This is a genomic window from Prevotella sp. HMSC077E09, assembly GCF_001814685.1.
Lineage (GTDB): Bacteria > Bacteroidota > Bacteroidia > Bacteroidales > Bacteroidaceae > Prevotella > Prevotella oris.
In genome coordinates this window covers 1-47,004 of record NZ_KV817581.1, presented here as the reverse complement: position 1 = coordinate 47,004, position 47,004 = coordinate 1, and the positions used below count along the sequence as shown (strand labels likewise).

33 protein-coding genes and 1 other RNA gene are annotated in these 47,004 nt (G+C 43.8%); 2 read left to right on the top strand and 32 right to left on the bottom strand.

What is annotated here, in order from left to right:
- Positions 1–192: 192 nt before the first annotated feature.
- The 3 genes from HMPREF2983_RS10095 to HMPREF2983_RS10085 all read right to left on the bottom strand — a co-directional run bounded on the left by HMPREF2983_RS10095 (position 193) and on the right by HMPREF2983_RS10085 (position 3,224).
- Positions 193–678, bottom strand: a complete 486-nt coding sequence (locus tag HMPREF2983_RS10095) for a DUF1896 domain-containing protein (RefSeq protein WP_070668038.1) — start codon at positions 676–678, stop codon at positions 193–195.
- Positions 679–754: 76 nt separating this feature from the next.
- Positions 755–1,999: a site-specific integrase gene (locus tag HMPREF2983_RS10090; RefSeq protein ID WP_070668036.1), complete on the bottom strand. Its 1,245-nt coding sequence runs from the start codon at positions 1,997–1,999 to the stop codon at positions 755–757.
- Between the two features lie 4 nt (positions 2,000–2,003).
- Entirely contained in the window at positions 2,004–3,224 is a 1,221-nt protein-coding gene (locus HMPREF2983_RS10085; protein WP_070668034.1) for a site-specific integrase, read from the bottom strand.
- Positions 3,225–3,556: 332 nt separating this feature from the next.
- On the opposite strand from HMPREF2983_RS10085, the gene HMPREF2983_RS10080 reads away from it, so the two are divergent.
- Both HMPREF2983_RS10080 and ssrA read left to right on the top strand, forming a co-directional pair.
- Positions 3,557–4,990: a helicase C-terminal domain-containing protein gene (locus HMPREF2983_RS10080; RefSeq protein WP_246829398.1), complete on the top strand. Its 1,434-nt coding sequence runs from the start codon at positions 3,557–3,559 to the stop codon at positions 4,988–4,990.
- Positions 4,991–5,075: 85 nt separating this feature from the next.
- Positions 5,076–5,474: a transfer-messenger RNA gene (gene ssrA / locus HMPREF2983_RS10075) on the top strand.
- A gap of 221 nt (positions 5,475–5,695) precedes the next feature.
- Here the strand turns inward: ssrA and HMPREF2983_RS10070 are convergent.
- The 29 genes from HMPREF2983_RS10070 to HMPREF2983_RS09930 form a co-directional block, all read right to left on the bottom strand.
- On the bottom strand, positions 5,696–6,607 hold the full coding sequence (locus HMPREF2983_RS10070) for a nucleotidyl transferase AbiEii/AbiGii toxin family protein (protein ID WP_004360032.1): 912 nt from the start codon (positions 6,605–6,607) through the stop codon (positions 5,696–5,698).
- Complete coding sequence (locus HMPREF2983_RS10065; protein WP_004360031.1) at positions 6,600–7,364, bottom strand: type IV toxin-antitoxin system AbiEi family antitoxin domain-containing protein; 765 nt, start codon at positions 7,362–7,364, stop codon at positions 6,600–6,602. Before HMPREF2983_RS10065 ends, HMPREF2983_RS10070 begins: the two co-directional genes overlap by 8 nt.
- Before the next feature lie 198 nt (positions 7,365–7,562).
- Positions 7,563–7,871 (bottom strand): helix-turn-helix domain-containing protein, encoded by a 309-nt coding sequence (locus HMPREF2983_RS10060; protein ID WP_004360030.1) that lies wholly within the window; start codon positions 7,869–7,871, stop codon positions 7,563–7,565.
- On the bottom strand, positions 7,859–9,925 hold the full coding sequence (locus HMPREF2983_RS10055) for a bifunctional DNA primase/helicase (RefSeq protein ID WP_029216626.1): 2,067 nt from the start codon (positions 9,923–9,925) through the stop codon (positions 7,859–7,861). Before HMPREF2983_RS10055 ends, HMPREF2983_RS10060 begins: the two co-directional genes overlap by 13 nt.
- Positions 9,922–10,314, bottom strand: coding sequence for a hypothetical protein (locus HMPREF2983_RS10050; RefSeq protein WP_018910663.1), 393 nt, complete (start codon positions 10,312–10,314; stop codon positions 9,922–9,924). Before HMPREF2983_RS10050 ends, HMPREF2983_RS10055 begins: the two co-directional genes overlap by 4 nt.
- Positions 10,301–10,780, bottom strand: coding sequence for a hypothetical protein (locus tag HMPREF2983_RS10045; protein WP_018910662.1), 480 nt, complete (start codon positions 10,778–10,780; stop codon positions 10,301–10,303). Before HMPREF2983_RS10045 ends, HMPREF2983_RS10050 begins: the two co-directional genes overlap by 14 nt.
- Positions 10,781–11,352: 572 nt before the next feature.
- Positions 11,353–12,183 (bottom strand): leucine-rich repeat domain-containing protein, encoded by an 831-nt coding sequence (locus HMPREF2983_RS10040; protein WP_246829396.1) that lies wholly within the window; start codon positions 12,181–12,183, stop codon positions 11,353–11,355.
- 203 nt (positions 12,184–12,386) lie between these two features.
- Positions 12,387–13,298, bottom strand: a complete 912-nt coding sequence (locus HMPREF2983_RS10035) for a hypothetical protein (protein WP_036890900.1) — start codon at positions 13,296–13,298, stop codon at positions 12,387–12,389.
- Positions 13,299–13,300: 2 nt separating this feature from the next.
- On the bottom strand, positions 13,301–14,428 hold the full coding sequence (locus tag HMPREF2983_RS10030) for a fibronectin type III domain-containing protein (RefSeq protein ID WP_083316799.1): 1,128 nt from the start codon (positions 14,426–14,428) through the stop codon (positions 13,301–13,303).
- 64 nt (positions 14,429–14,492) lie between these two features.
- Positions 14,493–15,686: a DUF4856 domain-containing protein gene (locus HMPREF2983_RS10025; RefSeq protein WP_070668026.1), complete on the bottom strand. Its 1,194-nt coding sequence runs from the start codon at positions 15,684–15,686 to the stop codon at positions 14,493–14,495.
- Positions 15,687–15,697: 11 nt separating this feature from the next.
- Positions 15,698–16,318 carry a hypothetical protein gene (locus HMPREF2983_RS10020; protein ID WP_246829395.1) on the bottom strand — a complete coding sequence of 207 codons (621 nt, stop codon included), beginning with the start codon at positions 16,316–16,318 and terminating at the stop codon, positions 15,698–15,700.
- 49 nt (positions 16,319–16,367) lie between these two features.
- Entirely contained in the window at positions 16,368–17,369 is a 1,002-nt protein-coding gene (locus tag HMPREF2983_RS10015; protein WP_018919379.1) for a DUF4302 domain-containing protein, read from the bottom strand.
- 37 nt (positions 17,370–17,406) lie between these two features.
- Positions 17,407–18,366, bottom strand: a complete 960-nt coding sequence (locus tag HMPREF2983_RS10010) for a putative zinc-binding metallopeptidase (protein WP_070668020.1) — start codon at positions 18,364–18,366, stop codon at positions 17,407–17,409.
- A 292-nt stretch (positions 18,367–18,658) separates the two neighbouring features.
- A complete protein-coding gene (locus tag HMPREF2983_RS10005) occupies positions 18,659–20,188 on the bottom strand; it encodes a RagB/SusD family nutrient uptake outer membrane protein (RefSeq protein WP_018919377.1) in 1,530 nt (509 codons plus the stop codon).
- Between the two features lie 11 nt (positions 20,189–20,199).
- Entirely contained in the window at positions 20,200–23,577 is a 3,378-nt protein-coding gene (locus HMPREF2983_RS10000; RefSeq protein WP_070668018.1) for a SusC/RagA family TonB-linked outer membrane protein, read from the bottom strand.
- A gap of 48 nt (positions 23,578–23,625) precedes the next feature.
- Entirely contained in the window at positions 23,626–25,881 is a 2,256-nt protein-coding gene (locus HMPREF2983_RS09995) for a TonB-dependent receptor family protein (protein WP_070668016.1), read from the bottom strand.
- 603 nt (positions 25,882–26,484) lie between these two features.
- Positions 26,485–27,843 carry a discoidin domain-containing protein gene (locus HMPREF2983_RS09990; protein WP_070668014.1) on the bottom strand — a complete coding sequence of 453 codons (1,359 nt, stop codon included), beginning with the start codon at positions 27,841–27,843 and terminating at the stop codon, positions 26,485–26,487.
- Positions 27,844–27,866: 23 nt separating this feature from the next.
- Positions 27,867–28,988, bottom strand: coding sequence for a DUF1735 and LamG domain-containing protein (locus tag HMPREF2983_RS09985; RefSeq protein ID WP_210400383.1), 1,122 nt, complete (start codon positions 28,986–28,988; stop codon positions 27,867–27,869).
- A gap of 16 nt (positions 28,989–29,004) precedes the next feature.
- Entirely contained in the window at positions 29,005–30,108 is a 1,104-nt protein-coding gene (locus HMPREF2983_RS09980; RefSeq protein ID WP_070668011.1) for a glycoside hydrolase family 18, read from the bottom strand.
- 18 nt (positions 30,109–30,126) lie between these two features.
- Positions 30,127–31,722 (bottom strand): RagB/SusD family nutrient uptake outer membrane protein, encoded by a 1,596-nt coding sequence (locus tag HMPREF2983_RS09975; protein ID WP_018919371.1) that lies wholly within the window; start codon positions 31,720–31,722, stop codon positions 30,127–30,129.
- Positions 31,723–31,734: 12 nt separating this feature from the next.
- Complete coding sequence (locus HMPREF2983_RS09970) at positions 31,735–34,878, bottom strand: SusC/RagA family TonB-linked outer membrane protein (protein ID WP_070668010.1); 3,144 nt, start codon at positions 34,876–34,878, stop codon at positions 31,735–31,737.
- A gap of 1,211 nt (positions 34,879–36,089) precedes the next feature.
- Positions 36,090–37,412: a thioredoxin family protein gene (locus HMPREF2983_RS09965; protein ID WP_070668009.1), complete on the bottom strand. Its 1,323-nt coding sequence runs from the start codon at positions 37,410–37,412 to the stop codon at positions 36,090–36,092.
- Between the two features lie 30 nt (positions 37,413–37,442).
- The gene (locus HMPREF2983_RS09960; RefSeq protein WP_025879590.1) at positions 37,443–38,126 is read right to left on the bottom strand and encodes a hypothetical protein; all 684 of its coding nucleotides are present in this window, start codon (positions 38,124–38,126) and stop codon (positions 37,443–37,445) included.
- A 41-nt stretch (positions 38,127–38,167) separates the two neighbouring features.
- Positions 38,168–38,956: an Omp28 family outer membrane lipoprotein gene (locus HMPREF2983_RS09955; RefSeq protein ID WP_070668008.1), complete on the bottom strand. Its 789-nt coding sequence runs from the start codon at positions 38,954–38,956 to the stop codon at positions 38,168–38,170.
- 5 nt (positions 38,957–38,961) lie between these two features.
- A complete protein-coding gene (locus tag HMPREF2983_RS09950) occupies positions 38,962–40,593 on the bottom strand; it encodes a DUF6029 family protein (protein ID WP_070668006.1) in 1,632 nt (543 codons plus the stop codon).
- Between the two features lie 4 nt (positions 40,594–40,597).
- The gene (locus HMPREF2983_RS09945; RefSeq protein WP_025879591.1) at positions 40,598–41,089 is read right to left on the bottom strand and encodes a TlpA family protein disulfide reductase; all 492 of its coding nucleotides are present in this window, start codon (positions 41,087–41,089) and stop codon (positions 40,598–40,600) included.
- 568 nt (positions 41,090–41,657) lie between these two features.
- Entirely contained in the window at positions 41,658–42,425 is a 768-nt protein-coding gene (locus HMPREF2983_RS09940) for a copper homeostasis protein CutC (protein WP_070668004.1), read from the bottom strand.
- 4 nt (positions 42,426–42,429) lie between these two features.
- Positions 42,430–45,027, bottom strand: coding sequence for a transglutaminase-like domain-containing protein (locus HMPREF2983_RS09935; RefSeq protein ID WP_070668002.1), 2,598 nt, complete (start codon positions 45,025–45,027; stop codon positions 42,430–42,432).
- Between the two features lie 193 nt (positions 45,028–45,220).
- Positions 45,221–46,765: an alpha-L-fucosidase gene (locus HMPREF2983_RS09930; protein ID WP_070668000.1), complete on the bottom strand. Its 1,545-nt coding sequence runs from the start codon at positions 46,763–46,765 to the stop codon at positions 45,221–45,223.
- Positions 46,766–47,004: the final 239 nt, after the last annotated feature.

Genomic DNA, 47,004 nt, shown 5'->3' with positions numbered 1-47,004 from the left:
CCCTGCAAGGTTGGGAGAGATGAATACGACCGCACGAATATAGAAAATGGCAATACCGCCTTGAAACAGAAAAATCCTGCGGTGGAGATTCTTCTCTCCATCCGCAGGACTCGACCTTGTCAGGGCAGATAGGCTGCCGTTGTACCTTTGCACGATAAGAAACGGCATCAGGGACTTTGCGTGCGCCTTTGCTTACAACGCCTTCGGGCTTGCTTCCTCCGTCAGTCTGACCGTTGTCAGATGATTGCTCTCGATGAGCAGCACTATCGTGCCTGTGAGTTCGGTGTAAAGACGGTCGTATTGTCCGCTTGCGGCAAATGTGTCCGTCAAACAGAACTTGTCGAATGTAGCTTGAATAGCCTTATTCGACAGCAAAATAGGTGCGAGTCTTTCGGGAAGTGGTGCAGGCAGTTCCCTCTCAAACTCGTTTTCCAACACAGATACAAGCGTATCGTACTTGGAAAAGTGCAAACCTTGATACAACACCTCACTTGCTATGTTCTCTGCCTCGAGGTGCGAAAAACCTTGTGCCACTGCATCGCAGTAAGCAGTGAGAGCCATGTCTGCTCGTGCAGTGATAAACTCCATGTCGTGCAATTTTTCGGGGTGGTGCTCACTCATATGACTTCTTAATTTCAACCGAAAGTAAGAAAGTTCCTGTTTGTTGTTCTCTTTCATAATCGTTTGGTTTTCAATCGTGAATAATAAATGTTTGGTAATTACTTCCTTTTTATGCTTGTTGCAATGGAACGTTCTACCGTGCTATTGACTCACAATAACCCTCAAATACAGAATGCTCCCTGTCTGTGAGTGCAGTCATATCCTCCTGTATCTTGTGGTCGGTTATCTTTCCGTAGATTTGTGTCGTACCGATATTGCTGTGTCCGAGCATCTTGCTGAGCGTTTCCATCGAAATACCATTGGAAAGACATATCGTGGTCGAGAATGTGTGGCGAGCCATGTGAAAGGTCAAGCCTTTCTCTATCCGGCATATCTGCCCGATGTTCACACACGCAAAGGATGCTTTCCTTATTGTGAGATTGGGGAATATCAAGTCGTCTGCTTTCTTGTCTTTGATATAGAGCGAAAGGATTTGCCCCGCAATGGGCAGAAGTGGGATAATCGCTTCCACATTAGTTTTCTGCCTTTTGATTCGGATTTCCGCCGTGCCGTCAGCATTATGGATGATATGCTTCGGTTTGAGCCGTTGCATATCTACACGAGCCAAACCGGTGAAGGCACAGAAAAGGAATAGTTGTCTTGCTCGCTCAAACTGTCTGTCAATGATGGGCGTTTGCAATACTCGTTGTAGTTCCTCCGTAGTGAGATAACGCCTTGTGCGGTGTGGTAGTTCTGCTTTGTAGTCTGCAAACGGATCGATGCGGATATACTTCTTCTGCTGACCTATGCCGATGAGTTTTCTAAGGAAGATGACCGCTACCTGAATAGTGGCAAGAGAAAGGTTGCGCTCTGATTTAAGGTAGAAGTCCATCCCTTCGATAAAACCATAGTCAAGCGATGAGTAGCGAATATCCTCCAGCCCTAAGCGTTCACGCAGATAGGACTCGATAAGCTGTGTGGCATAGATGTAGTTGGCAAAGGTAGGTTTGGCTACCGTTATTCCCACACAAGGACGCTTTTCCTCAATAAATAGTCGGGCTTCCTCTAAAAGAAAACCTTTGGGATTGTCCTCTTCCATGAGTTCACGCTTCAACAACTCGGCAGTGATATAGCCACGTTGCCAAACTAATTCTTGATATTTGCCTTTGGCTTGTTCCTCTTTGGTTTGCAAATAGCGGTTAATTTCCTTTATCTCTTCGCCTGTTCCTTTGCACCGTCCCTTACGACTGTCCCAAAGTTCGGGAGCGATTTCCTTGCCCGTGCTGTATTGCACCTGCTCACCGTCTATGGTGATGCGTCCCATAATCGGACATTTGCCGTTCTTCTTCTCTTTGGAGCGGTTGATATAAAAGAGTGTCTTGAATGTACTTCGTGCCATAATGTCAAAGTTTTAAGGTGAATGTATCTTGTATGCGTTGTTGCACTTTCTGCATGTCCCGATGGATTCTCTCGGAGGAAACCGCCGCATATACCTGTGTTGTTCTCAGGTTGGTGTGTCCGAGCATACGGCTCACCGTTTCAATAGGAACGCCTGCCGAGAGCGTGATAAGCGATGCAAAGGTGTGCCGAGCCATGTGGAAGGTCAGTGAGCTTTCCATGCCGATATTTCTCTGTATGTAGTGCATACCATTGAGGATAATGTCGGTAGTCGGCACGTCAAAGACAAACCCTGCACGCTTTCCTCTGTACCGCTCCATTATCGCCCAAGCAGGAGGAAGCACCTGTACACGATACGGGGTCTTGGTCTTCATGCGTCTGCCCTTGATGCAGAGTTTGCCTTCTTCAGTGACGATATTCTCCTCCCGAAGATTGCGGACATCTGAGATTGCCAGACCTGTGAAGCAGGAAAAGACAAAGAGATCACGGACAATGCGGTAGTTCTCCCACTCAATCTCCAAGTTGATGATGTGCTCAAGTTCTTCCTGCGTAATGCTTCTCGGTTCGCCTTTTGGTCGCTCGTAACTGTAGCCCAAGAACGGATAGAAGTCCAGCACACCTTTCTTTACCGCTATGCGGACAATGGTCTGCAAAGTAGACAAGGTACTCGATATGCTGCTGCGTTTCAGTCGGCGTTCGATGGTGAGATAATACTCGAAGCCCTCGATAAATGCTTTGTCCAGCTGTGAAAGAGGAATGTCGCTTACCTTGTGCTTCTTTTGTACATACTCACGGAGCAGGGAGAGTTGGTAGGTACGGAGTTTGAACGTCTTCAAGGCTCGGTCGATACCGATACGTTCCTTTGTCTGTGTGAGGTACTCGCTGAAACTCTCCAAGAGCAAGGCTTGACAGTGGATTTGCCCCTGATAGGCATCCCTCACGTCTGTGGCGGTAAAGGATTCTTCTCTTTCACTGAGTTCGTGAAAGCGTGTGTGGATGAGTGCGGTGCATTCACCGAGTTTCTGATTGACGGACACAGCCATGCTGCTCTTGCCGATAAGCCTTTGCTTACGACTGTCCCAAAGAGCAAGCGGAGTTTTACACTTGGTGGAGAAGCCTGAATGGGTTCTGCCTACTGAGATGCGCCCGATGACAGGCACAAGTCCTTTCTTGTCGGTTCGTTTCGCCTGAATGAAGAACGATACTTTCAGTTTGTTTTCCTTCATTTTTCTGTCGTTTTTTCTAAATTTCCTTTGCTTGCAAAGGTACAGATGAACAAGTATTCCTGAGCGATGCAGAAAAATGAAAGATGATGAATAAAAACCTATGAAACAGTTGTTTACATTCAATTCGTAACCCCTTTTTGCTTTTTCCCTGATGGGTTACGATTTGGTAACGGAACTCCTGCCGTTTGATGCTTCCTTTCGCCTAACTCGATAATGGCATAAAAATGCTAAATGATGATATTTCAAATAGTTACATTCCTTGCGTTTCCCCCTATTTCCCTTAATTCTTAATGACTGATTATGCCCGCAAGATGAGCCTTGATTTACGCATGATTGATGAAAATGCGTACTCAGATCATATTGACAACAAGGCAAGTCATTGTGCGAAACTCTTGAATGACTATTATCAGAAGTACGATGCACAGAAAGGAACGCAGTTTGTTTTCTCTGATTTGGGGACTTACAAGCCTGGTGGAGACTTCAACATCTATTCGGAAATCAAAAGAAAGTTGGTGGAAGACTACCATATCCCAGCATACGAGATACGCTTCATTCAGGAATGCAAGAATGAGAAGGCAAAGAAAGCAATGGTGGATGCCATGAATCGGGGCGACATCCGTATTATCTTCGGTTCTACTTCTATGCTTGGAACGGGTGTCAACGCCCAGCAGCGTGCGGTGGCGGTGCATCAACTTGACACGCCCTGGCGACCATCAGATTTGGAGCAGCGCAATGGTCGGGCAATCCGTAAAGGCAATATGGTTGCCAAAGAATTTGCGGACAATAAGGTCGATGTGATTATCTATGCCGTGGAGCGGTCGTTGGACAGTTATAAGTTCAACCTACTACATAACAAGCAATTGTTTATCAATCAGCTGAAGACCAATACGCTCGGTAGTCGTACCATTGATGAAGGCTCAATGGACGAGGATAGCGGTATGAACTTTTCAGAGTATGTTGCCGTGCTATCCGGTAATACAGACTTGTTAGAGAAAGCCAAACTCGACAAGAAGATTGCCACGCTGGAATCCGAGCGTAAGAACTTTCTCCGTGAGCGTGATGCCGCAACAGGAAAGTTGGCGGAGATTGACAGCTCCGTGTCTTTCCATTCGGACAAGATTAAGGAAGCCAAGGCGGACTTGGCATGCTTTGAGAAGCGTGTGGAGCGTGATAAGGACGGCAATCCAATCAATAAACTCACCATCAAAGGCGTGGAGGACAGTACGGACCTCAAAGTCATTGCTGCACGCCTGCAGGAGATTAACGACAAGGCACGCACCAAAGGCGAGTACAACAAAATCGGAGAGATTTATGGCTTTTTCATCATGGTGAAGACAGAGAGTACCTCAAAAGATCTGTTTGACTGCTCCGTGAATCGTTTCTTTGTCAAGGGGCAGGAGAGTATCTATTATACCTATAATAATGGTAAGTTGGCTACGGATCCGAAACTTGCGTGTGAGAACTTCTTGGGTGCGCTGGGGCGAATCCCCAAGGTGATAGAATCGCATGAAAAGGAGAAAGAGAAGGTTGCTGCCAATAAGGAAATCTACACTGCTATTGCTAATGGGACGTGGAAGAAAGAGGACGAACTTCGCTCGCTCAAAGGGCAGTCGGCAGAGCTGGACAGAAAAATCACTTTGACGATTACTGCGGACAAAGAAGGAGATGAAGAACTCTCCCCAAAATCAGACTTGCAAAATCCTCCTGATACAGTTTCAGAACACAGTGCAAAAGAGACAATAGTACGTCATAAAGTAAGATTTTGAATCTAAAAGAATAAATTTGCAACAAAATTATCGAATCTCATTCAGCAAATTCAGAAATAATATGTAACTTTGCAGAACATACCGAGGGCTTGTATGGATTTGACGGCAAGATGAGATGGTATGTAAGCATGCGGAGGCTCGACGGCTACCTCCTAAATCTGAGTGGTCAAAAAATTAATTGGCGAAAACAATTACGCTCTCGCTGCCTAATCGAAGCATAGTAGATTACTGGCTTTATTGCGTCACCAGGTGATGCGACGAGACACTGCTCCAAGGATGTTGTTCCGAATCTAAGGGTCAAGCGGTGCAGGTAAATCGGAAATAGTTTGTGTATGCCTCGATGCATAGATGAAATTTAGAGGATAAGGTGTTGGTTGGTGGTTCAGGTCTTGCCAACACTCGAAAACAGAAGGCTGAAATAAGCATGTAGAAAGCATATGGTTTCCTTGTGTGGACCGGAGTTCGACTCTCCGCAAGTCCACTAAAAGAGAGGACTATTAATTGTTTTTAAGCAGCTGATAGTCTTCTTTCTTATTATGCTCTATTCAGAGATCCATAAGATTTTGAAGTTTTAATACACCGAAAAGGGACTGTATCGACAAAGTACACAGCCCCATTTCCCCTTTTTAGAGTGCTAATAAAGCGACAAAAGTCCTTATCGGCACTATTTACGTTGCAAAGGTAGTGTTTATATTCGGATTATACCTACATCATTTTTTCAAAAAAAGTTTTGAGTTTATCAATTCCTTCTTGAAACTTCTTTTGATTTTGCTTTTTTAGTTTCTCGATATTGAGCAGTTTCCACTGTACGGATGGGTATTTGCTCAAATCACCAGCACAACATAGTTCCCATTGCGGGGAGCCTTCTTCAAAAGAAATGATGAAGTCTTTGTCCTCATCGGTAAGGCAGGCATTTACCTTTCTGATAATGTCGTTACGCGAGGACTCATAATCCTTGTAAGTGAAAGGAATATCGGTCATTCCTTTGAACTGATGTTCAAGAGCCTCCTCCTGATTAATGTCATTAGGACAAAGTGATTCTATGATGGGTTTGTCGCTTCCCAGTAAGCACAGAAACAAACCGTCTTTTACTTCATCCAATGTTTCGTCTTTCATGTACTTGCAATCAAACAAATCACGTGGGTGTTGGCGACTGAGAGCAGCCGCTATCTTACCTCCATATAGTTGTGGATAAGGTACGATGCGTGCCTTACAGTTAGCTTGAAACTCATCTTTCGCCTTTGGGCAGAGGTTCATTACTTCCGCTTCTCCAAGTATGCCACGTTTGGTGCCATTCACTTCGATTTTCACCGTAGTGCCATTGTATGTGCATTGCAGTTTCCATACATCAGTTTTATGTACCACATGTATTCCCGGTACGGCTCGTTCGATGCTCGTTTTCAAGTCTTGAAGATTCAGATTGATATGTTCCAAGCTCGTTGAACGTGCCTCCAAGGGAATATAGGTAAGATCTATATCCACAGAATACCGTGGCATGTTCTGATGAAACAAGTTGATAGCCGTACCACCATGTACGGCAAAATCTTTGATTCTATAAACCAAGGGCATGATGCGTACCAATAGTGCCACTTGACTTTTATACTGATGATTATTCATAGTCGTTCAATTCTTTGGGGATTGTCATTTTATACTTACTGAGATATACCCCCGACTTTACCAACTGCAATTTTGTAGTTCCCAAATCTATCCTAGATAAGTCTAATTCTTCAAACCAATAATGGTTTGCTTTTTCTGCCATATATAAGAATAGGCGCTTCATCTTATAGTTCTTGGTTGTTTCCAATAACGATTGGACAACCTCTGAACGCAATGTTGTTAGCTGTTCCATTATATAGTACAAGTCCATGTAGTTGTATTGCCGCGGCGATAGTAACAAGCATTCCATAAAAGCCTGTTCTGGAGTAGACGCGAGTAAATTCCAATCTAAATAAGACAAAGTCGTTATTTGTGCTTGCATAAATGCGTCTGTTTTGAAAAAATGAAAATCACGGTCGAATACGTTAAGCTTCATCCATTGAGGCATTCTCTCATTGGTAGCAGTTATCACTAGCAATGGCTTACCCATTGGCACATAATGATTGAAGCCCCATAACTCTAATGCAGAATGAGCAGCTATACGGAACTTCTTTCCTAACTGTTCATTAAACGACTGCAATGCACCATAGGCAGATAGGTTATCCCCAGTACGGTACATTACACCTCTACATAGAGGTGTTAACCATCCCGATATGCGGTATCTTTTTAATAGCTGACTGGAATATCCTCGTCCTGTTAGCCATTGAGCAAACAACAATCCGTTTTTTTGTCCTAATTGGAGCATTTGGTTGATTTTGTTACCTGTAGATACACTCATAGTTTACTTGCTTGTATTTATTTCAACCGCAAAGATAAGCAAATCATTTCAAATAATAGCTTATTGGTTGAAAATAATTCCCACAAATAAACTAATAGTTGATTTACTGTCCTAAAATTTAACTATCTTCTTCATATTCATGTCTATTTTAAGATGTGCCATAAGTTAGAATTCGGCAATAAACAAATTGCTTGTTGATCACCAACATTCTCGTTTATGAAGCATATCGTCTATCTCGTCACGAAGAAACAGCAGTCTACCATTCGCTTTGAGATATGGGATCTTTCCTGCCCATACCCAATTGTAAATGGTTTTCTGCTCTACTTTGAGAATCTTCGACACGTCGATTATGTCAAGATACTCTGGTTTAAGAGGCGGATGAATAGTTGTGTCAACAGATTGCTCTTTCATCACAAGCAGTTGGTCGAGTTTGCTCTCGATAGTTCTCAAGCTGTCAAACAATCGCTTGCACCAATCGTTCTCTGTTGTCTGTTCTAAGTATGGCATAGCTCACCCTTTTGATAGTTACCACTTGCGTCCTGCGACAATATACACTGCTCTTTCATATAGGCAATGTACTTCTTTGCCGTTCGGTCTTTGATTTCCATTTCACGCATCAATACGTCACATAGTTCTTGATATGAGAGTCTTAGCTTGGTATGGAAAGCTGATTTTACAACAGCCAAAAGTTCATCCGTCTTACGCTTTTCTTTATCCTCTTTCGACTTCTCTCCACGATAGACGTGCATATCCGCATCTTTGTCCCAGCCGAAAAGCATCATCGGCACATCGAGTGGACTGCCGTCACGCACCTTCAGAGCTTTTACAACCGAATATTCAGGGTTATCGTCTTTCTCTATGGAGAGAATACCTGCCGCCTTGCGCTGTAATTCGGAACCAATATGTCCACGCAACTTAATACCGTTAGGGACAAAATGGAGCACACAGATGATGCAAGTATTATAGATTCCTGCCAAACGATAGAGTTCATCCACAATGGCTATACTCTCCGTTTCGTCATTGGCAGATCGTATCAAGTCTGCAATGCCGTCAATTACCACAAGATGTATTCCTCCGTGCTTATGGTGAAACAAGTCCATACTCTCACGAATAATTTTCAATCTATCTTTACGAGAAAGTGAAGCCAAATAAAGAGAATGGTAGAACTCTGGTACAGACGTGACTCCTGCCCGACGAAGTGTCTTCCCCAAATTCTTATGCAACTGTGCTTCTGATTGCTCTGTATCGTAATGGAGTACAGCTAATCTTTTGGGGTTGGCGGTTACCTCCAATCCCAAAGTTTGTTCTGGTTGTAAGCGTTCTGCACCAAGAGTACCGGCAAGAATGGCAGCAATGTAGTTGCTTTTGCCTGTTCCTTCTCCGCCAGTGATGCAGAACAGATTATCCTGTGTACCGAGGGGTACGCCGTTTACTGCTACCACCGACTTCGAGGCATCGGGAGGATTGTCATAGTCTATTTCACAAGATTGCAATATCATCATCGTCTGTGCATACATTTGGGTAAACATATCAGAAAGCAGTGCCTTTAAACCTTCCGAACCATTGCCTAAGGCAAAGTAATCGGAAATATCCTTTTCTGTTTTTGTGCCTTGTAAGGGCAATGTTAAGTGAAGCACCTTAAACTTGGATAGAGCTTCGACTTGTCGTTTAGTTTCTCTTAGTCCTGTTTCATCCGTATCATACAATATGATTAGATGTCGAAAACGGAGCAATAGTCCCTCAATGATATTCTCTGGTATCTGTGCTGTCTCGCTGTTGAAACAGATGGCATTGAATCCATGAGCCGAGAGTGAAAGCACATCCTTCTCTCCCCCCGTAATGAATATCATATCGCTTTTGCAGGGCAACTGCTCAAAACCAAACACATAGTCATCCACCTCCTTGCCTCCATAGAGGAAGCGCAATTTACTATTGGGACGATAAACTTTCACAAACCTGCCAAGGCAATAAGCAAACATAGGCTCTTCTCGCGTAGAAACAAGTGAGAATGGCTTGCCCTGACTTGAAACGGATTCATAGCGTGCTAATGATTTAACATGGAAGCGTAGCAAAGTCCTGGTATCAATGCCGTATCGTCGCCAATAATTTCGTTCCTCTTCTCCAAAGGGCTGTTCGATATATGTAAACCACTTCTCGCTTGTCATGGAAGTATTAAGGTCGGGTGGAGGTAATATAGGCTGCTTTGAAGGTTTTATTAAGACAGGTCGCTTATTACCGTATTCTTTTCTTTCTTCAAGACGAATATTGAGTTGTAAATCTCTGATGATTGTTTCAAGAACATTCATAAAATCTTTTCTCACGTCCAAACCGAGCATAGTTGCAGCAAACCAGAAACAATCACCTGAGTAGGCGTCATTGCCAAAGTCCTTCATGCGGTAGCAGCCAGACTTATTATCGAGGTAGATATTGCATGATGCACGCCTATCGTCATACAATGGATTACGGAAGTTGCGCTTGGGTACAAAGTTGATGGGCATGTAGAAGCAGAACACCTCCAGTCCTTTGTTCGTCCGGCTTAGTATTTCTTCTTTGATGTTCATAGTTCTTCAAATAAGGTTTGAGAATCCCCCATGTAGCCTTTAAGGACACCATCCTTGTAGGCGTTCAGACGCTGCAAAGCCTCCAAGCGGCGAAAGCCCTTGAATGTAGCCCTACCTGTCTTTACAGAAAGGTAGAGTCCTTTGAATGGATAGACCACATGATTACTTGATACATAGCGGTAAGGAATAGAGTTCGCTTCCCGCCATCTGGCAAGGGATGCCTTAGATATACCAAGCAGATGCAAGACATCTGCCGTACTTAACTCTATTTTCTCTTCTAATACAGAGTAGTCACGCTTTAGCTCTCTGATAAAGCAGGCTATCTGCCTGAACTCTTCGCGAAGAGTTTGAAGCTCATTCATTAGGGAGCGTGTTTCATGGTTTTCCATCATCATTAAGTAAGTTTTGGCAAAGTTCTACAATAGCTGACAGAAAGGGTTTCATCAGGTTCTCCTTGTCGTGTCTTGTTAGATGCCCTTTGAACTCTTCCATGAAGTTCACTATCTTCATTCCATCACTTGGCATAACCTTCATTAAAACCTTGATCAGTTCATCCAGTTCAATTGTTTCATAAAGATTCTTCACATGGGCTTTGGGTTTGGTCATCGACTCTATGGTTCCCAAAGGCAGATGTATGATTAGAACTTCTTTTCCTAAACCTGCTGCACATTTCCGATATGTGCTGATTCTGATGTCCTTTTCCATTTTGCAAGCCTTTAGGAAATTTGAATACTCGATGCTACTTGTATGAGCAGCATCTTTTGCATTGACGCATGAAAGAGCTAAAGTTTCAAGCGTAGGACAACCGATGTACAGGTGTCCCTTTTGTTCTGAGTTGCTGTTTTTGTTTGCCATAATACATTGGACTATAATGATTATGGCTGCAAAGTTCCTAATGAAATGAGCTTCTAACGGAATATCAAAATACCATTGTCTGGTAATATAATACCATTTTATATATTGATTATCAGCAGTATATCACAAGTGGCAAGGCTCTTCAGTGCACGGTGCAAGCCTATATATAGATAGGTCTTGCACCGTGCACTGAAAAATTGTAGCCACAAGCTTTCTAAAACATTTTTAGTCAAATATTTGGAAGATGTATCATCTTTTTGTAACTTTGAACCCGAAAACAAGAAGTCTATGCAACTTCTGTGCGTTCTCTCAAAAATATCTGAAATGGCTACAGATTGGCTACAGTAAAAATTGAGGTTCGGCTAAATTTCTGAATATCAAGGACTGATATAGGTAAGTTCATTTACCACCAGCTCCACTCGATGTACTCTGAACAAGAGTTTACAAGGGATTGATTAAAACAGAAAATCGCCGTAACTTCAATGAGTTGCGGCGATTGTTCGTTCATATAGGATAATATTTTGAATAATAGACAGCGCTTTGATGCTGAGGAAAAACTAATTCCAAGCGCATTATCGCTCTATGCGCTTCACCACCTTACCATTAGAAAGTTTGATGATATTCATACCTTTCACAGGATGGTTTATGCGCTGTCCTTTGGCATTATAGCGCTCCACTTCGACTGCGTCTTTGGAAGTTGCAAGGGAATTAATACCTGCCGTATTTGGATCTTCACCGATAAACTGTACTGTTGGTTTTAATTTCAACTTCTCTTTATAGTCATTCAATGATGCCTTGGGTACATATACCTTCTCGAGTTTTGAGCAATCTTCAAAGACATCTTGCCCGAAAGTAGGTACTGACGAAGAGGTGAAACGGAGCGTTTTTAAGTTGCTACATTCGGAGAAAGCCTTATATTTAATACTTGTGAGAGAAGCAGGGAATGTGACTTCTGACAGGTTTGTTTTAGCAAAGGCTTTATCATTAATTTCAGAAAGGCTCTCGGGAAGTGTGCATTCTTTCAATGATTGACAGTTGTAGAATGCATTTTGTTCTATCTTTTTAACTGTTTTGGGAAGTTTCAATGTAGTGAGTGATTTGCAGTTATAGAACATATAATTGCCTACCACATCGTTTTCTACAATATTATAATATCTAAAGGACAATCCTCTTTTCACCTTATAATAGTTGCCACCACCCGTAACAAACTTTGCATTAGATAAGTCAAGTGAAGTGAGTTTTCCATCAGTTTCGTTGCCATCCATATCTCTCCCAATCATTTCTCTTAGGAAGCGTACGTCGTCACTATTGATAGGTCCTGATACTGTTAATGAGGTGATAGTGAACTTCTCTGCTGGTTTTATTTTCTTAGAGAGTTCTCCTGCTTTATCCAATGTTACCATTGTCTGTGCAAAGGAAGCTGTACAAAACAAAGTTAATGCTATGATCAGCATGCTTTTCTTGAATGTAATAAACTGCATAGTTCTTTTTCTTTAAATGATAGATTAATGAAATGTTGCTTTATTTGAAGTTTGACCAATCAGACGATTGAACCGATAGGATAAGTCTGATCGGTCAAAGAGCGTTTTTAATATTCAGCTTCTTTTTATTTCTTCTCGTATGGAATGACAAACTTAAAGCCATTGCCACGTAGCACTACATCTTTTTCTCTTACTTCTTCTACATACAGTTTGCATTTCCCTTCTTTAATTTTGGTGTTGGCAAATGCGTTAGGATAAAGCATAGAGAGCGAGACTTCTATTTGTGTTCCAACTGTGGGATTAACTACAGCCGGGGTAATTTTGAGTACTCTTTGAGAAGTGTAGGGGCGCGTACCATTACAGAGCCACACTCCGATACCGGGACGTCGCACGGCCATTACGGTATTCATCTGTTCATAAAGGCTATGAGAGGTTGTTCCATAAATGCCTACACGGTCTGCCGTTCCGTCGCATCGCACGACAACCTTAAGCGTTTTCTCTTGCTTGTCTTGTGAGATGATGCGTATCTTTGCCTCACCTTCATAGTAGGCTTGAACCTCTAAGATGTTTGTTTTGGCATTCCATTTCGCATCTATAACCTTGTCGGGGTCTTCAATTTTCAGGTCTACAATATCTCCACCGCCATTCAAACTGATGAACTTACTCTCATCACGGGGATAAAGTCTGATTTCTGATTGGCTGATACTGAGCTCCGGAACGACCACATTGATATTGACAACTCTCTTGAAGTCGCCCGAGATGATGGTGGCATAGGTATTTCCCTCCAATATACCATTAATGCGCAGGGTGTCTTTACTTATGGAAACACCGGCGATTTTTGAGTCAGCGACGTTGGCAATATACTTGCCGTTACCCCCTCGCAGAATAATCGTGCGGGTTGTAAGTTTGTTCAGTTTTACTTCTTTGAGGTCATCGGCGCCCACTTGGATATCTCTGTTTTCAGATGCATCTTCGCTGCAAGCCACAAAGATCGAACTGCAACATAACAGCAATAAATAAAAAAGTATTCTTTTCATCGTTAGTCAACATTCAGTTTATATTCTATTTCCCACTTACGTTCCGGCGTTTCCTCTATTTCTATTTGCAGGATATGCTTTCCTTTGTTTGGGAAAGTGATGCTGCTTCCTTCAGGCGTAACGCTTGCTCCATCAATCTTGTAGCTGATGCGGGCATTAGGATCGGCCAAATCGTTATAATAGAGTCGCAGTGTTTGAGAGCAGGTTCCCTCCTCGCGTATCGTATATAGATAAGGTATTCTACCCGCATCATCTACAGTCTCTGTCATTTGAAAAGTATGCTCATTGAGAGGTTGAGAAGGCTTTGAGGTCTCTTCTCCCTTGACTGTTGTCACTGTGAAGCGATAGGGAGTATCAGGAGAAAGCTTTTCAATGATGTAAGAGGTAGCCTTTGTTGTGGCAATCATCTTGTCGTTACAACGTATCTCATAGCTCACGCCGGGTTCAGAAACAGCATTCCAGGAAAGTTCCACTTCCCGTTGTTGCACCTGTGCTCTGAGGCCTGTTGGCGGAGTGAGTGTCGGCTCTTTGGTCGCTTCCTTAGTCTGCATGAAGGAGATATCGTCGAAAAGGATATATCCACCGTCATTTGCAGAGGGGTCATATTCCAGTTCAAATCCTATTCCTGCTTTGTCAACTCCTGCAGGAGCAGTAAGCGTAATGACTTTCTGCTGCCAATTATTTGTGAAACTTTTAACTTTCTCATTTGTGAGTCGGTCTTTTCTTATGATTTTATTTCCCTTGTACCAATCTACGATAGCAATAACATTCGGCTTCTTTGCCTTGCCTTTGTACCAATAAGACAGCCGGTATTCACCCTCACTATTAATCTTGATACAATTCAGATTAAAGTCTTTGTCACGCGAATAAAAAGAATGACCATTAGGATATAACTTCACAGCGAACTGCCCACCGTGGACATCTTCTTTGATTCTTGAGTAACCCAACTGGTCGCTGATATACCAGAAGAGTGGCTTCTGATAAGGGTTGAAAGTGTCTTCTTCCTCTTCCTCATCATCGCCTTCCTCATCATCGTCTTCATCTCCGGAGGAGGGTGGGGTGGCTGGCGGGGCATATTGTTCAAACCCTCCATTGAGTAACAACTCTGTATGTAATTGTGCTTTGCCCATGAAAGGAAGCAACAACAGAGATATAATAAAATAGATTCGATGTGTCATATTTGTATGCTTTTAATTAATACGAACGTTTAATATCGTTGAGTGTCAGCCCATATACTTTCCCTATCTGTGCTGCCACATGCTTGAGCGACCCCGTTGTTGCTTCATCACCTAAGAGACGTTTCTTGTCCCAAAGGCCATTGCCGGCAGTCAACTCATTGATATATGACTTCACCTGGTTATAGGAAAGATGTGGCTTTCCAGACTCCTGCAGGGTGAACTGCAAGGCATAAAGTGCACCGCAACCTTGTGAAAGAAAGACAAGAGCGTTATTGATGTCCTCGTCAAGATTGCTTAAAGTGATATCACTCACTAACAGGTTCATAGCTCTGACTGCTGCTACCTTTGAAAGTTCAGTCCTTATCAGTTGCAACTGCTGTTGCACTTCATCGTAGCGATACTCTGTCAGTGCCAACCGTCCCCGTGCAAAGGCATTATAAATCTTGATGCGGCTTTCGCGTAAAACGGGGAGTCCGCCTGCCTGTACAAAGGGCAGCCAATATTGATAGTAGCCGTAAGCAAGATCCCAATGATGTTCTAATTCTGTGTAGTTGCGACCCGGCAGCAATGACGTGTTCTCATGTTCACGGCGCAAACGAGTGTCATTGTACAGGCTGTCGTTGAGGTGTACGTTTAGAATTTTATCTAAATAGATGCCTCCCCACACAATACCATTGAACAGTTCGGCCACGACTAAGCCTTTTTCATCTGCAAAGGCAATATTGACATCGCCAATATGAATGCCTACATAGCCGCCTTCACCTATCTTTGCCTTGTGGTTTCGATAGGTTCCCGGGCTGGGTTGACCAAGTCCGCTGAGCTTCCCTGTTACCTTGAAGATTTCTTCCACATCATTAAGAATGCGCTTTCGGTCGGCCTTATGGAGCGGTGAGGCAGCGAGTTCCTCCTGCGGTTTCAATCCGAATTCACCATGATCAAAATAATCTTTAACCCTGGTCATTGCACTTTCATACATGATGTTGGCGGTTCTGAGATAGCTGCTGTAAATATAGTCGAGCGGATCACGCAGCAGACTGCATTCAAGATAGTCAACACTGCTGCTGCCAGTGCGTTTGAACTGATAGGAAGGATCGGGAATCTGGGGCTCCCTGTAAGCCGATTCCACCGTTTCTCCTTCCCACTGACTGCATGAAGACAGTGCTGACAGAAGCAGGAACAGGAGGCTATAAATAGATGTTTTCTTTTTCATTTTTTTGCATGTTAAGGAAGGATGACATAAGCACTGAATGGTGCTTTGATCTTATCAATACCCTCTTGGTTCTGATATTCGTGTACGGTTAAGGGGTTCACTACAGTGAACCCATCTTCTGACACAGCAGAGATAGTGGCATGTACAGAAGAGTTCTGCGGGCCGACACCATTCACCCAGAGATACATTGGAAATCCTGATTTGGCAGAGAAAGTAACCGTATGCTCCTTGTTTTTCGTGAGTAAGAAATCTGTTCCCTCTGCACGCTTGTCGGTTGCTATTGTATGCAGTTTCTTATCCCTACCGACATAACGGATAAAATAGCGCGATTCTACTTTGTCCTCTCCTTTATCCTTGTCTGTGAAGCCACGTTCATTAAAAGAACAAGTGAGCGTCACCTTATAGGTTCTCACGTTTTCAGTAATCTCAACTCCCGGGTAAACAAAGTCAGACACAGAGGCATAAGGATCACCTAACTGCACAACTTGGTCTTCATACGATACCTTAGGTTTCTCAATTCCACCAAAGGGAAAGAGCTTTTCATAATCTTCCTCGGCATAATCTTCACTGCTGGGCGAGCACCCCATAGCAAGCATTGCCAGGAAAAGAACGGCATATTTACTTCGTATCATAATCATTGCTTTTTACATTCTTAATGGTTTGTTATATCTTCTCTTGGCATCATTCTATGGGAGCATCGTAGATTTCTGCCCGAATACCCGTGAACTCTCCTTCCGGATGCAGATGCTTGCTGACCAATCGACTGCGGCGGAGAAGCGGGTCATAAACCGAAACAAGCTCTGCCTCAAAGCGGTTGCCGACACGTTCAAAATCGTAGAATATCGTCTTGCTGTCATAGCGCAAGCCCGATCTGAACGTGATGCCATACTCTGTACCTGTGTATCCGGAGCCTAAGCCTGTTATTTCTTTAGCTGGATAGTCGGGGATTGGGTTTTTCTTCTTGGTAAAAAGAAAGAGATAATATTTCTTCTCTGCGATTTCCTTCAGTAAGGCCTGGTTAGTCTCAACGTTGCGTTTGATATAGAGATCACTGCGGAAATAGGTGCGTCCACCACGGTGAATGAGCAGTTGTGGGTTTACCATCCGTTCGAAGAAAGCGCGGTTTTCATATGCTTTGCGTGCAATGACAAGTGTGTCATCCTTGCTTTTCAGCTTTGTGAATACAATGTATTCGCGGGCAGGCTGCAAGTAGGAAGCTGTGCGAAACACCAATTCGCCATCTTCATTCTTACCCATATAAAGAAAATCAGACGAACCCGCAAAGCGGTCGTTTACCAATTGATGCAGGTAAGTATAAGTGATGAAGCTCAACTGTGTATAGCTGTTACGACCGACGAGATACTCGCTTTTCTTCGCCGCTGCCACTGTTCCGGCATTGAAGTCGGCACGCATTTCCACAGTGTTATCTGCATTGAATTTCATCGTAAAGCAGTCACCGCCATATCCGTAGCGTCCTCTGAAGCCATTATGGGGTATCAGTTCAGACGGATTGGAGAACAACAGAGAATCTGTTTTGGGAAAATAGATTACCCTCCAGCCATGTGGTGCATTCACGAGTTCTTCTTTCAAGGCAGCTATGCTCTCACTGCTGCGCTGAGATGGAGACTTGTCGAAGGCATCATCATTGGATGAGCAGGCTGCCAGGAACAACAGAGGCAGCATGAAACTGTATCGGATTATATTTCTATATTTCATTTTTTTAATGTTGTTTTACGTAGGAGTATAGTCTGCGAACACTGATTACCTGCATCTGCTTGAGGTTGATGTGCCAAGCCTTCTGTACATATTCATTGACAAAGGCTTGCTTTTCCATGAATTCCTTGTACGCTTGTTCTGCTTCCTTGGCATAGCGTTGAGCAACCTCGGGGTCAATGTCTGTGTCGGGAGTCTTTGCCGTAACAGCGGCATCTGCCAGTTCCTTGGGCTTGGAAGTCAGCGTGGCACTGATGATTTCTGCAAAGTCGTCTTCAGCCGAAAGGAAAGAGAGCATCGTGTAAAAGCCACGTTTGTTTGCGTAGCTGTCAAGGCCGAACTTCTCTTTTCCCGTGCGGGCATAACTCAAGGGTGCTGCTATCGGCTCCGTAGATCCTGTGTATCGGTTAGCACTGATGCTGGAGAATTTATCACGATCGTAGGGGATAAGCTGCATGAGTCGCTTGGCCAATTGATGATGCACGCTGCGCATGAGCACGTAAAGTTTGTCAGCATCCTTCGGATTAAAGTCGTTGACATGATAAAGGCACATTTCAGCTGCGGTCAGTTGGTGATTATAAAGTCGTTCCACTCCATTCTCATCAGGGTTTCCACCACCATAGAGGTAGAGCTTTATTGGCACTCTTCCCCGCAGAAAACCCTCGCCGGCAACTTCCTTGAGCTGATAAGTTTCAAGTCCAAGTTCCTTTACTGCTTCAAGTACGGCACGTACCTTCTCTATCTTTGGAGGATAGATGAAAGTGCCCGTTCCACCCGCGTTCTTCTCCCAGCGATAGATAACCTCAATGCCATAGGGCTTGGTTATGTTGTCGAGTATCCACTTGTCGAGTTCTGTGTTCTCTATTTGTTTCTTACCATCATCAACCACACTCCTGTCGCTCAGCTTTTCATTGCTGCATCCCATGAGGGTAAATGCTGTGAGGAGAACTAAAAATATCTTTTTCATATTCGTTTGATTACTTTTCTTTATCAGTTATGATGTTGCATATATACTTGTCAGTCTTACTGTCGGCTGGTTTCTTATGAAAAACAACTAAAGCCTGATTGCAGTGTAACTTAAGTCTGATTGCAGTGTAACTTAAGTCTGATTGCAGTGTAACTCAAGTCTGATTGCAGCCTCATTCAAGTCAAGTTACGACGTAATTTGACTTGAGTTATTTTCCATTTAGGGGAGCACGGCCTGTTATACATATATTATATGCTGATTTACTGATAGTTACGTGTTGTTTTCGTTCACTTTATCTGAGAGGTTCATTGCGTTCTCTTGGATTGGGAGCTAAGCCTCGCTGAATGGCTTCTGCCGGTATCTGGAGTACCTTGCGGGGGTCGTCTTTCTCCAAAGGGAAGTAATAGGAACTCTTCGAGGAGCGTTTCACAGCCAAATGGAAGCGGCGAATGTCGAACCAACGCAGGCCTTCCTGATAGAACTCTTTGCGGCGGAAGTCGAGGAAAAGCTTCACCATTGCCAGCTGTTTCAGTGTCAGGCCGTAGAACGGTGTGTAGATGTTGTAATTGTTACTGTTTGTAGATGTGTACACAGAACGTTCTACAGAGGGGAAGAAACCAAACTTACCTTGCATGTATTGCAGGTAGTCATCAATGGCATGATTATAATCCCTGAGCATGGCATACGCCTCCATACGGTTCAGCAGCACCTCATCAACGCTGAAAAGCACATTGGTTACGTAGAGTCCGCGAGGCTTAGAACCTGTACTTTCGACATTCGACAGCTCGTCAAACTTAGCTAAATAGCGCCCTGTTGTTACGGGAGCAAGCGATGATGTGAAGATATAGGTGCCGATAAAGTTCATCTTTTCATAGTCACGTGCACCTTCTATGCCTGTCTTGGCAAAGACTTTGTCGACTGTTTCGAATGTAGAACCGTACTTTTCAGTTGGTGTTGTGCGTGCCAGACGCGACTCTGTAGTTGTCATCAGCAGATTGGCTGGCTCGTCAGTGGAATTGTATCGGCGGAAAAGGTTCTTGTGGTTGAATTCCAATTCGTTGGCATATTGTCGCCAAGGACGGAGCATCCGCTTCGGATCACCTCCCAAAACATAGTCTGAATAGGCTATCACTGCTTTCCAATCGCCTTTCATCAGATAGAAACGAGAGGCAAAAGCATAGGCCGCCTTCTTGTTGAAGTGGAACTTAGGGTGCTTGTAATAGGCGTCTGAAACTAAGGAAATACCAAGCTTCAAGTCTTTTTCTATCTTATCATATACCTCGTTTACCGTTCCTCGGTCATAGTCGACCAGCGCATGTTTCTCTGGTTTAGTGATGTAAGGTATGCCCAAGTCGGTTGATTTTCCACCGTAAGGCTCAGACCAGATGTTGACCAACATGAAGTGCAGATAGGCTCTTAGCAGGAAAGCCTCGCCATATAATGCCTTTACTCGGTCGCTCTTAGGATAACGGGTCAGTAATTCGAGGGCCTTGTTTGCCTGTGCAATGCCTTTATAGCAGGCATTCCAGTAGTTCAGTGGCGTGTCAAGGTCTTCCTGATCATAGTCTTCCCAAAAGAACATTGCTTCGTTCAGCCGTGAGTGGATGCCGTTCACACGCTCTGCAACGTTGTCGGTGCGCGGTTCAAGGAAAGGGATATAGCTTGCTTCGGGATATGCCCCGGTGAGGAGTTCGGCTATTTTGTCCTCGGTATCAATATCTACATCCAGTCCCGAGTCAGGACTTTTGTCAAGATAGTCATTGCAGCTGCTGAAAAGAAAAGCAGCTACAGTGAACAGTAATAAATATATTTTTGTTTTCATATTTTATCTTGTTAGAAGCCAATGTTCAAAGTTACTGTGTACTGTTTCGGTGTAGGTAGTGACACACCTCCCGATTTATAATATTCAGGGTCTTGACCTTTGAGTTTCTTGTCTGAATAGATCAAGAAAGGATTGGTCAAGTTTAAGTTCAGATTCATAGAGTGGAGGTGCACCTTCTTCAAGAAGTTTTCAGGAACATTGTATGCCAAGGAGATGTTCTTCATGCGCACAAAGCCTCCGTCAGCCACTCGCATCTGAGAGTAGTTATAGGTATTGTAGGCGCGTTCGATATTCTCTTTGCCTACAGCTGCAATGAGTTCCTGCGAAGGAAGTACGGGAACATCGGTCTTATACTCGTCGCCTGGATTGAGCCAGCGGTTGTAGTAAGACTTGGAAAATACATTCAAATCACCGAATTCCGGGTCGAAAGTAGGGTTGAGTCGTATCTTGTTGCCAGCCTGAACGGTGAGGAAGAAAGACAGTTCCCAATTCTTGTATTTCAGCGTATTGGACAGACCACCGATGACACGAGGTTCAATCGGACCATGATAAATGAGATAGGACTTGGCATATTGTGTGTCGAGGAAGTCGGCACCGGCAATGTTTGACAGCTCACCTTGGTTGCTGGGGTATCGTCCGAAATTGAAGGTTGGAAGTCCTTGGTTATTGAGTCCCTGGAAATTAAAAGAGAAGAGCGAACCTCTGGGATAGCCCACGATGTTTCCACGACCTCGTCCTGCCACCATGTCAAAGGCATTGGGCGTGTTCAACAGACGGGTAATCTTCTGATTCATTGCACTTACAGTAAGGCTGGAACTCCATGTGAAAGTTTCGGTAATGATGTTCTTCGTGTGAACACCCAACTCAATTCCTCGTGTGCGCATATCGCCGAAGTTGGCATACTTATAGTATTGACCGCCTACACCAGAGGTGCGGACAAGGTCTATAAGGTCGAAAGTGTTACGCTGATACACATCTAAGGTTGTGCTGATGCGGTTGTTGAAGAGCCCTAACTCCATACCGATGTTCAGCTCATACATCTTTTCCCATGTGAGATCACGGTTTTCAAGATGCAGGATGTTTAGCTTGTTCTCTCTGTCTTTGAAAGAATGACGGTTTACGATACCACTTTTATAGATGGCATTGGCATTGATAGCTTCCTCGTTCATTTTGGCTGTTAAGCCATAGCTGGCACGTAGAGCAAGACGGGATATAGTTTTGTTGTTTTTGAGGAAGTCTTCTTGATCGATGTTCCATTTTCCGCCGATGTTCCATGTGGGTAGCCATAAAGCGCGTGCACCCTTGCCCGAGGTGTTGGAACCTTCGCAGTTGAAAACCATGTTGAAGACATATTTGCCTGCATAGCCGTAAGTACCATTAAAAGAGAATGTTACCCCGCGATCATTGCGTTTCTGCAGATTGAAATAGTCGCTGCCTTCGTTGATGAGTTTGTTGAATATCAGGGGATTGGTGTAAATCTGATTGCCGCGGTCGTATTGTATTCCATAGCCTTGGAATGGATTGACTGTGCGGATTGCTGAACGAACTTCAGAGAAAGCGAAAGCTTTGAAGTCGTGCTCGTTGATGCGCTTGTCGAAATCAAAAGCGATACGGGCAAGAAAACTCTTCAGAGAAGCCTCGGTCTTGTTGAAGATACCGCCATTGGGAAGCCCAACCTTAGGTTGTAACTGTGGATTATCTTTATCGTGAACCAAGTAGATGTTCTGTTGGGCTACAAAAGGATTCTCATTGGCTCTGAAAGCTTTTATGAGGTTTGAACCCTCATGTATTTCGTGTTTTGTACTGGTGTATGCCTGTCGAGTTGATAACAAAGCTTTGATAGCAAGGCTGTTATTGAGTCTGTAGGTAGCTTCTCCCTGTATCTTGAAATCAAGTACATCAATGTTCATCTTGTTATTGGCATACTCGTTGAAGATATTGAATGGCGCCCAGTTGTTGCGGTAATAAGATAGACTTCCATCCTCATTATAAGGACTGAGGGTACGACTTGTACCGAGTGCATAGGAGAAAGGATTAATGTCGAAGTCGCGTTCGAAGACACCTATCGTGCTGTTCTTACGTTGCGGCATAGTGCCTGGTGCTTTCTGCGAACGGATATTACCTTGTGCGGTGAGTGTTGTTGTCAGTTTATCATTAATGTAGAATGTGTTCTTGATGTTGGCTGTGAGACGACTTACGTTGTCGGCAACAGTCCAACCTGCATCGTGATAGAAACCGATTGACGCATAAGTTGCAGTATTCTTGCCACCTCCCGAGAGCGTTATTACATGGTTGGTAATTGGCTTCAGTGTAAAGAGGTGATTGAACCAGTCGGTATTGGCATATTCACGCTGGCGCAGAAAGTTCATTCTTGCCTCTGGTGTATTGGGCAGATAGTAGTCACCAGTTGCTGGATTGATAGTGCTCACTCCCTTGTATAATTGGTAATAGATACCACTGCGACGGCCATAAAGAGAATTGGTAATTCCAAAATAGCCTTTGTCATCCATTTCTTGTAAAAGTGACATGGTTTCCTGAGAGTTGAGTAAGTCGAAGCTGCTGTAGCGGGGTCTCAACCTTATGGTATTCTCTGTGGAGTAAGTTACACGCAGCGGAGTATCTTTTTTACCTGCTTTAGTGGTAATGACAATCACGCCATTCAGTGCTCGAGCACCATAAACGGAGGTCGCAGAGGCATCTTTCAGAACCTGTATGTCCTGTATGTCTGCAGGATTGAGCCCTGAAACGGCGGAACTGATAAGCGTAACAGCATCTCCGGATGCCAATTGGTCAAGGCTGAGGTGTACGAGATCTTCGTATACAGCGCCATCAATGACCCATAAAGGTTGCACATTGCCGATGATAGAAGCACCGCCTCGGATATTGATGCGGGGAGCAGAACCGAATGTTCCGGATATGTTTTGTATTGACAATCCTGGCACACGCCCCTCAAGCATGCGTGAGACATCAGCAATACCTTCAAGTTTGATGTCGTCCATCTTGACTGATGAAGCGGCTCCGGTGTACACACGGTTGCGGATGTTCTGATAACCTGTTACCACAACTTCTTCGATCTGGCGGCTGTCGCTTTTCAGAACGATGTCTAAAGGACGATTACCTGTGACTTTCACGCTTTTGGTTGTCATACCGATGTAGCTCGCTTGTATGGTCTGGCCTATAGCAGCCTTAATGATGAAATGGCCATCTACATCAGTAACAGCTTTCATTTTCGTCTCTAATACCTGCACATATGCGCCTATGAGTGTCTCGCCCTGTTCGTTCTTAATCGTTCCGGAGATTGTTCCAGCTGTTTGTGCTGATGCCGTAAGAACGTTGACGAGTAACAAGACGATGGTCAGTATCTTATTTATTCTTGTATGTTTGTACATTACTTTTTATAATGAAGTTTCTATTTATTTAATCGATTATCTTCCCCTTTACAGTTGTACTTGCAAGCCACCGTAAATGCCGAATGGATGACCGGCACGCAGTCCTGAAGGGTGGCGCGACACAAGATATTTCTTGTTGGTCAGATTGATTGCATTTAGGGTAAGGGTTATTTTCTTGTTGATATGTCCTTTCAGTGAGGCATCCAAGATAAGATGAGCGGGTATTTTCTCACGTTCTGCAATTCGTCCATGTCCGGGAGTTGTGCGCATATCGCCATTGTAGCGTGCACCGAAGTTAGCTTCTATCCACTTATGTTCGAAACTGATCTGGGCGTTGAAGGCATGTTTATATATATAAGGTATCTCATCGCCATAGGTTACCGAACCCCAAGCAGAGCTGACAAAGTCATTTTTCATCTTTGTGTTGGTATAGGTGTAAGATAGTTGAATGGGGATTTGGAAGGTAAAGTGATCGGGTAGAGGTCGATAAGAACACAGTAATTCTAAACCGTTTACTATAGCCTTGCCTACGTTGAACTGCTCAAGTGTACCTTGTCCACCTTGTGCGGCAAGGTCGCTTCCTAACATGTTAGAGTAGTTATTGACGAAAGCTATTGCCTCACAGCGTACTTTCTGAGTCGTCAGGCGCAATCCGGATTCGACATTTACACTGCTTTCTGCTTTCTGATTGAGTGTCGCACTGGGAGGGGCAAAGCCTTTATGGATGCCGCCAAAGAGGGAAAGAACAGGCAGTAGTTTTACATTGAAACCTAAACCTGGGAGCACTGCGCGTGCATGGTTAGGTGTTTCAATGCGTACCATACCGGTCCGGCGAGGGTCTGCCTTGGTATAGTTACGATTCAATAGGTCTACATCCTCATAGCGCATACCCGCGGTGAGCGTGAAGATACCCTTCGACCATTTTCCCATCCAATAGCCTGAGAAAGCATGAGCTGTGGTAATACGGTTTGCTTGACTGCCTGGCTGACCTGCCAAGAACAGACTCATCCTACCATTCTGTATAGAATAAGCATCGTCTTGTTGGTATCGATCTTCACTGTCGGCATGGTAGCGCATGCCCAGTTCCGCAGTCAGATAGCCTCCCCAGAGCATTGTACGGTATTCCCCTTTCGATTGTATACCGCGCGAATGATAAATGCGCTTGTTGGCACGCAACATCAGTGCTTCGCCGATATAGTCTTTCTTCCCGGTTACAATGTCGAAATAGTCTTGGTTGGTTTCAGGGTCAGTAAGCACGGCATCAATAGACCGACGCTCAGCCTTGGTTATACCGGCCCTTACTTCATTAAGTTTGTACCAGTTACGGAAGAAGTAGTTGTAATATAGATTGGTGGTAATCTTCAGGTTGTTGCCCGACTTTATCAGATAGGTCGCTACCCATTGCGTATGTCTGGTTTTGAGATTATCTTTCTGTGCCCCGGCATAGCGGAAGTAAGGGCGCCGGGCAAAATCCTTTTCAGAAAGTCCTAAATAAGTTTCATCAGATGTCTCATTGGCAAAGCCAAACTTTAATTCAAACACATGATTTACACCTTCGTCTTTATTTGTCTGTGCAGAGAACTTAGCTATCAAGTCATTACGTTTGAAGCCTGTGCGTTCGTTTGGCTCATCCTTGCGGAAACCATCTGACTGGTAGCGCAGATATTCCACCAAGAAGCCTGTATGCTTGAAACGGTTACCGACGCTTATGTATGATTTAAGGGTGTTGTAGCTGCCGTAAGAACTGTTCAGACGGGCACTGAACTTTGAAGGAATTGGTGTTGATACCATGTTGATAGCACCACCCGTGGTGAATGGCCCATACTGAACCTGGCTGCTTCCCTTCAGCACCTCGATGGCATACATGCGCCCGGCATTGGGAAAATAGTAGGCTGCAGGTGCTGCATAAGGAGCAGGAGCTGCCAACACACCGTCTTCCATTAATGAAATTCGTTCGCTTCGTTCTGCTTTTGTACCACGCAGACTGATATTTGGGCGCAGTCCATAGCCGTCTTCTTCATACACATTCACTCCCGGGACACTCTTCAGCATACGGTTGATGTCGGTATAACCAAACTTTGATATCTCTTCAGGAGAGATGTAATAAGCCGACCCTGTGCGGTTGCGGGCTTCGAATTTACTGCCTAACATTTGGTTAGAACGTACCACAACCTCTGTCAACTTATGAACAGAATCTGTCAGTGCACTCTTGGAATTTTTCAGAGAATCTTGTTGCGCCTGGGCATACCCGTCGACTGTTGTCAGTGCAAAGAGCAGAGGCAGCATTTTGTTGATGTAATGCATAGCAAAATGATTAGACTTAGGGATGCCTTCCTTTGTTTGGTTGAGGTCTATAGTTTCAACAGTAGTGCGTTTAGTTTTATTTACTACTAAGCATATAAGTCTTTTTATATTTATAATTATTTTAAATCCGGTGCAAAATTACTAAAGGTTACAAGGTACTACAATACCTATTTCTTAGTATTCTGATAGGAAAAAAGATTGTTTTACCCTAATTCGGGATAGGTAATTGGAACTCTTCAAAGCAAAGGTTTATCTCCAATCAGTGTTATCTCTGTCTGTAACTTCAGTCACTTTACCACGCAATATGACTGAGATGACCGTGCATTTTGACTCAAATCACCACGTAAAATGACTCAAATTACACTGTAATATGACTTAGATTGCGAGCTAATTCAATATCAATTGCAACACCATGTAATGGAACCTTATTCTATCTTATCCCGAACCGAAGTAGTTTTGAGAAGCCAATAAGGTCAAAACTCTGCATTTATAGTATTGAATATCACAACAAAAAAAGAGGATACACGCATATTGATTTCGTGTATCCTCTGATATTTCAAGGCTATGAACAAAGCATAAGATTATTCATAGCAAGGGTTGTTTTTACTTGAAAACCTTGATTTCAGTCAGGGAGCCCCACCTTTTGGTAACATTGAATTCTAATTTCAGATAGCGAACCGAAACATTCTTGATAGCATTGAAGTTGTTCAACTTTTTCTGTGGAATATACATGTCTGTAGACAATTCATCCCAATCTGTACCATTATTACTACCATAGAACTTCACGCTTTCTGGATAATAAGGATATCTATTGCTGATAAACATTCCGAGTTGTACACCTTTTACGGTCTCTTTTTGTGTAAGGTCAATGGTTATATCTGTTGTTCCCTTAGATAGATAAGTATATTGGTTATCAATTACACCGTCGGTTAAACTGGTAATTGTGCCGTAGGCTAATTCGCGTGAACTGTTGATAATAAGTTGCGTAGCAGGGATTTCTGTTCCTGTGGGCGCAGTAGAAGAATGTGCTATAGAAATATCCATCACCTTTATAGAAAGGAAGATATTGCCTCCTGTGATATAGTGCTTGTTGCCTTTTTCATCATAGTAGATAGCACGCATTGGGAGAATGTAAGTTCCCTTGGCTGTAAACTTCTCTGCATGACTCAGCTGAACCTCTGTAGCTATTTGGACTTCCCCTTCTACATCTTGCTTCTCAACAGCAGAGATGCCTTCGGGTGCCAACTTTGTTGTACCATCACTTTTGAAGAGAGAGTTGTCACGTTCGAGGCCAACTTTACCTTTGCCGGTGAACGCTTTTGCTACAGTGAACCAAACAGTCACATCATCTTCACCAATATATTTGTTGTTGGTGCCCTCAAGGTTGACTGTAATATCTGAAGATCCGGCATAAACCGTCCAAAGCTCTTCCTGCTTGATCACGATATAGGCATAGTCACGGGAAGACTTGGGACTCTTCAGTGCTTCATCTGATGGAGTTATACGAACAGGAATTACAGTTGGTTTAGTGAACTTACCCATGTTCTTCACGGTTACAGGAATCTGCATCTGTGTCGTCTCTGTGCCTATCTCGAATGCACCACCATTAGTAAGGGTGAAGTCGGCATCTGTTGCCACTTGATAGTCTTTGTAAGTAGTAGCAAGCAGAGGTGCATCTTTTGCATAAGCCACCTGCACTTTTGTTGCTTTGGTGAGATTGCGGTTTATAGTTGCCTGGAGCATAAAAGTGTGTTCTGCCTCGCTGAAAAGCAAGTCTCCGACAAAGCTGTTTGTATAGTCAACGGTATTGGTTGAGAAATAAACCAAGTTGTTGCGTGGGTCTGAACCACTGAAATAGCCGGGCACATCATACTCACCATCGTAGTTGTAGTCGTGGCTACAGCCGGTAAAGGCTGTAGCTGCGAATGTCAACAATGCTATAATATATAAGTTTCTTTTCATTTCTGTGTAATTAAAGATTGGTGTTATTCTGGGAACTTCTCGTCTTTCCAAGTCAAAGGCTGAGTGTATTCCTTCTTGTCGCCGGAGCCTGGAAGATAGACTTTAATAGGATGATTGTTCTTCGAAACATCCTTAATTCCGGTCTTCTTATTCAATGGAGCATAGAAGAGCAGGTTCGGATTATCTGGAGTTTCAATGTAAAGATTGTCCAATACCTGGAATGCAGTCAGCGCCTTGTTGTAAAGGCGTATCTCACGAACATAGCCTTCGAATGCGCCCCAGCTCATATTCAGCTTCGTGAAGGTCTCAACTTTTGGCACATTAAACTCGTTGTCAAGCACACCATTGATGTAGCATTTCACATGCTGATGGTCATAAACCCATGCAATATAATACCACTTCTTAGGCTGAAGTTTTGTCTTGGCAAAGGCCTTGGGGTCATCTGTTTCGCCAACTTTCATCTGCAAGCCACCATCTGCAGTGACGCGAGAGTAGAAGTCTGGCGAGAGAACAGCCTGGTTAGCCTTGTTGCGGTCAAGCTTAATAGCATAAGACATTGTCCATTCCTGCAGGCCTGTATATGGTGTTGGGAATACGGTCTTGAGATAGAAGCCATCTTGACGCAAGGAGGTTGTATAGAGCACACGGTCAATAGCGAATATTTTAGTTGCACTGGAAGTTAAGATTTTGCTGCCTTCTGCAGAAACAAGTTTCACAGGAATAGCATACTTCGTGGATGCATCTAAATCTTCACCGAGAGGTTTTACCTTGACATCAATTGCTCCGTTTGCAACGGTGTTTGCATTAATTGTTTGGTTCTCAGCTGATAAGTTAAAGTATTTGGCAGGTAAAAGCTTGTAGTTTGTGCCATTGGTTTTATTGTATTTTGCCAATGTTTCTTCATCTATAGCAAACTTCAAGTTTACATCCGAACTTAATTTGTTAGCAGCGCGGGCGGTGAACGAACCTTTACCTCCTGTATCATCAACAGTTAGTTTTGTCAAAGGTGTTACGTCTGCGCCATCAATGTAGACGGCGTTTGGCAATTTGCTTTCATCTCCAACTTCATCATAATCTACATTGGCACATGACCATGTGAGGCATGCTAAAGAGGCAATTCCAAAGATTTTAATTATATGTCTCATGTTTTTTATCATTTAATTATTTTACAGCAGGGTTCATAATCTGAATACCTTGGCGTAAGTATTTGTATACAGGACTTGCTGCATAGTCCTTTTCCATGTGATAGCTTCCGATACCACCCTTACGGCCTTTCTTGGGTTGCCACATAGCCATACCTATATATGATGGAACTTTCTTGCCATCACGTGTGGTATAGGTTACGCCACCAGTAGCGGAAAGAGCTTCGAAGTTTTCTGTCACAATGAGTTTCTTTGCAACTTCTTCTGCTGTTTGTAATGGTGAGAATCGAGACACAAGATTGTTCAGTCGATAGTCCAGGTTACTATAAGAACTACAGTTATAGGCCTGAAGAATATAGTAATTGAAGTATAAAGCCATTTCTGCAGAGAACCAATCAGGCTCACCATCGACAACTAACAGCTTCTTTCGCCCTTCTTCTGTCTCGGCTTTCGGGCCGATACGCTTACCCATGGTGCGGATGAAGAGGTTCATTCGGTCTTTCTTCCACATTTCTTTGTTGGTATGGAATGGTTGCGGATAGCTAGGCTCGGCATCAAGATCGAAGCCGTCTAAGTCATATTTGTAGATAGTGTCACAGATAGCATTAGCATACTTAACGACTGCGGCGCTAATCTTATCCTCATCACCGTCAACCCAACCCCAATATTTATGGTTATAGGTTTCCCATGATTCTCCTGCATCTTTAGAAGATTTAGGCTGTTCAGGAGTGATACCTTTACCTATATCAAAAAGGAGAGCGCAAGCCAATGCACGGATGCCTTTGATTTCTTTAGCACGTTTCAAGTCAGCCTGCTGCGCAGCTGTTAGGTTTGAGAAACCATCCCAAAGTGACACGAAGTCTGTACTGTCGGGAAGATTGTAAAGGCAACGTGAAGCCGGACTTTCACCGTTCCAGCCACCAAACCAGCCGAAAGTGACCTGATGATCCGTTTTCTTGTAGGCACGTAAATTTTCCAAATAAGCCCTGTATGCTTTTGCTTGTGCAGAGTCTGCACCCGCCAGCAGCTTGTCTATATTCTTGGTTTCTGTCTCAGTCCAATCACTGCAACTTACTGTTGTAAAGAGCAAAACGATGAAACTGAAAATAAAATATTTCTTCATTTGAATGTTCTTTAAGTGTTATTTATTCTTTTTGTCCCACCAAACGCGTGTTGCACCATTGTCTGGGCCATGAAGCAGGTCTACCGCTTTCTTGATGTTTTCCAAGTTCTTTACGTATTCATCGTTTGAGTAGGGAATACGAGTAGGACGGAGATCACCATCAACTTCACAATCTGTAGAGGTAAGTACTGCCGGGAAAATGCGAGGATAACCCGTACGACGATACTCTGACCAAGCCTCTTGTCCATCAGGATAGATTGCTAAGTATTTTTGAGTGATGATACGCTCGAGGTTTTTCTCAAAGCTGTCACTGCTTTCCCACTTAATCGTAATGGTAGAAGTTGCTGTTGCGTTAAACTCTGAATGAAGTGCATCAACAAAGTTTGCAGGAGTGGCAGTGCTGTTTGCTGCATATGCAGTAGCTTGTGATGAACTCAAATCATTCTCCTCGAAAGATGTAGTAATTCCTTTTTCATAATACGATTGAGCAGTGCCTCCACCCATGTTCCAGCCGCGGAGTGCACCCTCTGCACGGAGGAAATAAACCTCGGAAGCCTTGACAATGTAGACCGGAGTTCCATCTTGTACGTTGAGAGAAGATGCCTTCTCTTTATCCAGGTAATCTGTTATGCTGGGGATATTCGTACGGACTCCATAGTAGCCCTCAATGCCATTGCTCTTTGCCTTAACAAAGTAACTGCCAATGCGTGGGTCATTATAGCCTTTGAGATAAGAAGAAATCTCTGCGCCCATACGTACGTCATTGTAGCTGCCATTGATGATTGTTAAAGGATTTTTGAGCGTTACACCTGCTCCTTTTGACAGCTGTGCTGCATCCTTGGTAGACTCAATTACGCCGTAAGGATTAGTGATTGCTTTCTCTGCATATTGCTGTGCCAAGGTTGGATTAGCATAAACAATGCGCATAGCCAAACGAAGCATCAATGAGTTTGCAAACTTGCACCACTTCGTGTAGTTGCCCTCATAGATGATGTCATACTTGGGGAATACGTCATGTCCACCGGTTTTTAGTGTTTGAACAGCTTCGTCCAACTCCTTCAACATGGCTTTATAAACATCTTCTTGAGAGTCATACTCTGCTGTGGTGGAACCTTCGATACCCGCCTTCGAATAAGGAATAGGGCCGAAAGTATCTGCTGCTTTATGTACAGCTGCAACCTTGATAATCTGTGCAATTGCAAAACCTTCGGGATCATTGGTCGTACGTTTCTTTATGTCTGACCAATTACGGAAAGCGCTACCTGCCATAACATTATAGGTGTACTGGCTCCAAGGCTTCAGTGCAAAGCTTGGGAAACCTCGTCCAATCCATTTGTTTTGAGCAGGTGCCATATAGCCTATCCAGCATGCACCACCAAGTGTATATGGAATTTGATAATCGTTGACATAATTCGTACCGGATGATCCGACAGGGAATATATTCTGCTCGAAAGCAGTGACAAAGCCACCAATATTAAGGTTGTCTTGTTGCAATTGTTCTTCTGTAGGCTGACGATGATCGCGGTTGATATTCTCGAAATCTGCCTGACAGGATGTGAAGAGTGCCGCAGTAAGTGCAGACACATATATGATTGAATTAATTTTCCGTTTCATAAAAACTGATTTTTAGAAATTGAGTTTCAGACTGAAGCCAACGCTTCTCAAGCTTGGAGCACTGAAATAGTCACTTCCTTGTCCGTAAGTACCTGTTGATGATGCAATTTCAGGATCGAATGGAGCCTTGTTGTAAATCATCCAAAGGTTATTGGCAATAAGGCCAACAGTGATACCTGGCCAGCCCTGTCCGAGCAATGTCCTTGGTAATGTGTAGCTGAGACTGATATTCTGCAGGCGTACATTGGTTGCACTGTAATAGTAATAGCCCATTAATTGCTGGTTGGCAACCACCTCATAATACTTCTGAGGATTGACGCGCTGACCATCAGGAAGTTCAACATAACCACGATCGCGGGCATCCGCAGTAGCCTTTGAAACGCCGAACTGATCGAGAACGGCCTGTGTAGGCGAGGTTACGATACCGCCAAAGCGACCGTTGATGAGGAATGAAAGGTTCAAACCTTTCCATGAAATACTGTTTCTCCACCCCATATTGAAGTCAGGGTTGGTATTTCCGATTTTGAGACGCTGACCGTTAGGAAGATCCATTGAAGACAAACTGCCATCTTCACCAACAGCAATCTTACCTGTAGCATCACGTTTCAACACCTTGGTAACATAAACATCACCCATACTGTCACCCTCGCGAATGTAACCGCCACCGGCAGAAGTCTCTGTGAAGTTGATAATCTTACCGTCGATACCGGTGTTATAGTTATGAACCAACTTTCTGACCTTGTTGACGTTACGGCTATAGATGAGGCGCGATTCTATGTCTACTCCACCAATGTTGTCATTGTAAGCCAAAGACATTTCAACACCAGAGTTGGCAATGTCACCAGCTTGAATATACATACCTGTGTAAGGTGATGTTGCAGAGAGTTCAGCCAAGAAAGTCTGGTTGTAAGTATTAGAGTGATACCAAGTGAAGTCGAAATTCAGTTTATTTTCAAACATTCTCAAGTCCAATCCCAATTCATATGATTTTGTCCGTTCAGCTTTAAAGTCATAGAATGGAAGAATAGTACGTGTAGAAGGAATACCATTTTCAATAGGATAGGTAGTGGTACCACGTGTCACACCACGGTATCGGTCTGGAATTGGAGAACCAACTTCTGTGTAAGATCCTCTCACTTTCATGAAAGAAATGAACTCCGGAAGTTTTGCCATCTTAGTAACAATGGCTGACAAACCTACAGAAGGATAGAAGAATGAAGGCTCTTTGGCATTTACCAGCAATGAGCTCCAGTCGTTACGGCCAGTCATTGAGAGGAACAACATGTCTTTCCAAGAAAGTTCTGCACTGGCGAAGATCGCTGTATTACGCTTACGGAATTCAGAGTCGCTCGGGCGTGCGTTGATAGGGTCGAGTGCTGAAGAAGAGAACAGGTTTGGCACTTTCAGAATAGGACCACCAAAACCTACGCTGCTTGAACGATAGTCCTCAAGGCTTGCACCCAAGTTGGCTGTCAAGCGATAGTCTTTACCAAAGCTCTTGTCAAGATTGAACATCACATCCAAATAGGTCTGCTGGTCGGTACCCTGTGAATGTCCATAGATACCATTACCATGTGTGCCGGCATACAAGATGCCCTGTCCGCTTGCATGGAAGCGGTTCTCTGACTCGGTGCTGGTGTTGTCTACACGAACTCGGCCCGTAACATTCAACCATGAAAGGATATCATATTTCAGGCTACCCATAAACATATAACGCTTACGCTTGGTCGGCGTCATCATGTCATTGGTAATGAAGTAGGGGTTCTGCAGCTGCATACCCTGGTCGCCATAAGGCCAATATTGGGTGGCCAACTTGCGTGAAGGATCATAACGCTTGTATAATTCAACTGCCGACCAGTCCTCACCACGGGGGAAGAGATAAACCGAAGTCAGTGGGTTATAGTATTCTCCCGGACGATACATGTTCTGTGTATTCTGGATGATGTAGCTTCCACTGACATCAAGATGCAGCTTGTCATTGAGGAAATCACTGGTATTGCGTGCCGTAAAGTTATAGCGGTTGTATTTGTTGTTTGGCAGAATACCGGTAGCATTCGTAGTTGCAACAGAAATATAAGTCTGATTTGTCTTCGTTCCTGTTGTCAAGGTTACAGAGTTGATGTAGTTGTGACCTGTTTTGAAGAAATTCTTTGGATTATACGAAGACGGAGTTGCCAAACGGTCACCCCAGCTATAGAATGAACCGGCCTTGTTGCCGTAAGTGTTCTGGAACTTCGGCAAGACGAAAGGATTAGAGAATTCCATACTGCTTGAAACAGCAACCTTCACCTTTCCTTCTGCACCGCGCTTCGTGTTGATCATGATAACACCGTTGGCTGCCGCTGAACCATAAAGCGCAGCAGAAGAAGGGCCGGTGAGGACGTTGATACTCTCGATATCGTCAGGGTTGATGTCGGCAATACCTTCGCCACTTGGCTGGCTCGAATATCTACCACCGCCAATGTCGCCACCGCTCTTGTTGAGCATTGGCACACCGTCAATTACGTAAAGCACGTTGTTGCCACCCGTGATAGACTTTGTACCACGCATAACGACACGCGTAGGACCACCAACACCCGTAGTTGAAGCATTGATGTTGACACCGGCAACCGCACCGTTCAAGCTGTTTACGAAGTTTACGTTCTTCACCTTGGTAAGCTGATCGCTACTTACTTTCTGGACATTATAGCTCAAAGCTTTCTCTGAACGCTTAATACCTAAGGCCGTCACAACCACCTGGTCAATCGTATGCGCCTCAGGTTGCAATGTAATTTTGAGTTCGCCATTGCCTGTAACTTTGACCTCCTGCGCATTCATTCCGATATAGCTAACCAGAAGAACAGCTCCCTTTGTTGTTGTCAAAGTAAACTTACCATCGATGTCCGTGATTACACCATTAGTCCCACTCTTACTGTTTTTTACACGTACAGTTGCACCAATAACAGGCTCACCTGTATTGTCGACAATCGTACCTGTTACTTTTACATCGCCATTAGATTGCTGTGTTTCCAAAATCTTCGATGCTGTTACGTTTGTGCCTGCAGTAATCAAGCTCCTGCCGGAATTCTCAGCAGATGCAACATGATTACCAGCAAAAACTTCCAAACAGCAGCAAGATAGGAAAACACTTACTGGGAAAATCTTTCCTGTTTTCATTAGATTTGTGTATTTGTTAACATTAAATTTATTTAGAGTCCTCTCGCGAGTCATCGTAAGAGATATCTCAAAACCCATGCTTCGTTGTTATTGGTTCCTTGTTTAGATTTGCGCTGCAAATATACGATATCCATTTGTAATGGCTTATATGCCACATATAAAATTAACTTCTATAAACAAAAGAATACATATAATTAGAATAAATTTACTCTTTAATACCCCCCATGGACTCTTGGCGTTGTTAACTTTGAAATATAAAATTCCCAGGTTAATCTATCTGAATATTCAGGAGAAGTGCAATTCCTGTTGACCATATCAGCCTTACGGATATGCTACGCGCCAAGGGTGGGGGGGCTTTTTCTCCAACCGGCTCTGTAACCGTAATACGGTGGAGTTTCTCGGTATTTGGGAACAGTTGAATAATCCCAATTCTAATTGTGCCGAATTCGACAGGATTAAAAGTCAGGCAGAACTCAACAGCTTTCTTGTTTTCCGTCGCGTGCCAAGTTTCAAAAGCATTGCTTCTTGGCTGTCCGAGGCCTCGGATTAGCAGAAAATCGGAAAAGACAGTCGTCCGAGGTCTCGGATGAATAAAAAACAAGAAAAATTAGCTTTCCCTCATGGGGGAAAATCAAAATTCAGCGAAAATGAGCTTTCCCTCATAGGGGAAAACAGGAAAACTTCAAAAAACGGTTTTCCCCTGCGAGGGAAAACGAAATAACAGCGAGAACTGACTTTCCCCCGCAGGGGAAAGACTGAAAATGCTGAAAATCATTCATCGCTCATGAGCGACGAGCGAAAAACGCTGAAAACGGCCCGTCGCTCGTGAGCGAAATGCAGAAAATGCGAAAAACAGCGTTTCGCTTGCAAGCGACGAGCGAAAAACGCTGAAAATGGCCCGTTGCTCGTGAGCGAAATGCAGAAAACGCTAAAAACAGCGTTTCGCTTGCAAGCGACGAGCGAAAAACGGGAAAAGTAGGGCTTCGGGGGGGGCCGAAGCTCGGAAAATTTGAAAAACGGGTTCTCGGGATACCCCGAGAAGGCCAAATGTGATATTTCCAAGCGCAAAGTGCTGGCTGAAGACTGAAAACGCAGGGTGTTGATTGAATATGATTGCCTTGCATATTACAAAAACACCGCTTCAACTGTTGAGTTAAGCGGTGTTTCGTATATATTAATATAATGTCGTATATAGTCACCCAATATTCTTATCAGCGTGTTACAATCTCTTTACGCACGCGCCCATCACTATATTTCACAAGATTAATTCCTTTTTGTGGAGCCATGATGCGACGACCGTCAATGGTATAGCGTTCAGTTTCTACAGAAGTATTCTCTTTTTGTGGCAAAGAGGAAATGTCAGTAGTATTGGCATCAGAAATACTACATTTGGCTGCATTCTCGATTTGCCCGGTCTTCATATTAATCAGCAACACACAAACATTCAGTTTCGACTTGTCTTGTATCACGCGCTTATGAGAAATATTGCGAAATACATATTCATGACTTTGTGTCTTGTCTGCCTCTATCGGAGTTTTGATGTAGCCGGTCAAAGGGGTTTTGACTCCTTCGGCTGCAATGGCGACAAAATTATTCTCAAGATTTCTTATATCGTAAGGAGCATCGATAAAATAGTCAAGCTCTTTTGATACTCCACGTTCAGCTGTTCTTCCCGAATAATTATTGTATTGTATCCAGTTTGGGCTTTTCATTCCGTCTTCCGTCAGTATATAGGCAAAACCATATGGGGCTTCATTCTTATTTATGCAGAATGTGACGCGTGGAGTTACCGTGATGTTTTCTTTCTCTGCATCCCACGTGGCAGAGACTTCAACATCCATATCCGCACCTTTAGCTCTTTCTTCTTCAAACTCGGTTATAGCCTTGGCATAACCCAACAAAAGGTTCCTGTTCATGTCGAGTGTAGGGCGGCTTCTGTGATCTGAAGCTTTCCAGGCATAGTCATTACAAGTCAAGGGGTCAGCACTGCCACCCGTATGAATGGCAATGCCGATGAAATCGTTAGGATAGTTATGCGCCAAATTCTCCATGAGCGCTATACCACGTGGACAGTATCCACACCACATCCCCGTGTACTCCTCAACAACAACTTTTCGGCGTGGCACTTTCGTAACTGTAATTCTTGGAAGCGTGGCATAGTTGACAGAAGCTCTATTGGCTTCACCATTGACTTTTGTTATTGTAAGCAATAATTCTGTTTCCGAAATTTGGTTGTGTGGAGGCACATCCACTTCTATTGTTGCTCCCTCCATACGCTTCAATGGTTCAGTCAGCACAAACTTTTTCTCTTGTAGGATATTTCCAAGGAAAGATAGCGTATAATCAAAATTTTGAATGGGAGTATTGCCATAATTGGTAATCAGCAGCTGTCCTTTTGCACTTTCCGCAGTGAGCGGCACATATACTTTTCGGCCCGTAGAGGGAATCAGGGTATAATCATTGGCACTGATATCACCCGGATAACCGATGATTGCAATGAGTGCAAGAAGCAGGATATAAATTCTTTTTATCATGTTGTATAATGTGTTGTTTGAGGAGAATACTTAGGGAACAATGTATTTTTGAGTGGAAACAGAACCTTTCACACCTTTGCGATTTACGATATAGGCACCTTTGGGGAGCTTGGACAGAGAGGTTAACTGTTTATACAGTAATATGCCCTTGGTGTTGAAAACATCGTAAGTATAGTTGTCTTGTAATGAGGAAGATATTATTCCTGTGCTCTTTGGCTCAAAGTTGAGTGTAACTTTAGGGCCGGCCTTCTCTGTTGTCGTACCGTTTTCTCCTTTTTCTTCAATAAAGAGTTGCAATGTGGCTATACATTTTCCTTTGTCGGGAAAAGAGTAGTCTGCATGAATTTCTTCTTTCTGGGCGGTGGCAGGCAATTCCTTTGTGCTCACGTCATAGGTCTTGACGGTTTCTTCTATGGTACAATTCTCAAGTGCACAGACTTGCAGTTGACCCTCTTCGAGGGCAGTGATAGTGCAGGAGAGTTTTACCTTTACGGTCTTAGCTGAGGTGTTGCTGATAAATAACTTTTCAGTTATTTGTTTCCATCCAGGCAGGAGAGAGGACTCCTCAATCTTATTCAGATTAAGCGTTGCATTGGGAGCAAGGACATTGCCATTAGCATCAACGAACACAACTTCATTAGAAATTGCCTGTGCCTGTGTATTAATAAAAAAACTGGTCAATAGACCAAAGAAAACAAGTAATCGTAATTTCATGTTAAGTATTTAATATTTGTATTTTAGAATTTATGTTTCATTTATGAGAGAGCTATCTTCTGTCGAACAACTTGCAGTACGCCATTGTCGTTATAGAAGAATGCTACCACCCACGCTTTCTCTGCGACAATGCCATTGGGGAGCGTATAAATAGTTCTTTCCTGGTGCGCATGTTTGGGAGAGAGTATCAGCTCTGTGCCCCAATCTCCATTGATCGCAGCCCGCAATATGTGGTTATGTGTATAGTTGTTGTCTACCTTATTACCAGGAAAAAGCTGTGGAGCAACGATACCATCCTCTACCAACCAAAGTTGCAGTCGTCCCTGAATATTATCAGTCAAAGTATTCAAGTCTGTTGTTATCTCCACACGGCGAGTGTCTGGGTGATATTGACATTTAAGTTCTATACCTACTGTTGTTGTCCGAGCAAACTCATTATAGATTTGTCCCGACCAAGCTTCTTTGGAAAGCACACCGCCTCGACGATTGATAATTGCTTTTGGCACGTTGGGAACTTCCCACTTTTTATAATAAGCATCTCCCACATCTGTGCGCAGTCCTACAAAGCCCGGCGCAGCTTTGAGGGCAAGCGGACCAGCATGAACGGCAACGGCAATCAGTTTGTCGGCACTGTAGCGAGCTTGCAATTGCGTGATAGCCTCGGTTGCAGCTGGACAGAAAATGCAGCGCTGCCCTGTGAAGTCTTCAATCAGCACGTTGCGTTGAAGCGTGGCTGCCGGCACTTCAATAAGGCGGTTGTCAGATGCAACTGGGTCACACCCCGTCAGAAGTACAACGCCTACCAAAAGAAGAATATATAAACTTTTCATTTTTATCAGAAGTTATAGTTATAGGAAAGTGTAAGTCCTTTGGTCGCAGGGATATAGCGACATACACCGCCCGAACAGTTATAGCCTGCACGAGTGCGACCATAGCCCAATTGCAATCTGTGTGCTCCACCGCTATATGTCACAAAGCCTTGGTAATAATGGACATGGGTGCTGCCGAGATTGTAGAGGTCGCTTAGAGTGAACATCCAATGTGGAGCAAGCGACAACTCAGCCAAACCAAATGCCCAATCTCTGTCGCCTTCTTTCGAGAAGAGATACTGCCCCTCTACACGCAATGTTGTTTTGGGTGCCAGTTTCTGCTTCACATCAGCTACAAAGATATGCGAGTGGAGTATTCCTCCATGTCCTTCAAGCAGGGTTTGGTTGTAAAGTTGGTTCATATACATGAAGTTGACTTTCGTAGTTTTGCCGAGACGTTTCTCTAATTGCACATCAATATCCTGGTAGTAAGTCGACGTTCCCCATGCCCAAAACGGACTGCCATAGCCGTCAGTGCCACTGCCCCCTGCGCCATTCTTACGCACAGAATGAACGTGTGAGAAATTTACTTTTACCATTGTGCCATATCTTCCACCCATCGTTGAGCCTTTAGGAAAGGTATAGGCAGCAGCAGCCTGATAAGCCCATTCCCCTTCGGGACGTGTGGCATAGGGATAAAGTGCAGCCAGAGCGTAGGTATGTTCTATCGTGAAAGCCGGCATATGGTTGACAAAAGACGACGTCCCTTCCACTCCTCTACTACTTCGAAAAGCCATGTTCGTGCTGCGTTTTGCTTGCAGAAGCAGACTCATTCCGCGTTTGGAGTATGATCCCGAAAGCATTGTCACGTAGCCGTTACGGTAGATGTAACCGTTGTCATGAGAGGGATCTTGAGTTTTCATTGCCATTTCCGCCAGTACATTAAACGCACGATGCTGTACGCGCAATCGTACATCGAAGGCATTAACATAGCGTGGAAGGCGTAGACGGTGGGTAGGATCAGTCATAATGACTTCGTCTTTCTCATATTTATTAACGTAAGAGAAACCTAATGTAGCATAGGTGTTGTGTTGTCTTAAACCTTTATACAATTCATCAATATTCCACTCAATGTCGCCTCCTGTCAGCCAACTGTCATTGTGTTTCCAATATCTACGCTGACGTCCTGTGATTACTTTCACTGCAACACCAGCCCAAGGGCGATAGAAGAATCGTAAACCCTGCAGTGAATTATCAATGCCGAGACTTCGTTCTTCATAAGAACGGAGGATGAAACCCGCCCCAAACTGCTCATAGAAACTACCTAAAGTCAGTTCTGCATTCTTGTAATTTCCTTTCAAATAAGCATAGGGGACGCCCCAACCTTTGAAATCAGTTTCAAATCCGGGAAGCGGATGCTGCAAATACTCTAACCTTGCTCCAGCCTCTATGTAACGGCTTGTGGCTTTCAAATCAATATAAGTATTCGTCAGAAAACGGCCGTTAAGCGTATTAGCTCCCGTAGTACTATCCTTTTCAGGCAGAAGCATATCGCTTTGAATACTCCCGGAAATGCGCAATTTATTCGGCTGCTCTTGTGCACAAAGCGGCATGTTTGTTATGCCAATGAGCAATCCTATCATTGTCCATCTTTTCATAACACTATCTGCCTGCAACTTCTTTTATCTTTTCGTAAAGCTCAACTTCTGCACCGTCGGTATAGCCATTGTGTTTATAGACAATATTACCTTGTCCATCAAGCAATACCGTATAAGGTATCATTTGAATGCCCAATGCACGTCGCAAATCGCTGTTGGGGTCGAGCAATACATCATAACGCCAGCCGTTCTGGTCAACCAAAGGTTTTACCTTGTTGATGTTCTGTGCCTGATCAATGGAGACTGCTACAATTCGCACACCTGTTTCTTGCCGCCAATCATCGTAAAGTTCATCAATGGCTTTGAGCTCGCGGTTGCACGGTTTACACCAGGTTGCAAAGAAAGCAATAATGAGCGGTTTCCCATTATTTGAGATAGTGTCTGTTTGTACAAGTTTCCCTTCAAAATCTTTAAGTATCACTTTTGGTAGCTGCTCCTGAGCTTTGCTCGCCAAGCTAATCATCAGCAAGCAAAGGGATAAAAATAACTTATTCATCTTATTTGTTTATAGAGAGGGTGCAAAAGTATGAAAAAAAAGTGAAACTACAAAACAGAACAAGCTAAATCAGACTTTTTGAGTGTCTCTTTTTTGTAAATATAATCTATAATTTTTAACATTTCAGAGTGTCACAAACCAGGGAAAAAGCAGCCGGAAAATAGAGATAATCTGTCGACTTTAATGCTTTTTGCTTACAATTCCATTCATAGTAGATGGTAATTCAAGTCAGATGATGCTGCTATTTGAGTCAAAACAGACGATAATTGAGTGCGAGTTACAACCTAATCTGATGCAAATTACAAAGCTTTTTTATAATATTTGTTGTTGTAATTCGATATATTTTTTACAACATGTTGATAACCATTGTGTTACAAAATGCCAAAAATCGGGCGTTATTTGGAATGGAGGTAGACTTTTATTCAAATTTCCAAAACAGGCGAGGACAATTGTAAATATCCTTGAAATAAATTAACATATAATCCGTTTCCACGCATCATAGTCCGTTGAGCAATACTCATGAAGGGAAATTCTTGAAGCTAACGGGAAGAAAAGAGATAAGTTTCTCCTATCCATTCAGCAGGGCATCTATCGTATTTCTTACTCTTCTTTCTGTTGTTGTCAGAATAGTGTCTTCGTCGGTTCCTGGTTTTCCCATGAAAACTGCAGGGTTGGCATAGGTCATAAGACTGTGCTTGGGTTCGCGTGCAGAGAAATGAAAGGCATGCACTCCTGTTTCTTTATGAATACGTGCTATGTTGCTTTCATTCACTCCGCAGCCTGCCATGAGGATAATTCTGTTGTCTGCTAAGACATGAAGTTGCCGGAGTAGGGGAATACCTTGCTCTGCCGTAGGTTGCTGTCCGGAGGTCAACACTCTGTCAAATTCCAATGCTATGATTTCTTTTAAGGCTTCCTTGGGCTCTCGGCAGCGGTCAAAGGCACGATGAAAGGTGACGCTCATTCCTTTTGCATGCTCTAAAAGAAAGGTGTTGGCAGCTTTGTCAATGTCTCCTTCTGGCGTCAGGCAACCGAAAACAACACCGTCAACACCCACGCGTTTGCACAGACCGATATCCATTGCCATGCGTTCCAACTCTTGCGGAGCATAGAGAAAGTCACCTCCGCGATTGCGTATGATGACATGCAGGCGTGTTTCTTTCAACAAGTTTCTTGCCATTTGCAGTTCTCCGTAAGAGGGCGTTGTGCCCCCTTCGGGTATTCCCATGCAGAGTTCTACGCGGTCGGCGCCTGCTCGCTGGGCTGCTATGCAACTTTCAACACTGTTGGCACAGACTTCAAATTCAAACTTTTTCCGCTCTTTCATATTGCTCATGGTCTTACAATTTATTGCCCGTTTTCACCAATTGCTCGCCCAATCCAATGGTATAACCTTGAGAAATGAACACAACACGATTGAAAGTGTCGGCAATAATGAATATCGGCAACTGGTTGGCATTGCGAAGTTTCATCTCTCTTGCAATCTCTTTCTGGATTATTCCATTCCTGTCTATGCCGAAGATTGTCTTTTCAGGCAGGCTGCCAAACTCGCTCTTCTGGGCTTCAAACTTCTTTTTCTCAGCCTCACTCGTAAAGAGCAGCACCATCGGTCGCCCCCATTTGTCGAGTTTCTCTTTCAGTTTTGCGATGTCATGCAGGGCGTGGTTGGTTGGTTCCTGGCCTATACCGAGAATTCCCAAGACATAATAGCCTCTACCGGTCTGGCTTAAGACAGAGACTTCTTGCCCATCCTTTTCAAACAAGTCTTCGCTGTTGAAGCTGCCAATGACCTTTATGCCCTCTGTCTCCTGACGGATTATAAGATTTATTGCAGTGGTTTTTCCTGGTTCAATCGTGAAGAAACGCTTGTGAACCATCACGCTTCCATCGGCCATTCGCTGACCGGACACCAGCAGGTAAGTGCCTTCATCTAATGTTGTTCCCTTTTTGAAAACATTCGACCAGGTTGTTCCTCCCCCCATATCTAACTGTCCTTCGTCGAAGTTCATAAGCCATGTGCGCCCATTGATAATCTTACTTATCGTGAAATGTGTGTAATATTTTGGGTCGTCTAAGTATTCGGTGGGTGTGTAGTTGAGGATGAGTGTGCCGGTTTTAGCCACTTGTTGAACTGTTGTATCAAAGTCCACATCCATCCAGTTGCCACCTTTCTTATATTGTATCTTACCCGTAACAGCATCTTTCCGAGCATCAATGCCTATGCTTCGGGCTACATCTACAAAGAAGATGTCCCTGCTTCTTTCGTCTGCAACTCTGCATTCCCATACGCTGATAGGTGTCTGGGGAATTCTCATGGCATGTTTGTCGGGATTCATCTTGATGTTTTTCTGTATCCAGTTGACCAGTAGTGCAGGATTATTTCTAAAGGTTTGGGCTTCCTTGCTGAATGTCTTTGCAAAGAAATGCTTGAAGGGTTTGAGTATCATTTCATTTTCCACGCGTGGTGAAAGCTGATCGCTTGGTGCGCTCATGTTGTCTTCCAAGATTTCCATGGGCATGTCGCGAAGGTCTTTGTCGCTTAATGTGCTTAGTAGTTCAAGTGCCCGCACTCTGTCTGAAGCATGCTTTTCAACAAACGCCTTAATGGTTTTCCAGTTGCCACGTGCTTTTATAATATAAGGTATGGCAGCAGGAATGGCATAGTCTTTCATGCTCTCCTGTGTCGGGAAAGTGGCAATGTAAGCATTTCGCATAGCGTCTTCTTCTGCGAGTCGGGCACTGTTGTGTGCTCTTTGTGCATCAGTGACATCTGGCAAAATCACATGTTCTACCGGAGGAACAATGTCTAAATCCTCTTCTTTTCCAAAGTTCTTTTCGTCATAGGAAAGCTTGATTGTGACGTGCTTATCCTTCCCGAAAGAAGCCTTTGCATATCCGAAATGCCCATTTTTGGATGCCCAGGCGAGCATATCTCCCTTTCCTGCGGAGAGGAATGTCTGTCCGTTACTGTCAGTGTACTTGGAGGCAGCCGTGTAGAATTCGGCATAATTATAGATTTTGAAGTCTACCCTTGCGTCCGCAACGGGCTTCCCTTGTAGGTCGATAATACTGAAATCTATTTTTCCTGTACTTCCATAGTTGTCTATCAGATTGATTTCAGTGAAGTTGTTTGTGCGCAACATCACTTCTTCGGGGCCTTCGTAGTCGCCGAAAGCACGTGTGTGCATGAGCATGGCGCGTGAGGCAGGCGCATTGAACCATGCTAAATTCAAAACAGGTTCTGGCTCGCATGCACCTAAAAAGTACCATTTGCCGTCTGCCCAGGCTTCAACCCAGGCATGATTGTCATCTGTGTGTGCCCAGCGGGGCGTATATACTTGTCGGGCAGGAATACCGATAGCCCGCAGCGTACTCACTGTAAACGTGCTCTCTTCGCCGCATCGTCCGCGTCCTGTTTGGATAGACTGCAGGGGAGAAGAGGTGCGGGCATCGGAAGGCTCATAGGTCACTCTTTCGTGGCACCAATGGTTAACTTCCAATATTGCATCCGTCATGGAGAGTCCTTTTACACGCTCTTTCAGCTCACGGAAGAAGATAGCTCGCGAACTGTCTAACGGTTCGTTGTTCACGCGCATGGGCAGAACGAAATGGCGAAAGAGCAATTCTGGAACTTGTTTGCCCCACGGCATCTCTCTGCGTGTGCGTAAAGCTGTGCGCACATTGCCTAAATGATAGGCTTTGGGATAATCGGTTGCGTCGGCGATGGGCATGTAGGCATAGAGGAACTTGAGTGCTTCCTCTTCTTCTGGGGTAGTCTGCAAGTTTTTAATCTCCCAATATTTTGCACCGATAAGATTTATTTTTGCTTTCCAGGCAGACTCTACTTTCTGTCTGAAAGAGGCATCTTTGATGAAATGTTGTGCTTGAACGGTGAGCGAAACAGCTACAAGCAATAGGGTGAACAGCGTTTTCTTCATAGTGAGGTTTTTAATTGTGAGCTAACGGTTAAGCGCAGAGAACCACAACAGATAGCGTGAATATTGTTTGCAATATTCGTAAAAAATATTGGAATATGCAAGTGTTTTCAATGAATTTGTTGCTTATTTGCAGTGTGAGTACTCTACTGTCGTGTATCAAAGAAACTCCTTATATATAATAAGGTGTAAATTTCTATTCCTTAAGGTGGTACAAACCAATCTCTGCAATCGCCGGAACAGCGCGCACTTGCTGGACAGTAAGCCTCACTTCCTTTGCTGTCTGAAGCGGAAATTTCAATAGGCGTTTGTGCCCGATGGTAGTCCCTTCGGTTGCTTTCTGCCACTTTCCATGTGCGTCTTTCACTTCAAGTGTGAATGCTTCTACGCGTTGCCCCTTACGAATGTCTTCCTGAACAGAAAGTACATTGAATGTTACTGGCTGCTTTAACTTAAAGAGGAAGACCGCTTCTCCTGTTTTCATATTTGGTAAAACGGAGGTGTCATAATTGTTGTCTATGATATTACGGGGCTTTCCCTCAGACACTTTGCATGTGATTTTGGCATTGGAAAGCAGGTTGTCTGTAAATGTGGCATCATACAACTGACGGAAACCGCGCAGGCTTTGGATATCAGCTTCGGCTAATTTACCTTCTTTGTTTGGCGGTAGATTTAGCAAAAGAACACCATTCATGCCCACGGACGTGAAATAGATGTCCATTAATTCTTTTGGCGTTTTAACCTGGTGGTCTTGGCTTTCATGATAAAACCACCCCGGGCGGATAGAAACATCAATCTCTGCAGGATACCAAATGAGTGATTTTGCCTTTTCTATAATCTTTCTGCTACCGAGGTCTTGCCCCATCATGTCGCCAACGGGCTGTGTCAATACCTCTTTTTGTGAGTTCTGTGCAATAGCTTCCTGGTCGAGATTATCTTTAGGAACAACGCTCCATTCTGTAGCACGGCCACGTCCTGTCTCTGTTCCAACCCAGCGGACATCAGGCCCCATGACAGCAATTACAGCTTCGGGTTGAAGTTTACGGATAAGCTCATACCAACGAACGAAATCATATTCTTGCTTCTTTCCGTTAGCTCCTTCGCCACAGGCCCCGTCAAACCATACTTCGCTTACCTTGCCATACTGCGTGAGAAGTTCTGTAAGTTGGTTTACGAAATAATCATTATATGCTTCTGTTCCATAGAGCTTGGAGTTGCGGTCCCATGGAGACAGATAAACGCCAAAGGCCATACCATACTTTTGGCATGCGTCACTCACCTCGCGAACTACATCCCCCATGCCGTTCTTCCATGGAGAATGTTTCACGCTGTGCTCTGTATAGGCCGATGGCCACAAGCAGAAACCGTCATGATGTTTGCAAGTAAGAATGGCACATTTAAAGCCGGCAGCTTTCAATTCGCTTATCCATTGGTCTGCATCAAGTGCTGTGGGATTGAAGATTGCCTCGGATTCCGTTCCGTCACCCCATTCTTTGCCGGTGTAAGTGTTTATGCCAAAGTGTAAGAATGCTGTGAGTTCCTGACGTTGCCAGTTGAATTGTCGCGCAGAAGGTACCACGTGGGCTGCTTTTCTGACAATGTCAGCGGGAGTATCCGTTGGTTTGATGACGACAATATTATTCTCCTGTGCATGGAAAGAAGATTGTAGAGAAGGCACAAACAGCAGGCAAAATGTTGCAATTGCAGACTTTATAAACTGAGAATAAGCTTCAATCCTCATAAATTTAGATAATGACGGTTAGTTAGTATTGTTTGATAAGATGCAACAAATTTATAATTTTCTGCTGAGAGTGCCAAATAATGGAGCAATAAAAAGTGGGTTTAGGCTTCGTAAATCATAAATATAGATAGCCTAAAGGAGATATCTAAAGGGGGAATGTGACTGCATTGAAAGCTCCATTGACAACCTCTCCTCATTGCAGTTATCCTCAAATCCGCAACTAAGCCCTTGAAGGTTCT

Bases quoted from the DNA above. Each gene is read 5' to 3' on its own strand.
- HMPREF2983_RS10095 (WP_070668038.1), bottom strand. From the start codon at position 678: ATGAAAGAGAACAACAAACAGGAACTTTCTTACTTTCGGTTGAAATTA.
- HMPREF2983_RS10090 (WP_070668036.1), bottom strand. From the start codon at position 1,999: ATGGCACGAAGTACATTCAAGACACTCTTTTATATCAACCGCTCCAAA.
- HMPREF2983_RS10085 (WP_070668034.1), bottom strand. From the start codon at position 3,224: ATGAAGGAAAACAAACTGAAAGTATCGTTCTTCATTCAGGCGAAACGA.
- HMPREF2983_RS10070 (WP_004360032.1), bottom strand. From the start codon at position 6,607: ATGAATAATCATCAGTATAAAAGTCAAGTGGCACTATTGGTACGCATC.
- HMPREF2983_RS10065 (WP_004360031.1), bottom strand. From the start codon at position 7,364: ATGAGTGTATCTACAGGTAACAAAATCAACCAAATGCTCCAATTAGGA.
- HMPREF2983_RS10060 (WP_004360030.1), bottom strand. From the start codon at position 7,871: ATGCCATACTTAGAACAGACAACAGAGAACGATTGGTGCAAGCGATTG.
- HMPREF2983_RS10055 (WP_029216626.1), bottom strand. From the start codon at position 9,925: ATGAACATCAAAGAAGAAATACTAAGCCGGACGAACAAAGGACTGGAG.
- HMPREF2983_RS10050 (WP_018910663.1), bottom strand. From the start codon at position 10,314: ATGGAAAACCATGAAACACGCTCCCTAATGAATGAGCTTCAAACTCTT.
- HMPREF2983_RS10045 (WP_018910662.1), bottom strand. From the start codon at position 10,780: ATGGCAAACAAAAACAGCAACTCAGAACAAAAGGGACACCTGTACATC.
- HMPREF2983_RS10040 (WP_246829396.1), bottom strand. From the start codon at position 12,183: ATGGTAACATTGGATAAAGCAGGAGAACTCTCTAAGAAAATAAAACCA.
- HMPREF2983_RS10035 (WP_036890900.1), bottom strand. From the start codon at position 13,298: ATGAAAAGAATACTTTTTTATTTATTGCTGTTATGTTGCAGTTCGATC.
- HMPREF2983_RS10030 (WP_083316799.1), bottom strand. From the start codon at position 14,428: ATGGGCAAAGCACAATTACATACAGAGTTGTTACTCAATGGAGGGTTT.
- HMPREF2983_RS10025 (WP_070668026.1), bottom strand. From the start codon at position 15,686: ATGAAAAAGAAAACATCTATTTATAGCCTCCTGTTCCTGCTTCTGTCA.
- HMPREF2983_RS10020 (WP_246829395.1), bottom strand. From the start codon at position 16,318: ATGATACGAAGTAAATATGCCGTTCTTTTCCTGGCAATGCTTGCTATG.
- HMPREF2983_RS10015 (WP_018919379.1), bottom strand. From the start codon at position 17,369: ATGCTGCCTCTGTTGTTCCTGGCAGCCTGCTCATCCAATGATGATGCC.
- HMPREF2983_RS10010 (WP_070668020.1), bottom strand. From the start codon at position 18,366: ATGAAAAAGATATTTTTAGTTCTCCTCACAGCATTTACCCTCATGGGA.
- HMPREF2983_RS10005 (WP_018919377.1), bottom strand. From the start codon at position 20,188: ATGAAAACAAAAATATATTTATTACTGTTCACTGTAGCTGCTTTTCTT.
- HMPREF2983_RS10000 (WP_070668018.1), bottom strand. From the start codon at position 23,577: ATGTACAAACATACAAGAATAAATAAGATACTGACCATCGTCTTGTTA.
- HMPREF2983_RS09995 (WP_070668016.1), bottom strand. From the start codon at position 25,881: ATGCATTACATCAACAAAATGCTGCCTCTGCTCTTTGCACTGACAACA.
- HMPREF2983_RS09990 (WP_070668014.1), bottom strand. From the start codon at position 27,843: ATGAAAAGAAACTTATATATTATAGCATTGTTGACATTCGCAGCTACA.
- HMPREF2983_RS09985 (WP_210400383.1), bottom strand. From the start codon at position 28,988: ATGAGACATATAATTAAAATCTTTGGAATTGCCTCTTTAGCATGCCTC.
- HMPREF2983_RS09980 (WP_070668011.1), bottom strand. From the start codon at position 30,108: ATGAAGAAATATTTTATTTTCAGTTTCATCGTTTTGCTCTTTACAACA.
- HMPREF2983_RS09975 (WP_018919371.1), bottom strand. From the start codon at position 31,722: ATGAAACGGAAAATTAATTCAATCATATATGTGTCTGCACTTACTGCG.
- HMPREF2983_RS09970 (WP_070668010.1), bottom strand. From the start codon at position 34,878: ATGAAAACAGGAAAGATTTTCCCAGTAAGTGTTTTCCTATCTTGCTGC.
- HMPREF2983_RS09965 (WP_070668009.1), bottom strand. From the start codon at position 37,412: ATGATAAAAAGAATTTATATCCTGCTTCTTGCACTCATTGCAATCATC.
- HMPREF2983_RS09960 (WP_025879590.1), bottom strand. From the start codon at position 38,126: ATGAAATTACGATTACTTGTTTTCTTTGGTCTATTGACCAGTTTTTTT.
- HMPREF2983_RS09955 (WP_070668008.1), bottom strand. From the start codon at position 38,956: ATGAAAAGTTTATATATTCTTCTTTTGGTAGGCGTTGTACTTCTGACG.
- HMPREF2983_RS09950 (WP_070668006.1), bottom strand. From the start codon at position 40,593: ATGAAAAGATGGACAATGATAGGATTGCTCATTGGCATAACAAACATG.
- HMPREF2983_RS09945 (WP_025879591.1), bottom strand. From the start codon at position 41,089: ATGAATAAGTTATTTTTATCCCTTTGCTTGCTGATGATTAGCTTGGCG.
- HMPREF2983_RS09940 (WP_070668004.1), bottom strand. From the start codon at position 42,425: ATGAGCAATATGAAAGAGCGGAAAAAGTTTGAATTTGAAGTCTGTGCC.
- HMPREF2983_RS09935 (WP_070668002.1), bottom strand. From the start codon at position 45,027: ATGAAGAAAACGCTGTTCACCCTATTGCTTGTAGCTGTTTCGCTCACC.
- HMPREF2983_RS09930 (WP_070668000.1), bottom strand. From the start codon at position 46,765: ATGAGGATTGAAGCTTATTCTCAGTTTATAAAGTCTGCAATTGCAACA.